This window comes from Arthrobacter sp. 9MFCol3.1 (assembly GCF_000620385.1).
GTDB lineage: Bacteria > Actinomycetota > Actinomycetes > Actinomycetales > Micrococcaceae > Arthrobacter.
In genome coordinates, this window is sequence record NZ_JIBJ01000011.1 from 57,672 (window position 1) to 113,164 (window position 55,493).

Below are 55,493 nucleotides of genomic sequence, written 5' to 3' on the forward strand. Positions count from 1 at the left end.
GCGGAGCAGCTGCTCGAAGGGATCGTGGAGCGGAGCGTCTTCGTACCCGTCACCACCCGCACCCGGGCCCAGTTCTCCCGGGTGCGGCTGCCCGGCTTCGGCCGCGGGTACGCCGTGACGACGAACGGGGCCGTGCTGCTGCACGACGGCGAGCCGGACGGCGACTGGTCGCGGCACATCCAACGGTCCGTGGGGTCAGACTGCGCACCTCTGGCCGATGTGTTGGGCCACCTCAGAGGCGCCGCGGCAGTCCCTGCTATCTTGAGAATCCGGACCGCCGAAGAATACTTTGTGTACTCGATCGTCGACCGGGAGGCGCTGCCCGACGGGTACCTGGACGAGCTCAGCGCCTGGTGCGAGGCCCGCGGCTGGACGACGTCGTTGCAGGGCCGGAAGCTCTACTGCGTGCCGGCCCCAATCACCAAGGAAGCCGCTGTGGACGAGGTCCGGCGGCGGAGCGGATCGGGCCTTCTTGTAGCCGCGGGCGACTCCCGGTTGGATGCGGGCATCCTTAAGCTGGCTGACATCGCCATTCGTCCATCGCACGGCGAACTCGACAGTGACTCATTCACCTTGCCGAACCTGACTGTGACTTCGGCTTCCGGAGTCCTGGCCGGCGAGGAGATCCTGCACTTCGTCAGCGCCGTCCTGGCGGAAAACCTGGCCCCGCTCCCCTGATGCGTCGCCGAGCAGAGGCCGACAACCCCACAGCGTTCTAATCCTCTCCCGTCGGGGGAGCGCCACGAACGGCATCGTGAAGTGAGTTCCTCCTGAAGTGCGGCTTCACGAAATTGCGAGGTTACTTCGGCAGCCCCCCAGGGTTGCGTCAAGATGACGGCAATCTTTACGGCTTCATTCTGATTCTGGAGGTCCATGCTGAACCATCCCAGTACCGAAAGGGGGCGACTTCCTGTGGGTCCGGGTAAAAACCGGGCAGGAGTCCCCCAGCCTCGGGTCGAGCTGATGCCGGTTCGCTATGGGCAGGCAGCGCCTCTTCATCGAAGGAAAGGTCAATGATGGCCGCCTGCATGGCCGGTTTCGGGGCTGCCCGTTGGGCCATCAGCCGCTCCCGTTCGGCCGCCTTTTCTGCCCGGACTCTTTCCGCCTCGGTGCGCTTGTCGTCCTTGGCGCGCTCGGCTTGCTCGCGTTTCTCTTTCGCAGCGCGTTCTTTCTGCCGGGCGGCATCAGATTTTTCTTTTTCAACTTCTTGTTGCCGGAGCTGGACCCGGGTCATTGCCTCCCGGAGACCCGGGACCCTAGAGTCTTCCGCCAGGATTTTCTCAAGGTCCGCCATTGCACGCGCGAATGCTCCCTCGGCCAGGCTGATCTCGGAACGGAGAGCCAATGCCTGAAACCGCAACCCGCTCCCGTACTTTTTGCTCGCCGTCAGCGTCTTGATGCATTCCTTGGCGGCGACGAGTTCACCCAGTGCCAGATGTGACTTGGCCCGAAAGATGGCAAGCATGGCAGTGATTTCTGAATCAACGCCGACGCCGTTTGTGAGTCGAAGAACTTCGTTCCAGTCGTTCAGATCGATATACAGGTCAGCCAGGCTCAACAGCGCGGGATAGCTCGGATCCAAGGCCTCGACGTAATACACAGCCGCTTGAGTCTGGCCCTGGATCTGCAGCCCTTCGGCAAGCGCCAGGGTCGTCGCATCGTGCGACAGAGGCAACTCCACTGAGACGCCGCCGGCGATGCCAAGCGTCAGCCGGTAACCAGAGAGGTACTTCTGAGTGAACGCGTGCGATTCCAATCCCCCGTCAACGGAGAGACCCTCACGGAGGTACTCCACGGCCGTGTCCGTCCGTCCATGGATGAGGTGCCGCAGACCCAGCAGGACGTTTCCAAGCTTTGCGTATTGCGGGTGGGCCAAAACAGCCTCGTCGAGACGCAGCGCCTCCGACTGGGAGACAAAGGCGAAAAGGGCTTTTTCCTCCTTCGACGCGAACATCCCTGGTCGGATCGGCGCCGCTGCCGGGGCCGGCGTTCTGACAGGAGCAGGCCTTGAAGAAGCCGGGGCCCTTCTTGCCGTAGTCTTGCGGCCGCCCACATATGTGCTTACCCCGCTCGAGGAGACCCGGACGCGCACTCCCGGCATCACCTTGAACGACGTACTTTTTCTGAATCCCACTATTCCCCCTTAGACATCGACATACTGCGCCGAAACTCGGAAGCTTCGGCTTCTTCCCTGAATTCGAGTGTTGTAGCCCCGACAATTCTTCGCACCGCTTCACGGACCTCGTGAGGGGTGGCATAGAAGAACTCCCTGCGTAGGTTGATCCGATTGACGCGGCGGTCTTCGAATTCCCGGTGCAATTGCCCCTCTAGGCCGGCTGCGTCGTCACTGAAGAATAGAACATGAACGTCGTAGAGGAACGGGACCCCCGCGCCGCTGAGTTCACGGATTCGCTCCGTTGGCTCAAGGCGGCGAGTCATGCCGATCTTCACGATCTGGTCGCCAAAGGCGCCGAGATTCGAAATGACATAAACGTACCCGGCCCTGGCGTTGGCTTCCCGGTTTTCGATGTCGCGAAGGTTGAGTTCGGCTTGTTCGAGCCGCGCCTGCATCGTAGCGACGGCCGAGGCATCCCCACTGTTGATCGCTATCTGCAGAGCCGCTTCGTATTGATCGCGTTCCTTCTCAAATTTTTCTCTGGCTTTCTGGAGCTCACGCTCTACCTTTTCCTGTTCACGGAGTTCCTCGCGAAGAGCCCTCTGAGTCTCCCGCTCCTCGGCGACCTTCAGGTGGTAGTCCGCGGTGAGCTGGATTTCACCGAGACGGAGCTCGTGGTACTCCTCCGTGATCTGAATGGCCATGCTTCGACCCAGTTTCTGAATGGAGTCTTTTGCCCGCGTTAGCCTTGATATGGTCGGCTCTAGGTTGTGGCTGCGAACCGTACGGATGCAATTGTCGGCTTCGGCATTGTATGCGCGCAGCATTAGCCGGCATTGCTCGCGGACCATCCGGGCGCCATCCTGCAGGCTGCCGTTAACCGCCCAGTTCGCAGCTCCCGTCACGCCACGCTCCTTCGCGGTTTCTTTCACTTTGGCGCGCAATACGTCCAGGCGGTCCTTATATTCGATTGCATCGTCCAATGGGTGCGCAAACTCGTAGATGCCAAGTTCCTGGAGGAGCTTGATCTCCCGGGTCTCGACAATCATGGATTGGAGTTCCCTTAGCACTGCCTCCTTTTCACGTATCCGGTATTCCAGGTCATGGAGATCATTGATGCGGTGCTGGGCAGGTTCTTGGGGCAAGTGATCTGGCGTGACAGCAGGCGGAACTTCCCCGCCCAGCGTCACCCCATGCTCATCGAGGAAGGATTCGAGACCGCCCGTCCATCCCTGCGATACGCTGCGGACCTTCCAATCACCGTTTCTGCGGTAGATCTCGCCCATCACAGCCACATTTTCGTTGGACAGGTCCGAGGCAGGGACTTCGAAAGACACGCCAGAGGGTGATTTGATAATCAGGCGCAGATCTACGAGCTGGCCCAGGACCTGATCCGAAGAATCTAGGCTGGCTGCTATTGCGATTCGCTGGACAATCTCAGGGATCTGGGAGAGCGAAATCGTTGCTGCGTGTTCCTGGACACCAGCCCGCGCAGATTTCCTGCCGACGTACTCAACTGCGCCGTTGTGATATCGCGGCTGATTGTAGAAAACGACTGCTTCATTGGAAATAACTCGTCCATTGGAGTTGACCATGATCAGGAAGAGGTCCACATCAGAATTCGAGCTCGAAGACTGCCACTTTAGATCAACAGACAGTCTTTCGCCGTGAGGTGTCGGCAGAGTCGAGTTTCCACCCTTGGGCAGGATTGAGTGCGGCATTTGTTGACCATATAACAACGGAAGGACAACTTCGCGCGGATGTGCCGTGCCGCATTGGTGGGCCGGCGCATTGGACTGCTCACACCGGTGATTTGTGCAGAACAGCCGCGATTCGGGAACAGTAAAGGCGGCCGGATAGTCCGGCCGCCTTTCCGTCCTGTATTGCCTCGTTCGAGTCAGTCTCGGAGCGGGATGCCATGGGCGTCCCGCTGGAAGTGTGCAGATCCGGCGAGAATCATAATGCCCTCGATGAAGCCCCAAAGCCCGACAAAAAAGAGTCCGAAGCCGACCGTAAAGATGGACACGACGAGCGTCAGGACGAGCTGGATGACCGCGACCTTGGTGAAGCCGAGGTAGAAGCGATGGATACCCAATCCGCCTAGGAAGAGGCCTAGGAGCCCGGCGACGAGCTTTGATTTCGGCTGCGGGTAGCCGTAGGCGGGGTTTGGCATTGGGGGCTGGTGCTGGTACTGCGGCTGCGGCTGCAATTGCGCCGACGGGTAGCCCTGGTTCTGCGGCTGCGGCGGCGCCGGCGCCGGCGGGTAACCCTGGTATTGCGGCTGCTGCGGCACCGGCGGATGATCCTGGTACTGCGGCTGCTGGTACGGTTGCTGCGGTCCGGCCGAGTAGCCCTGCTGCGGGCTGGCATAAGACTGCTCCGGCTGAGACCCGGTCGGGTAATGTTCGCTCTTGTGCGGTGCGGCTGCAGGCTGATCGTAGCCTTCCGGAATGGCCGCGTTCGGGTCGGGGTGAGGCTGTGTCATTGTGGCGCCTTTCGAAGGGTGATGATGCAGCCCACGGCGATCGGGCGGCAGCACCGTCAACGACGGCATCCCCCAAGAATCCATGTGCCATCATCAGTTTGACGGAACAATTCATCAAATGCGCTGTTCGGCGCAGTATGTCCTAACCGAATCGCCCCGGCATTCAATTGGTTGTCGAAGAGATGCCGCCCCGCAGTTGCCGCTCCACGCTGTCCAGCGGCGATGCCTGGCTCGCGGTCGGAAAGCCCGGCGCCAGCCTCAACCTCGGCGGCATCGACATCGACACCTATGGCGGCTCGCTCGCCAAGGCCGCGGCCGCGAAGGGCTACGACGTCCCCTCCCCGCCCCGGGCATGATCACGGAAGCGCACGCCATCGGCCTGCCGGTCATCCCCTGGACCGTCAACACCACGGCGGACATGGAACGGCTGATGGGCCTCAGCGTGGACGGCATTATTACCGACTACCCCACCCGGCTGCGCAATGTCGTGGACGAGTGGGGGATGAAACTCCCCAAGGCCGACTCGGCCAAGGGCTGATGCACCGATTTCCAGGAGCCGCGTTCTAGACTCTCGTAGCCACCCTAGAACCGGATCCTGACTATCCCGCGGGCCCCGTTGCCCGGACCGTGTGCCTGCTCCTCAAATAGTGCCCCCTCTAAGATGAGGCATGGACTTCGAGGACACGCTCTGGACGGTTCTAGGGGCCGGGCTGGTTCTGCTGATGCTCGTCGACGTCTTTCGTACACTCCTTTATCCGCACGGTTCCGGTCCGCTGGGCCGGGCGATCATGCACGGATTCTGGCTTGTATCGAGAAAGCTCCGGGGCCGGGGCTCCTTCATCGCGGCACCCTTGGCGATGGCCGCTGTCATTGGCGCCTGGGCAAGCTTGGCGGCCATCGGCTGGGCTCTCCTATACCTGCCGCATCTGACGGACGGTTTTGTTTACGGAGCCGGGGTTCCGCTGCGGGCCGACTTTGCCGAAGCTCTCTACATCTCCCTGGTCACTCTTTCCACCGTGGGGTTTGGCGACATCGTGGCAACGCAATCACTGCTCCGGCTTGTTGTGGCCCTCGAGGCCGTCACCGGTTTCGGCTTGCTGACAGCAACGGTCACCTGGATCCTGCAGACTTTCCCGGCCCTGAACCGCCGCCGGGCCCTTGCCCACCAGCTGACCCTGTTCAGGGAGGCTGCAGGTCCGGCAGGTGTATCGGCCATGGATCCCAGTCACGCTGCCGGGCTGTTGGAGGCCATTGCCGGCAACGTGGCTACGGTGAGCATAGACCTGCTGGCGTTCCACGAAACCTACTACTTCCGTGAAATTGAGCAGCGCGGCTCCTTACCCGCCACGGTGGCCTACGCCCAGGAGCTGGCAACACAGGCCCAGCGCAGCGAGAGCACTGAACTGCAGTTCGCCGGACGGATGCTCCACGCGGCGCTGGACGGACTTGCGGAGGTCCTCCGAGGCAAATTCGGTCATTCCGGAGCCACTTCTTCCGATGTGTTCGACAGCTACGAGCTGCACCACCGGCACCGGCGTCCGGGAGAACGGAACATGAACTAGCCTGCGGGCAGTCGATACTGCTTACCCTGCCGTTCTGCCCACGCTCGTTGCCCTGTCCAGCGCTGGTGACCACCCTGAAACCGGCTCCCGCCTTGGTGGCGGGAGCCGGTTCCCCCCGGCGTCGTAGCCGGCGGCAGTGATGCTGTGCGTCGTTGATCGGTGCCAGAATCCGGCCTATGTGCGCTGGGAGATGTTGATGATGTTGTCCTCGCTGTCCAGGAACCAGGCCGCCTTCCCCCAGTCAGCGGTGGCAACGCCGTTCTCCGTCTTCAGGCCGGGAAAATCGTAATCTTCAAAGACGACGCCGCGGCTTCGCAGTTCCTCCATCTCGCGTTCGAGATTGTCCGTTTCCCAGCCCATCTGGGTGTTCTTGGCGGTCCCGGCATTGTCTGTCTGATAAACGAGGAAGCGGGTTCCTTGGCCGCAGCTATACATGACGCTGCCTTCCTCCATGGACTCGGAGGGTTCGATTCCCAGCTTGTCCCGGTAGAACTCCTTCGCCCTGTTGATGTCCTTCGCGGGGAGGACAGCGATGATGTTTGAATCCGTGAGCATGATGATTCCCTTCAGCGCGTAGATGACCGCAACGATGGCGTGGCTCCCCCCGGTTTCGGTCCCCGGAATCCTTGTCCAGAGCCCGTGACCGCCCCTTGCGCCGAGCCGGGGCAGCCACCTGGGGCTCTTCAACGCCGCGCCACCCATCACCAGCCCGAAGGGCCCCCGAAGTTTATGTGGTCATTATGGACCGATTTGGTCCTGCGGAAATAGGGGTCGTGGCATCGCTTCCGTGGGCGTCCGCACGATGCCAGAGTTGAACTGTGAATGAGGCAATGGGGAACGAAGCAACGGGGAATGAGCCAACCAGCAATGAAGACACTGGCGGGCTGGTCCTGAACCTGGAGTGCACGCTCGCCGCTCCCCCGGCAGAAGTCTTCAGGATGCTGACGGAATCGGCCGAACTGGTGAAGTGGTGGGGTCCGCACGGTTTCATCATCCCGTCAGCCGAACTCAACCTCACCGAAGGCGGCCGCTACCGGTTCAGCATGGCCCCACCGGACGGGGAACAGTTCCACCTCTCAGGCGAGTTCCTGGAGATCGATCCTCCGTGGCGTCTGGTCTACACCTTCCGCTGGGAGGAACCGGCGCCGGACGACCGGGAGACCGTCGTCGACCTTTCACTCGGGGGTACGGAGGAAGGCACGCGCCTGATGCTCGCGCAGGGACCGTTCCTGACGGAGGAGCGGCTGGCCCTGCACCGCAACGGCTGGACGGAGTCGTTCGAGAAATTGCAGGCGGTCTTGGGTGGCGGCACCTAAGGAAGCCTGACCCGCTGCCGGGTTCCTGCAGGGTCATGATCCGTCCGAAACACGAACGGCATTTCGCGGCTCCAGGCCCGTCACCAAGTCCCGGTTTCCTCGTGTTCACCCCCAGTCCAGCTCCCCGCACACAACAGTCCACCTCACCTCCCTACGGTGGTCGGGTCGCCGGCACGACGCCGGTAACGTCACCCGGGAGGAACCATCACCATGCGCACACCCCTGACTGCCGTGGCCGCTGCCGCGCTCATCGCCTCGCTGGCGAGCCCCGCCGTCGCCGCTTCAAACCCCGAAGCCGGCACTCCGTCGTCGAACGCTGCCGGAACGGCTGCCGCAACAACGGCAATCAAGACCAACGAGAGCAACGGCTCCTTTGACCTGCAGGCGCACCGCGGAGGCCGCGGCGAGTGGACCGAGGAATCCCTCGCCGCGTTCGCCAACTCGCTGAAGCTCGGCGTGACCACGCTGGAACTGGACACCCACCTGACCTCCGACGGCAAGGTCATCGTCTGGCATGACGACACCATCCAGGCGGACAAATGCCGCGACACCGCGCCGGTGACTCCCGGCGACGCCGCTTTCCCTTATGTCGGTGACCGGGTGGCCGACCTGTCACTCGCGCAGATCAAGACCCTGGACTGCGGGTTCACCCAGCTCAAGGGATACCCGGAGCAGGACGTCATCGAGGGCAACCGGATCGCCGAGCTCAAGGACGTCTTCGGGCTGGTCCGCGACGCCGACGCCAAGAAGGTCCGCTTCAACATCGAAACCAAGGTGGAGGACGGGAAGTCCGGCGGCGAGGGCATGGTGGCCCTGACCAAGGCCGTGGTCACCGAGATCTACACCGCTGGCATGGCCGAGCGCAGCACCGTGCAGTCGTTCGACTGGTCCTCGCTGAACCTGACCAAGAAAATCGCCCCGCAGCTGCCGCTCGTCGCCTTGTCCAGCGGCGACGCCTGGCTCGAGGTCGGCAAGCCCGGCGCCAGCCCCAACCTCGGCGGCATCGACATCGACACCTACGGCGGCTCGCTCGCCAAAGCCGCGGCAGCCCAGGGCTACGACGTCATCTCCCCCGCCTTTAGTTCCGTGACCCCGAGCATGATCAAGGAAGCCCACGAGCTCGGCCTGCCCGTCATCCCCTGGACCGTCAACACCACGGCGGACATGACACGGCTGATGGACCTCGGCGTGGACGGCATCATCACCGACTACCCCACCCGCCTGCGCACCGTCATGGACGAGCGCGGCCTGAAGCTCCCCAAGGCGTACTCGGCTGCGAGCTAGCACCTCGACAAACGGGGCGGCCACTCTTTGTGGCCGCCCCGTTTGCCTTTAACCTTTGCCATGGGTGGGACCGGTTACAGGAGCCCCCGGAGTGCGGGGGCACCATTCCGCCCCGCGGCCGCAACGCTGCTTCCACGGGTGGCGGAGACCAACCGTGCAGTCACGCGGAGGTCAGCCACTTCTGCGCCTCCTAGATCCCATGTAATTAGACCCGGACCCGGCGTAAGCTCCTCGCATGGAGCCCTCCGCGGGCCAGCATTCTCCCGGGATCGCGTTCCTCACGCATGGTGCACTGATCAAGGTGGTGGGCGGAGATGGACGCTGAAGTCGACACGCTCGTTGTGGGCGGGGGCCAAGCGGGTCTGGCCATGAGCTACTGCCTCGACCGGGCCGGCGTCGCACATCAGGTACTGGAACGGCGTGCCGCCCTGGGCGGTGCCTGGCAGGACCGGTGGGATGGGTTCTACTTGAACACCCCGAATTTTTCGCTGTCGCTGCCGGGCATGCCCTATTCCGGTCCGGACCCGGACGCCTTTATGCCCCGCGATGCCGTAGTGGACTATTTCCGGCACTACGCGAAGGCCATCGGCGCTCCGGTCCGCACCGGCACGGACGTCACGCGCATCGCCGCCGCGGACGGCGGTGCCTTCGACGTGGAAACAACCCGGGGCAGCTGGCGAGCGCGCAACGTGGTGCTGGCCACCGGTGGGTTCCAGAGAGCGAAAATCCCCGCGTTGTCCGCACGGCTGCCGGGGCACATCGTGCAACTCCACACCGATGAGTACCGCAACCCGGGCCAACTGCCAGACGGCGCTGTGCTGATTGTGGGCACCGGCCAGTCGGGCGGCCAGATCGCCGAGGAACTGCTGGCGGCCGGCCGCGACGTCCATCTGGCGGTGTCCACCTGCCCGGAGGCGCCGCGCCGGTACCGCGGCAAGGACACCTTCTTCTGGATCATGCAGCTCGGACTGCACGGCCCCGAGCACGGGCTGAACGGACTCACCGTGGAGCGGCTGCCCTCACCCGCGGCTCGGTTTGCCTGCAACCCACTGTTGTCCGGCGCCGACGGCGGCCATGACATCCACCTCCGGGATTTGGGCCGCCGCGGAATCCGGCTGCACGGCCACCTGGAAGGAGCCGATGACGGCGACCTTGTCTTCAGCGATGACCTCGCCGAACGCCTCGCCACCATTGAGGCCGGCTTCAGCCAGCGCCTCCAACCGATGCTCGATGCGTACATTGCCGCTGCCGGGATCGAAGCGCCGGAGGCTGAACTCCGGCCGGCCGACGACTGGCTTCCGTCAGAGCCGGCGCGGCTGAACCTGGCAGCGGAGGGCGTTACGTCCGTTCTGTGGGCCACCGGATACCGGCTCGACTTCGGCATCCTCGACATCCCCGTATTGGACGAATGGAACTACCCCCGCCACAGTCGCGGCGTCACCGAATACCCGGGCCTCTACGCCGTGGGCCTGCCGTGGCTCACCGGGCACAGCTCGGCGATCGTGGCCGGTGTGGGGCGCGATGCCGAGTACATTGCGGAGCACATCGCCGGGCGCTGACAGCCCCTCGCATCGAACCGGCGTCGACGTCGAACGGCTGTCCGCGTTTCCCTGTGGGGAACGTGGACAGCCATTTTTTGCTGCGCAGTTTTTGTTGCGCGGTCCGGCCGCGAGCGCGCCGGCCCCGTTGTTTGTCGCCTGGTTCAGGCAACGGCCACGGCGCCGATCTGCTGCATGAGGCTCAGGTTGTCCGTGGTGCCCCAGTGCTCGGCCACTTTTCCGTCCTCGACACGGATGATGTCAGTGCAATCGAACTCGACGCTCTTACCCGTTGCCGGGATGCCGGCCAGGTCCCCGCGATGCGTACCCGTGAGAATCACATGGCACGCCTCCAGGTTTCCGGCGACCACCTTGGGTTCGATCTCTTTGACCTTGATGTCCGGGAACGCCGTCCGCATCGTGTTCACGAAGAACTTGACGCCATCCTTGCCCGGCGGCTGCCCAGGCAGGGCCTCTTCGTGATCCACATAGCTGTCCGCGGCCAGCTCATCAACGAGGGCGAGGTTTCCGCTCTCAATGACTTCCTTGTAAAACCGCTCAATCAATCCAACACCTTCAGACATTTCCGACTCCTTGTAGGCGAGAGACCGGAATTTAGATCCCCCCAGACCATTCCCCAGGAAGTCCACCTCTTCGGGCAGCCCCGACAGGCAGAAAGCCCGCGCGGAGCGCCAAAATTACTGTGGAGATGCCAGTGGGGATCGGGCGAAACGCCTCGTTAAGGCAGAAGATATTCCGGGGTCTCGAGGGTGTCAAGATGCGCCGATTACCGCCGTTCCCGGCCAGGCGGCGACACGACAAACACAACGAACGCAGAGGGCCCTTCCGCCGCCGTCGGGCGTCACATCCCTCCCGGACGCAACGGAACCGACTCATAAATGGTCCAGTGAGTCGGCCAAAAATCGTCCGTGTAACCGCCATGTTAAACCCCGTTTCGCACCCGTAAAATGCTCCTAACCCCCGGAAACGTGCCGCTGTCCACGGACGCCGGCCTTCCTTGCGGCGTGAGTATCGTTGGTCCTGCCCACCGCGACGCCGAGCTCATCACCGTGGCGATCCGCCTCAGCGAGTCGCTCCTCACTCAACGAAAGACATCCCATGCTTAACCGCCTCAAGTCCGCCGAGCGCGCCCGGCTGCATCTGACCCTCATGCTGGTGCTGACGTTCTCCACCGGAGTCATCGACGCCGTCGGCTACCTGGGCCTCGACCGGGTCTTCACCGGCAACATGACCGGCAACGTCGTGATTCTTGGCATGGCGCTAATCGGCGCGGACAATCTGCCCGTCATCGGCCCGTCCATAGCCCTGGCCGGGTTCGTGCTCGGCGCCATCATCGCAGGGCGGGTCCTCAAGCCCGAGGCCGCGGGCTGGAGCAGGCGGACCACGGCCCTGCTCACCGCCGTCGGCGTCACGATGGCGGCTGTCGCCGTCGTACTGTTTGCCCATGCCCCGCACGCCGGCGACCCAGTCACCTTGATCATTACCGGGGCCCTGGCCATCGCGATGGGCTTGCAGGCGGCCACGGCACGTCACCTCAGCGTCAAGGACGTGACCACCGTGGTGGTCACGTCCACGCTCACGGGCCTGGCCGCGGATTCACGCCTGGGCGGAGGCACGGGGGCCCAGTGGGGCAGGAGGCTGGGGGCCGTCGTCCTCATCTTGGCCGGTGCCACGGCCGGCGCCACGCTGCTCCACGTGCATGCCGGTCTTGGTGTCCTGCTGACATCCGCGCTCACCCTGTTGGTAGCAGCAGCGGGCGGGTTCGCCCCGGCCCGGCCCCAGGTTGGGGATCCGGCCGCAACCGAACCAGCTGTTTCAAACCACTGACCGCCTAGCGCCGGTCGCAATAACATGGCGCCAACTGTTATTCCGGAAGGGCTCCGATCTGCTGCATGAGGCTCATGGTGTCCGTGCTACCCCAATGCTCGGCGATCTTACCGTCCTGGACACGGACGATGTCGGTCCCGCCGAATTCGACCGTTTTGCCGGTCGCCGCAAAACCCAGCAGGTCGCCCGTGTGGGTACCGGTCATCACAACATGGGCAGCCTCGAGGTTTCCATCGGAAAGAGTCGGTTCGGCTTCCTTGACCGCGATGTCGGGGAATGCGGTTCGGATGGTGCTCGCGAAGAACCGTGCGCCCTCTTTGCCGGGCGGCTGTCCGGGAAGCGCCAATTCATGGTCGATGAAGTCGTCCGTGACCATTTCATCGACGAGGGCGAGGTTCCCGCCGGCGAGAACTTCCGAGTAAAAGCGATTGATCAACGTGCTGGACATGGTGGGCTCCTTCAGGTGCAAGAGACCGTTGTGGCTGTCCGCCGGCACTGTCCATGGGCCCCGGCAGATGCGCCCGGGCTGAGCGCTGAAATTGATGGGAAACGGAGCGAAACGCCTCGTTAAGGCAGAAGATATTCCGGCACTTCGAGGGTGTCAAGATGCGCTGATTACCCCCGTTTGCGGCGCCCGCCCCGGCCCCGAATATTGTCACACCGGCCACGTAGTCTGCCTTCACGAGCATGAACCGTCCGGCAGGGGATGACATGGCTGACCCAATCTACAAGGCAATCGGCAGGGCACCTTCCCTGCCAGCGGCAGGTGCTTGGGTCCCCGAAGCGCCCGATCCAATTGACCCTGGCGCGCCGGAACGACTGGCAGCCGGCGGCAGTGTCACCGACGACGCCGTCGCGGACTACCTGCTCCGGCTGGGCCAATACGATTTGCTCACCGCCGAGCATGAAGTGGAACTGGCGCAAGAAATCGAGGCGGGCCTTTTCGCCGAACGGCTCTTGGCGGATGGCACATCGCGGCCCGGCCAGGACAAAGCTGACCTTCGGACCATCGTCGCGTTGGGCAAGCGTGCCGCCGACGCGCTGCTCCACGCCAACCTCCGGCTCGTAGTGTCGATCGCCAAGCACTACACCCACCGGGGCCTCGACTTTGAGGACCTCATCCAGGAAGGAAACCTGGGACTCCTCAAAGCAGTCAGCAGGTTCGACTTCACCAAGGGTTTCAGATTCTCCACTCACGCCACCTTGTTCATCCGCGGCGGCATCCTCAAGGCGCTGGCTGAACAGGCACGCCTCATCCGGCTGCCGGGAAACGTCGTTAACCAGCTGCAGCAGATGCGGTCAGCGCAACGGACGGCCGCCATGACAGGGACCGCCTGCAGCAAAGAATATCTCAGCCAACTGACCGGAATTCCGATCGGGAAGGTTGAGTGTCTGCTTTCCGTGGACCAGCCGGTCTGTTCCTTGGACTCGTGGGTGCCCGACGGCAAGGGCGGGACCGAAGCCCTCGCCGAACAGCTGTTGGATTCCTCCGACCTCGACGCAACCGATGCGCTCTTCCATCAACAGATGAAGGCGCAGGTACATGCCGTACTCGGCATGCTAGAGGTCCGGGACGCCCAGATCATCGCGATGCGCTTCGGTATCACGGGCGGCGCGGGGAAAACCCTGGACGCGGTAGCGGAAACCTACGGCATGACCCGCGAACGCGTCCGCCAGATCGAGGTCGTCGCGATGGAGAAGCTCAAACACCCGTCCCGGTCTGACAACCTGCGGCAGTATCAGTTGGACTGTGAGAGCCAGGCTCGAGTTTCCCCGAAACGCTCCTCGTTCTGAACGCCTGGACTCGATGGGTTCCGGGAATGTTGCAACTTAGGCGGACGAAGAAGGGCGGCCGGATAATCCGGCCGCCCTTCTTGTGAGCATTATCTGGTCTGGAGCACGTTCCAGAGGATCAGGGCCCTGTCGTGGATGATCTGAGTCAAAGTACTGCCCCCTAGTATTCGAAGAATTGGTGGATGACGCAGGCGCGGTCAGTCGCGCAGCGGGATTCCCCTGGCGTCGTTCCGGAAATAGGACGCGCCGGCGAAGATCATGATGCCCTCAACAAAGCCCCACAGCGCAACGAGGCCAAACGTGAAGATGCCGACGAAGATGGTCAGGAGGATTTGAACAATAGCGATCGTGGTGTAGCCCAGATAGAAGCGGTGGATGCCCAGTCCGCCCAGGAAGATGCCCAAGAGCCCGGCGACAAGCCTGGACTTTGGCTGCGGGTAGCCGTAAGCCTGGTTCGGCATCGGAGGCTGCTGGGACGTCTGGGGGTACTGCATCTGATACTGCTGCTGGGCAGCGGGCGGGTACCCCTGATTCTGCTGGCCCGGGTACGGCTGCTGCTGCGGCTGGGGATTCTGATACTGCGCGGGATACTGCCCCTGGTACTGCGGAGGGGCAGCCGGCGGGTATTGAACCGGAGTAGCCGGCGCATACGGCTGCGTCGCCTGGACGGCACTATCGGCGGGATACGCCGCTTTGGCTTCGCCGCTGTTCGGCTCGGAGTGCTGCTGGGTCATGCTGGTGCCTTTCGATGAGGTGAAGATGCTGCCCGCGCCCGGGCGGCAGCTCACCGTCAAGAAACGGCATCCCCCAAGAATCCACGAACCGGATTCATTCTGACGGAACTACTGAGAAATTCCGCTTCTTTGCGCTGTGAGTCATGGCATTGATCGAAAATGCTCCTCGATCGAGAAGAACCGCCCGACTGCCGACGTCGTTGGCGCCCGCAGCGCCGGACCTCAGCCCCGCCGCTCCCGCCACCGCAGCGACACCGCAAACACCACCGCGCCCAGCCCCAGCATCACGAAGACCATCAGCCCCCAGTTCGCCTGGGTGACGCCGCTGCCGTAGAAGATGCCGATCAGCACCGTCGCCGTGATCGCGCCAAGGTAGCGGCAGGTCTGGAAGATCCCGGCGGCCACCCCGCGCTCCTCCGGCCGGGTGGAGACGTACATGCCCTGGCTCGAGGCAATGGCGACCACGCAGTACGGCACACCCAGCAGGGCGGTCAGCGCGAGCACCAGCGGGACGGCCAGGGACACCGTCAGCAGCCACATGGCCGCCGACGCGACGAGGAGCAGCACGACGCCGGCGATCAGCACCCGCCGCACGCCGAACCGGTCGATCGCGCGGACTGCGAACGGCGTCCCGACCACGGAGATCGCGGCGAGGGGCAGCATCAGCAGGCCCACGACGCCGGGATTGTAGCCACCGGCGGTTTGCAACAGCTGCGGCAGGCCGAAGAACGCGAAGTAGTAGACACCGTTGAACAGTGCGAAGCCCAGGTAGACCAGCAGCAGCGGCCGGTTGCGGCCCAGCAGCCGCAGGTCCAGGAACGGCGGGCTGAACCGCAGCTCCCGCCACGCGAACAGCGCCGCGAGGACCAGCCCGCCGCCCAGCAGCCACCACCGGTAGTCGGGCAGCACATTCAGCATCGCCATCATCACCAGCACCAGGGCACCGATGAAGGCCCCAATCCCGGGCAGGTCCGAGTCGCGCACCAGCTCGGACACGCTGCCGCGTTCCCGGGCACCGTCGGCCGGGGCAAAGCGCCGGACCACGAGGATCGCTAGGAGCGAGAGCGGGACGTTGATCAGGAACAGCGCCTGCCACCCCACCAAGCTCACCAGCAGGCCGCCCACCACGGGCCCGACGGCGGCCGCCGAGGTGTTCGCCATCTGGATCCGGCCCAGCGGCCGGGTGGACTTCACGTTCGCCTCCCGTGCCAGCGCGGCGACCATGACGACGGCGCTCGGGTACGCCGTCGCGGTGCCGAGGGCCATGAAGGCGCGCGCCACGCATAGCAGCGCGAAGTTCGGCGCGAAGGGCGCGAGCGCACAGGTCACTGCCACCAGCGCCATGCCCAGCAGGAACAGCCGCCGCGGGCCAAAGCGGTCCGCGAGCCTGCCCATCAGCGGCTGGCCGGCCGCGGAGGTGAGGTAGAACGCCGTGATCACCCAGGTGACCGTGGCGACGTCGAGCCCGAAGTCCTCGCGCAGCACCACCAGGGCGACGGCGATCATCGAGGAATTCAACGGGTTCAGCGACGTGCCGAGGCTGAGTCCGGCGACGGCCAGGCCTGCACGGGGAGAGTTGCTCACGGCAACAGTCTGTCCTACGACGCCAGCCGAAATCGAACCCGACGTCACGTGCCGCGGCGGCGGACCGGTTGGTGCGTCACGCCGGGCACACTTTGACCCCTACGCCATCCGGAATCCTCTGAAAAACCGCGGATGCGTACGCGGCCCGGGCTTGAAAGCGTGCCTGCGTGACGCCCCGGGCCAGGATCCGGCCGGGCTCCGGCGTCAGGGTTTCCGGGCGATGACGTCGAAAATGTGCCAGTGCTTGGGACCGCGGAAGGATTGGCCGTCGGCGTCGTAGACCTCGAATGTGAGGATATCCAGTCCCTCGAACAAGGCCCTGGCCTCGGCTTCGGTGTGGAAGTTCCATTCTGGAATGGCGGCCCAGGAGTCCCGCTCCCCGAACAGATTCACGGCAATGACGCCGGAGGGGCCCAGCGCCCCCAGCAACATCCGCCAAAGGCGGGCGAAGTTTTCGGGGTGGACGAAGGGCAGCGAATAGCTGGCCAGGATGAGCCCCGCCTCCGGGAGCGGCGGAAGGTCCTCGAATGGGCGCGGCTCGACGTCCAGGTGCTCAGCGAGCGCCGCGGGCACTGTTGCGAGCAGCTGGTCCCGGGTGTCCGGCTGTGAATCGACGGCGAGGACCCGCCAGCCGCCATCGAGCAGTGCCAGTGTTTCCTTGCCCGCGCCGCAGCCCAGATCGATGGCGCGGCGGCCGTTTCCCGGGCCGGCGAAGGCCATGGCGTCGAGGCACAGCGTGCGCACCCCTCGGGTTGCCTGGGCGGCGTTGTAGTCCGCCCAGATCTTGCTGTCCGCGGGGCTGTCCACACAATCACTCGCCGGCGGACGAAGACCCGGACGACGGCGTGGAGGGTTCAGGCGGCACCGGCGGCGCGGACACGTGCCGGCCCCACGCCAGCTCGCGGAGCCGGACCAAGTCCAGCGCCGGCTGGGCCGGCGGGACGCCCGGACGCTTCCGCGGAACCAGGACCCGCAGCGCGCGGGGTTCGATCGTGCACCGTACCGGGGTGGTCATGATCAGGGCCTCGCCGTCCACGCCGACAGGGATCTCGGGCACGTCGGCGCCGACAACCACTTCCGCCGCGGTGCGCTGGATCAGGCCGTGCTTCGTCGCCCGGCGCAGCAGGCCCACAGCTTCCCGCGTGCTGGCGGCAGAGATCGTCACCGCACCGAGCACGCCGCGGTCCAGCCTGGTCCGGCGGCCCAAACCCACGACGTCGTTGCTGCCGTAGGGCCCGTTGCTCACCAGCACCGCCTGCGGGCCGTCCACCGTGATGCCGTCCATCTGGGCGCGCAGGCGCGCTCCCTTGTCGCCCCTGATCAGGTCCGGGAGCATCTCCAGCACGGTCCCGGTCTTGTCGTCGCGGTACTCCGGGCTTTGCACCACCTCGGCGTAGACGCCGAAGGATGCGTTGTTCACAAAGGTACGGCCGTTGATCTTGCCGAGGTCAACATGGAGCTCCGTCCCGTCGCGGAGGGCATCCAGGCAGCCCGTGGGGTCCTCCCGGTCCAGTCCGAGATCCAAGGCGAAGTGGTTGCGGGTACCGGCACTGATCACCAGGAACGGAAGGTTGTGCTCTGCCGCGATGCCGGCCACCAGCGCCTGGGTACCGTCGCCACCGGCGACGCCGAGCAGGTCGGCCCCGCGTTCCACGGCCTGCCGGGCGAGCGCGTCGACGTCCACCTGGCCCGGCCCCTCAAGAAGTGCCACCTCGGCGCCGAGTTCCTCTGCTTTCCGCTGGAGGTCGAACTTCACCACTTTGCCCCCGCCGGAACGCGGGTTCATCACCAGGAAGGCATGCCGCCAGGTGGGTGCGGGGTGCTCGGCCATGGCCTTGCCCTCGCCCCTTTCGCGGAGGGCGGCGCGGGCACACACCAACGCAACAAACCCCAGCGCCAGGGTGAGGATGACCTCCCACAACAGGCCGGCCTGAATGAACAGGACCAGGACCACCAGCGGGGCGAGCACCGCCAGGCCCAGCGCACACCAGCGCATCACACCGCGGCTGATGAGGAACCAGTAGATCCCGGCCACGGTCACCACGAGGCCGCCGGCACCGGTCAAGAGCAGCGCAATGGTGCCCGCCAACCCCGCAGCCACCAGCGGGACGAGCGCCGCGCAGACGACCGCGGCGTAGGCCGCCCTCGCCCACCAACGCCGGGTTTGCGGGACCTCGTCGAAAGGGATGACAGTCATGTCCTGCTCCTTGCGGTAATCCGGCCCCTACAGTCGTTTCGACCGGTCTCCCCGCCTGCGGCTGGGCCGTCAGGTCTTGATTTTCGCCACGGTCATGAGGATCGCCGAGTCTTCCTCGGCCTCAAGGCTGTGCAGCCCCTCGGGCACGATCAGCAGGTCGCCGGTCTTGCCTTGCCAGGATTCGTTGCCGGCCCGCAGGCGCACACAGCCGCGGAGCACAAACACGGTCGCTTCGCCGGGGTTCTGGTGCTCGCTCAGCTGCGTCCCGGCCCTGAACGCCATCACGGTCTGGCGCAGAACCTTCTCGTGGCCGCCAAACGCAGTGTCCGCTGCCCGTCCGCTGGGTGCCGCCACCGCGGCGGCCAACTGCTGCCGGGCAAGGGCATCGAGCGATATCTTCTGCATGGGGCCACCCTACTCAGAAACCGGGCCGCTGCCGAGGGCCATTCGCCCCGGACCGGCCACGATACAGGCCGCCGGAAAGCTTCAGCCCTAGTACGCCACGTCGAATCCGCCGAACTCCCCCGTCGCGGCCGAGACCGATTCTTCGACCCTTTCCACCCGGCCGGGCGCCTCCGGCGAGCGCAGCCAGCGCCGCAGCTCCAGCACCACGGACTGCGGCCCCTCGGCCACAATGCCCACGGAGCCGTCGGTGTTGTTCCGGACCGTGCCGCTGAGCCCCAGTTCCTCGGCCTTCCGGACGGTCCAGTACCGGAAGCCGACCGCCTGGACCACACCGGACACCCGCGCATTCAGCCGCACGGGCTCGCCGGAATCCGCCGGAAACTGCACAGGATGTTTGCCAGCCATGCTCCCAATGTAGCGCCCATCCGGGCGCCCGGTTTCGTCATGCCCCGGTTTCGTCACGCCCGGTTTCGTCTTACAGGGTTTGGCACCGGCGGCCCAGTCTCATCCTCCAGACACCAAGGGACCTTTGCCTCTTTCCCGGGGCGGCCGTCCGCGAAAGGCTGGCTTCCGGCACTGGAGCGATTTGTCGAAGACCCGGCAACAGCACAAAGAAGTGCTCTTACCCTCCATCGGCGGTCACCACTGCCAGACAAGGACAAGACAATGGCTGGACAGTTCGAAATCTTCACCGACGCGGAATCCAATGTACGGTTCCGGCTTCTCGCCGCCGACGGGACCGTGCTGGCCATTTCCACAGCATTCGACGACAAACGCCAGGCGGCAAACGGCATCATGGCCGTGCGCGAATGCGCCGGCACCGGGCTGATCCGTGAGGCCAGCAGCAACCCGTGGACTGGGCAGCGCGGCGGCAGGAACGCCTCGCCGACACCGGCGGTCCGTGAACACCGTCATCGCCACCGACACCTGCCCGCTGTCTAACCCAGCGACGTCTAACCCAGTTACTTCGCCGGTTCCGTCACGGCGCCAGTCCCCGGGCCAGTCCCCGTGCCAGTCCCCGTGGCCGCGCCGTTGCCCGCCGGACGCAGCGACGTGATCATCTTCCGGACTTCCTGGTACTCCGCCGTGCTGGCGTAGAGCTTCGCCTTCTCCAGGTACGGCAGCCCGGGGTCCCCCGGCGTCGTGTTTTTCGCGGGGTCGTACGCCTGGCCGAACAGCGCGCCGCTAGGCGGCCAAAGGAAGAGCTGGAACATCGGACACGACGTGGGCCCGGTTACCTCCGGCATCATCGTGATGCCATACGACGCATATGTGGGCGGCGAAGCCTCCTTCGCACTGAAGTCACCCCGGGCCTCGAAGACGTAGCGCGGCGGGCCCTGGTCCGCCGCACCGGGTTCGGCGAGCGCCTGCAACGGCTGGGAGTCGATGAGCAGGTAGGGCTGTTGATCGCCGCATTCGGCGCCGGTGACGATGTTCGTGCGCAGCGCGGCCATCTGCTTCCCGGCGGCGTTCACAACATCCACGAACTCACCGCCCAGCGGCGCCTCCCCCGCAGGGTCCCGGATCGCCCACGTGGCCGGGTAGTCGAAACTCAGCGTCCCGTCCGACGTCGTGAACGTCTTCCAGCCGGACGACGACGGCGGGGCCGCCGTCGTCGTCGGGGTTGCCGCCGCGGTGCTCCCCGAAGCCGTTCCCGATGCTGTGTCCGTGGCTGACCTCGACGGCGTGGTCCCCTGTGTTCCCTGCGAAGGGTCTCCCGGCTGGGTGTTTCCCGACTGGGTGCCTCCGGCAGGCGGGCCTGCGGACGTTGCCTCACCCGCGGCGCCGGAGGTCGCAGGGGGCGCCGTGGGTGACCCGCAGCCGGACAGCAGCAGGGCCGCGAGCACCAGCGCCGATACAACCGGAGCCGGAACCGTAACAAGTGTGAGCCGTCGCCTCGCCATGAGCCCGGGCCGGCCCTACTGCCCCGCCGGGCGCAGGGAGGTGATCATCTTCCTGATGTCCTGGTATTCGGAGGTCTCCAGGTAGGCCTCCGGGGTGTCGACAAGGGGCTCGTTGCCGGGGGTGGTGTCGAAGGGGTTATAGACGCCCCCGAACGACGCTCCGCTGGGCGGCCAAGTGAAGAACTGGAAGATCGGGCAGGCATCGGGCCCGGACGGCTTCGGCGCGGAACTGATGCCGTAGGCCATGACGTTGGCCTTCGTGGGGTCCTTCTCGGCCGGATAGAGCCGCAACTCAAAGATGAAGTGCGGCGTGACGCCCTGCTGGGCCAACGCCGGAACTTCCACCAGATCGAGTACCGAGTAGGGGATCCGTTGCGTGCATTCCGCGCCCGGGGCCACGTTGGTCTTCAATGTGGCCAGCGATTTGCCGCCCGCGTTGAGGACCTCCACGAACACGCTGCCGGATGCGGCCTCGGCGCCGCGGTCCTTGACGGTCCACTCGGCGGGGTGATCGAACTCGAGCTTCCCGTCCGGGGTCTTGAAGATCTGCCAGTCCGCCGCCGTCGGCTCCTGCGTGCCCGGCGCCGACGGCGGCTCGGTCGGCAGGGCATCGACGGCGCCGCTGCTGGACGGCGCGGACGTCAGCGGGGGCACGGTGGGCATCGACGGCGACGTCGGTCCCGGGCCCGCGGGCGCACCGCAGGCGCCGAGCAGCACCGCAACCAAGAAGCCGGCCGATGCTGCCGTGCCAAACGCCGCCAGTCGACGCATGTCACCCTCCCCCTGGGATTCAAGTGGTTCGACCATTGTGGAGCGTTCGTCAGCAAAATCAAGAGGCAAAAGTCCCGGAGTGGCGGCCGGACTTTGTCCAGACCCGCGGCCGGACCGCGTTGGGCCGCGGCCGGAGCGCGCGGACCGCACCGGAGACCTGCCGGAACCTGCCGGGCCCGCCGGTTCCGGCACCGGCATGAGGAGACCCACGTTGACATCCGGGCGATTTCAGTTGCCCGTGGAAGCTTGCTAGAGCTTAAGTAATGCAAGAGTTCCTCACCCAAGCAATGCCGTTCCTGGCCATGGCCCTTGCCGTGGTTGCCGGCCTCGTCCTGTCCTGGCTGGTGCGCAAGATTGTGCTCCGGCTCAACCGCAGCAAGCCCGAACTGCGCGAGACCTCCCGCGTGGCCCGGTTGCCGTTGCGCTTGTCACTGTGCCTGATCGCCGTCCGGATCGCGCTGGCCACCAGCGGCGGGGATCTCGAATGGCGCCACGGCCTGGACCATTTGCTGCTGATTGCGCTCATCGGTTCACTGGCCTGGCTGGCCGTCGCCATGCTGCTCATCATCGAGGCAATGGTGCTCACCCGGTACCGGGTGGATGTGGCGGACAACCGCCGCGCCCGGCGGCTGCGCACCCAGGTGATCCTGGCCCGGCGGATCGGCGTCGCACTGATCGTGGTGGTGGCCCTGGGCAGCATGATGCTGACGTTCCCCGCGATCCAGGCGCTCGGCGCCGGGCTTCTTGCATCCGCGGGCGTAATCTCCATTGTCGCCGGCCTCGCCGCGCAGACCTCGCTGGTCAACGTCTTCGCCGGCATCCAGCTCGCGTTCACGGACGCGATCCGGGTGGACGACGTGGTGGTGGTCCAGAAGGAATGGGGCCGGATCGAGGAGATCACCCTGACCTACGTGGTGGTCCACATCTGGGATGACCGCCGGCTGATCCTGCCCTCGACGTACTTCACCACCACCCCGTTCGAGAACTGGACCCGGCGGCAGTCCGAGGTCATGGGCACGGTGGAGTTCGACCTCGACTGGCGCGCTCCCGTCGAGGCGATGCGCGGCGAGCTGAAGAAGGTTTTGGCCGAGACGCCGTTGTGGGACAAGCGCGTGGGGATCCTGCAGATCACGGATGCCACCGCCGGCTTTGTCCGCGTGCGCATCCTGGTCAGCGCGGCGGACAGCGCCTCCCTGTTCGACCTCCGCTGCCTGATCCGCGAGGAACTGGTGCTGTTCCTGCAGCAGGACCACCCGACGGCGCTCCCCCACGTCCGCCTCGAATCGATGCCGTCGGCGCTGGCGGGTTCCACCTCCGGGAACGCGTCCGACGCCGTCACGGGGTCCACGCGCCCCGGCAAGGCTGCTGCTACGGCCGAGCACCCCCGGCACCCGGACCCGCACGACTCCCAGCTGTTCACCGGGTCCATCGAGGCGATCCAGCGTTCCAAGGCCTTCTCCGGCCCGGGCGAGGACGTCTTCGAGGACCGGGACAACGCCATCGCCTCGCAGAACTAGACGGGGCCGGGCGGCTGCGGCCGGACAGGTCTTCCCAGCCCCCGCCAACTGGTCAATAATCAGACGTTGGCGGGTCAGCAACGCGCTGCCCCATTGTCTGCCGGACCAGCTGAGGAGTCCCCATGACGGTCGAAGAAGCCCCCACGGAAACACCCAAGGCGACTGCCGGCGGCTGGTTCCAGCGCGCCGTCGTCTATCAGATCTATCCGCGCAGCTTTGCCGACTCCAACGGCGATGGCATCGGCGACCTCCGCGGCATCATCGGCAGGCTGGACTACCTCCAGCGGCTGGGGGTCGACGTCGTCTGGCTCTCCCCGATCTACACCTCCCCGCAGGACGACAACGGCTATGACATCAGCGACTACCGGAACGTGGACCCGCTCTTCGGCACCCTCGAGGAGCTCCGGGAACTGACCGACGGGCTGCACGCGCGCGGCATGAAGCTGGTGATGGACCTGGTGGTCAACCACACCTCGGACGAGCACCCCTGGTTCGTGGAATCCCGGTCCTCGAAGGAGAACCCGAAGCGCGACTGGTACTGGTGGCGGCCGCCGCGGGAAGTCGACGCCGGGGCCTCCCCACGGCGGACGGCGGCGGAGCCGACCAACTGGGGATCGGCGTTCTCCGGGCCCGCGTGGGAGTTCGACCAGGCCACCGGGGAGTACTACCTCCACATCTTTTCGAAGAAGCAGCCGGACCTGAACTGGGAGAATCCCGAGGTCCGGGCGGCGGTCTACGAGATGATGAACTGGTGGCTGGACCGGGGCGTGGACGGGTTCCGGATGGACGTCATCAACTTCATCTCCAAGGACACCTCGCTCCCGGACGGGCCGGTGGCCGACGGCAAGCTCTTCGGCGACGGCTCCCCGTTCTACATCGACGGCCCCCGCATGCACGAGTTCCTGCAGGAGATGCACCGGGAAGTCTTCGCGAACCGCACCGGCGAACTGCTCACCGTCGGGGAAATGCCCGGCGTGACCGTGGCGGACGCCATCCTGTACACCGACCCCGCCCGGGCCGAGGTGGACATGGTGTTCCAGTTCGAGCACGTGGCACTGGACCAGGAGGAGGGCGACAAGTGGCGGCCCAAGAAGCTCCTGCTCACCGAGCTGAAGCAGACCCTGGGCCGCTGGCAGGACGGCCTGGCCGAGACCGGCTGGAACAGCCTGTACTGGGGCAACCACGACCAGGCCCGCGCCGTGTCCCGCTTCGGCGACGACAGCCCCCGATACCGCGAGCTCTCGGCCAAAATGCTGGCCGGCATCCTGCACCTGCACCGGGGCACCCCCTACGTCTACCAGGGCGAAGAACTGGGCATGACCAACATGACGTTCGGCGCGATCAGCGATTACCGCGACATCGAGGTCCTCAACCACCACCGCGAAGCCACCACGCACCTGGGCCACACCGACGCCGAGGTCCTCGCCGCCCTCGCGCCGCTGAACCGGGACAACGCCCGGACCCCGGTCCAGTGGGACGCCTCCCGGCATGCCGGCTTCACCACCGGGGCGCCGTGGATCGCGGTGAACCCGAATGCCAACCACATCAACGCCGCCGCCCAGGTGGATGATCCGGATTCGGTCTACAGCTTTTACCGCCAGGTGATAGGGCTGCGGCATGCGGAGCCGGTGGTCTCGCACGGGAATTTCACCATGCTGCTGCCGGATGACCCGCACGTCTACGCGTTCACCCGGGCGCTGGCCGGGTCCGGTTCGGCCGTTTCCCCCGGCAGCCGCTCAGACAGTCAGCCAGCCGGCGCCGGGATTCCGGAGCTGCTGGTGCTGGGGAACTTCTCCGGCGAGGAGCGCGACGCGGACCTCGGGGACGATGCCTGGGCTGACGCGGAGCTGGTGGAGCTGGTCTTGGGCAACTATCCGTCCGACGCCTCCGACGGCGGCTCTGCCGCGGGTTCCGCCGCTGGTGCGGCGCGCGACGGCCTTGCCGCGGGCGGAGTGCGCCTGCGGCCCTGGGAACTGCGGGTGTTGTGCCGGCGCCGCGGCGCCTGATCGAGGATCCTGAACGCCAGCCCAAGAAAGGAAGCCACGCATGACTATTCCCCCACCCCCCGGACCCGATCCGTTTCCGCCGGAGCCGGGCCCCACGACGCCGCCGCCCGAGCCCGGAGACCCGTTCCCGCCGGAACCCGGTCCGGTCACGCCGCCGCCGGTTCCGGGGCCCGAGCCGGTTCCCGGCCCTGCACCCACGCCGTCACCGGAACCGGGGCCGTTCCCGACGCCGCCCGGTCCCCTCCCGATTCCTGATCCCGGCCCGGTGCCGCCGCGGCCGGACCCGACCCGGTTCTAGCGGGCGTCACCGCACGGCAAGACCGTGCAGGAACCGGCGAACTTCGGCGTTGAAGGCAGCCGGCGCTTCGACGGCCGCCATGTGCCCGACGTCGGGAATCATCACCAGGGTCGAGCCCGGGATCCGCCGGTTCATCTCGCGGGCCACGCTCGGCGTCGAACGGACGTCCTCCGTGCCGTACAGCAGCAGGGTGGGCACCGCGATGGTGGGCAGGACGTCCCGGTAGTCGGCGTGGGCGTTCGCGTTCAGCAGGGCCCGCATGCCGCCCGGATGGAAGTCGGCCATGATGGCGCTGGTTTCCTGCACCGCCGCCGGATCGGCATGTTCCGTGAACAGGGTGGGCAGCCACGCGGGGATGAATTGCTCTGCCGGCTGCTCGAGTTCGGCGAGGACCTGGGCGTAGCGTCGCTCGACTTCCTCGGGCGGCAGGGACCCGGCCCAACCGGCGTACGCCGAGACCAGCAGCAGCGACGCGGGCACTGACGGGTGTGTCCGGAAGAGCTCCAGTGCAATGCCGGAGCCCATGGACAGCCCGAGGACGTGCGGCCTGCCGGGCACCGCCTCCCGCAGAAATCCTGCCAGGGCGTCGCCCAGGTCCTGTCCGGTGAAGTCCGGCGGCGGATCGTCCGAGCCGCCGCAGCCCGGTGCGTCCCAGGCGAAGACCGTGAAGTCGGCCGACAGGTCCTCGAGCTGCCGCCGCCAGATGCGGCTGTCCTCGTAGGCGCCGTGCAGCAGGACCAGCGGCGGACCCTGGCCCGCACGCCGGTACCGGATGCGCATGCCCGCAACCTCGACGGTCTCCATGAGGCAATGCTAGGTCGGGCCGCCGGCGTTGGGCAGGTTCAGGATGGGCAAATTCAGGATGCGCAAAGCCGCCCGCGACGCGCAAATGACCTGCGACACCCGAATTCGGGTGTCGCAGGTCATTTGCGTGTCGGCAGGTCGGTTGCGCGTCGGTGCTACGGCAGGACGATGTCCCGGGTGCGGTGATCGTACTGGATGACCAGGAGGCCGCCGCCGTGGTGGACTTCGTGGTTGGGTCCGTCGAAGACGCCAAACGCGCCGTAGTTTTCGTCCCAGGAGCGGTTCAGCGCGATCTTGAAGGAGTAGAAGCCGGCAGGAATGTCCGCGGCGATCTTCCAGAGCTGATCCACCTGGTCCAGTTCCATCTGGACCTCGTCGTACTGCGGCGCCCAGTTGGCGGGCGCGCCCAGCAGAATGCTGAAGTCGCCGGCAACCGCGACGGCGTCCGGCTGCTCGATGGTGTCGACGCTGACAGCAGAGGCCGCAGCCGCAGGGGCTTCTGCCGGGGCTGCTGCTGCAGGCTGCGCGGCCTTCGCTGCGGGCTTGCGCTTGCGCACCGCCTTGGCCACGGGGGCCACGGCCTCCTCGATGAGCTTGGCGGCCTTGCCGGCAACCTTGGAAGTTTTTGACGGCGCTTCCTCGGCCGTGGCGGCCGGCGTTGCTGCTGTCTTTGCTGCCTTCTCCGGCTTCGCGGGCTTTTCTGCGGGAGCAGTCGGCAACGGGGTGCCCGCCGGAACGGGAGTGCCAGCGTCGATCGCTGAAGCGAAAACGGCAGGTTCGGCGAAAGCCACCGTGGCGCGCTGGCCGTCGTCGGTGATGGACCACCCGGAGCGGCCCTTGACCAGCCAGCCGGCCTTGACCAGCTTGGCCGTGGCGGTGGTCAGCGTCTTGTGGCCGCGGGGAATGCCGCCGCTGAGCAGTTCGCGTTCGTGGTCGTTGAGGGGCACCCGTGCGATTGCCTCGCCCAGGACGGCTCCGGCGTTCAACTTCTCGCCCGTCCATACCTCCTCTGCCAGGACATCCAGCACGGCCTTGAGCCGAAGGTTGGTGTTTTCCGCGGTGTTCGCGCCCATGGGTCTCCTTTAGAAGCAATTGATCCACCTGCATTTTGCCAAGGAAATGTTAGTTTTTGCGAGCGGATCCGGTTAACTCTGTGTGTCGTGACCCACTATGACAGGGCTGGGCGGGGGGCGCGAGGGACCAACTCGGCCCTACCCGCGAGTAGAAAACCAACGCGGGGTCACTTACCGCCCATGGAAGGGCCTTGGACCGGCCGTAAGTGACCCCGCGTTGTTCAGGGGTTACTCCTCGGCGCTCCATTTGGCGCCGGTCTGGGCCATGTAGGCGGCTACCGCTGCTTCGGTGGTGGGATAGAAGTGCTCCGGCTCGATTTCGCGGGTCAGTCCGTAGCGTTCGATCTTCTCCCGGGTCCTGTGCTTGAGCTCGGCGAACACCAGCGAGATGCCCTGCTCGTTCAGCTCGACGTCCAGATCGAGCAAGACGTCCGCGGCGGTGGTGTCCACGTCCGTGATCGGTTCGGCCGCGATGACGATCCACCGAGGTTTGGGGTCGGCATGGGCAAGGTGCCGGATGTTGTCGCGGAAGGGACGGACGTTGGCGAAGAACAGCGGGGCGTCCCACCGGTAGATCACCAGGCCGGGCAGGTGTTTGGCGTCCGGGTGGACGTTGATGTCATGAAAGCCGTCATAGCCGGGCACCCGCCCGATCACGGTCTCGTAGGGCCACCACGCCCGGCGGAAGATGTTCAGGATGGACAGCCCCACCGCAATGCCGATGCCGGGCAGGACGCCCAGGAACGCGACGCCGAGGAAGGCGGCCATGCACAGGTAGAACTCGGTGCGCCGCTGGCGCAAGAGACGAATCGTTCCGGGAATGTCGGCAAGGGAGATCGACGCCGTCATCACCACGGCGGCCAGGGCCGGCTGTGGCAGGTTCCGGAACAGCCCGGGCAAGAACACCAGCATGAGGAGGATCAGCACGGCGCCCGTCACGCCCGTGAGCTGCGACTTCGAGCCGGAACGTTCTGCGACGGCGGTCCGGGATCCGCTGGTGCTGACCGGGAAGCCCTGGAAGAGGCCCGCGGCCAGGTTCGCGGCTCCGATGCCAATCATCTCCTGGTTGCCGCGGATTTCCTGCCCGGTGCGTGCGGCGAACGCCGTCGACGTCGAGATCGTGTCCGTCAACGAAACCAGCGCAATCCCCAGGGCGCCTGCGAACATCAGCCCGAGGTCCGCGACGTCCACCCGGGGGATGGTGAACGGCGGGAAGCCCCGCGGGAGTTCCCCGACCAGCGAGACGCCCTTGGCGGCCAGGTCGAAGATCGCCGTCGCCGCGATCGCGGCGACCACCATGACGAGTACAGCCGGGACCTTGGGCAGCCACCGCTGCAGGACCAGGATCAGCACAATCCCGCCGATGCCGACCGCCGCCGCGGCGACCACGGTCTCGCCGTTGGCCACGCCCTCGACGAATCCGACCAGGTCACCAATGAAGTTTTCGCTTTCGATCTTGAACCCGAAGAGTTTCGGGAGCTGGCCGACCAGGATGGTGATCGCAAGGCCGTTCATGTAGCCGATCATCGTCGGCTTGGAGATGAGGTCGGCGATGAAGCCTAGCTTGGCCACGGACGCCAAAACCATGATGGCGCCGACCATGAGGGCCAGCATCGACGCGAGCGCGATCGCCTTCTGCGGGTCGCCGTCGGACGCGACAAGGGGCAGGACCGTCGCGGCGATCATGGGCCCGAGTGCGGAGTCGGGCCCCAGGACCAGGACGCGGGACGGGCCGAAGACCGCGTAGGCGAGCAAGCAGAGGATGCTGGTGTACAGCCCGGTGATCGGGGGCAGCCCAGCCAGCTCGGCATAGGCCATGCCTTGCGGGACGAGCAACGTCGTGAGGACGACCCCGGCGATGATGTCCTTGCCGAACCAGTCCTTCTGGTACGTCGCGACGGCATCGAATCCAGGCGCCGCCCGGCGCAGCCAGCCCTTGCGCCGCTCGCGAGTCTTCGTCATAGCTGCACTCTGCCGCCCGCCCCCGCCCCGCGCATCCCCCGGCAAGGGTGAACCGCGCCGGCCGGGCGCAATGGGCACAGGCAGATCCAGCGCGCTCCCGTTGTGTCCCCGGCCCGATGGGCCTAGAGTTGCGGTCTGCCCACCGCGCGCCGTCCCGCCACTGACCATGCGCCGGATCGGGTGCCGGACTGGGCATCCCACCGTTCCCACTGAGGAGATATCTATGGAAACCCGCACGCTCGGAACACTGACCGTCTCGGCCCTGGGATTGGGCTGCATGGGCATGAGCGAGTTCTACGGCCACGGCGAGGACAACGAGTCCATCGCCACCATCCAGGCGTTTCTCGACGCCGGCGGAAGCCTGCTCGACACCGCTGACATGTACGGCCCCTTCACCAATGAAGAGCTGGTGGGCCGGGCCATCGCCGGCCGACGCGACGACGTCGTCCTGGCCACCAAATTCGGCAACGAACGGCGGCCCGACGGATCCTGGGTGGGCATCAACGGCTCGCCCGACTACGTGCGCGCCGCTTGCGATGCCAGCCTGCAGCGGCTGGGCGTGGACCACATCGACCTGTACTACCAGCACAGGGTGGACAAGACCGTCCCGATCGAGGAAACCGTCGGGGCCATGGCTGAGCTGGTCCAGGCCGGCAAGGTCCGGCACCTGGGCCTGTCCGAGGCCAGCGCCGACACCATCCGCCGGGCCCACGCCGTGCACCCCATCAGCGCCCTGCAGACCGAATACTCACTGTGGGAGCGCGAGCCGGAGACCAAGGTCTTCCCGGTCCTCGCCGAGCTCGGCATCGGCTTTGTGCCCTACAGCCCGCTGGGCCGCGGTTTCCTGACCGGCCAGTTCCGCAGCCCCGAGGACTTTGCGGCAGACGATTTCCGCCGGCACTCCCCGCGTTTCCAGGGCGAGAACTTTGACCGCAACCTGCAGCTCGTGGACCGGGTCAAAGAGCTCGCGGACGCGAAGGGCTGCACCCCGGGGCAACTGGCACTGGCCTGGCTGCTGGCCCAGGGCGAGCACATCGTTCCCATCCCGGGCACCAAGAAGGTCGACCGGCTGCGGGAAAACCTGGGCGCTGCCGACGTCGAACTCTCCGCCGAGGACCTGAACCGCCTGGACGAACTGGCTCCGGCCGGGGCGGCAGCCGGAGCGCGGTACCCGCACATGGACTCGATCGACGTCTAAGCCGACCGAAGCGGAACCAAGCAACGCGGGGTCACTTACGGCCCATCCCGGGGCACCGGATGGGCCGTAAGTGACCCCGCGTTGCTTTGGTGGCTAGTGTCCGGACGCGGCGAGCTCGGCCAGCAGCTCGGCCTTGCGTTCCTCGCTCGCGAAGGAGGACCGGATCGAGTTCGCGGCCATCCGGACGCAGTCGAACTCGGACAGGCCGATCACCGATTTCAGCTGCGCGAAGTTGTCGTCCACGTAGCCGCCGAAATACGCCGGGTCGTCCGAGTTCACGCAGACGTTCAGCCCCGCCGCGAGCATCGCCGGCAGCGGGTGCTCCGCCAGGGTGTCCACCGCGCGGAGCCTGACGTTGGACAGCGGGCACACGGTCAGCGGCATGAGCTCGTCCACGAGCCGTTCCACGAGCTCCGGGTCCTCCATGCAGCGGATGCCGTGATCGATCCGCTCAACTTCCAGGAGGTCCAGCGCGTCGATGATGTACGACGGCGGGCCCTCCTCGCCGGCGTGCGCGATCCGGTGCAGCCCGGCGTCCTTGGCCCGGGCGAAGAGCCGCTCGAACTTGGCCGGCGGGTTGCCCACCTCGGCGGAATCGAGCCCGATGCCGGCGATCGGGGCGTCCATGGCAAGCAGCTGCTCCAGAACTTCCAGGGCGGATTCTTCGGTGAGGTCGCGCAGGAAGGCCGCGATCAGGAGGGTGGAGATGCCGAACTCTTCCCGGGAACCGGCCAGCACCGACGCCACGCCGTTGACGCACGTCGCCAGCGGTATCCCGCGGGACAGGTGGGCCTGCGGGTCCAGCATGATCTCGGCATGCCGGACCCCGGCGAGCGCCGCCCGGTTCAGGTAGGCGCGGGTCATGTCGGCGAAGTCCTGCTCCGTCTGCAGCACGGCCATGTTGGCGTAGTACAGGTCCAAAAAGGATTGCAGGTCAGTGAATTCGTAGCGCGAGCGCAACTCGTCCAGGTCCGCATAGGGCAGTTCGATCCCGTTGCGTTCCGCCAGCGCGAAGATCAGCTCCGGTTCCAGGGTTCCCTCGATATGCAGGTGCAGCTCGGCGACCGGGAGCGGAAGGGGTTCGCCGGCCTCCGGCTCGTCCGGTTCGTTCTCCGTAAGTTGAGCCCCGGCGTCGTGTGTTTCCATCCGGTAAGGATATGCCCGGCGCTCCCCGGAGCGGATAGAGTCGAACCAATGCAAAGTAAACAGCATGCTTCCCATGTGCCGCGCCCGGCCGGCCGGGACCTCATTCCTGATCTCGCTCCCGGCAATCCGACGGACGGTTTTGTCCGGGTGCGCGGCGCCCGGGAGAACAACCTGCGCAACGTGGACGTGGACGTGCCCCGCGACGCGATTGTCGCCTTCACCGGCGTCTCCGGCTCCGGCAAGTCCTCCCTCGCCTTCGGCACCATCTATGCCGAGGCGCAGCGTCGCTACTTCGAATCCGTGGCCCCCTACGCCCGCCGGCTCATCCAGCAGGGGCACAACCCCAAGGTGGAAATGATCACCGGGCTGCCGCCCGCCGTCGCGCTCCAGCAGCGCCGCGGGACGCCGAGTTCGCGGTCCACGGTGGGCACCCTCACCACACTGTCCAACTCGCTGCGCATGCTCTTCTCCCGCGCCGGCAGCTATCCGGACGGCGCCAGCCCGCTGGACTCGGACGCGTTTTCGCCGAACACGGCCGCCGGCGCCTGCCCGGAGTGCCACGGCCTGGGGATCGCGCACACCGTCACCGAGTCCTCGCTGGTCCCGGACACCTCGCTGAGCATCCGCGACGGCGCCATCGCCGCCTGGCCCGGGGCCTGGCAGGGCAAGAACCTGCGCGACATCCTGACCCACCTGGGCCACGACGTCGACACCCCCTGGCGAAAGCTGCCCAAGAAAGACCGCGACTGGATCCTGTTCACCGAGGAACAGCCCGTGGTGGAAGTGACGCCCCAGCGCGACCGCGTGGCCAAGCCGTACAAGGGCCGGTTCTGGAGCGCCAAGAGCTACGTGCTGCGTACGCTCACCGATTCCAAGAGCACCACCATGCGCGAGAAGGTGCTGCGCTTCATGGAAACCGGCCCGTGCCCGGTCTGCGGCGGCAGCGGCCTGACTCCGGCCGCGCTCGCCGTCACCTTCGCCGGGCACACCATCGCCGAACTCAACGCCGTCCCCATGACCGAACTGGCGGACATCATCCGCCCCACCACCGAACTCACGGAGGCCGGGACCGCGTCCCGCAAGCAGTCCTCCGGCGAGGGCAACGAGGTGGCCGTCGCCATCACCCGCGACCTCCTGCAGCGCGTCACCGTGCTGCTGGATCTCGGCCTGGGCTACCTGGCGCTGGGCCGGTCCACGCCCACGCTCTCCCCCGGCGAAATGCAACGGCTCCGGATCGCCACCCAGCTCCGCTCCGGGCTGTTCGGCGTGATCTACGTGCTGGACGAGCCCTCCGCCGGGCTGCACCCCGCCGACGCCGAGCCCCTCCTCGCAGTCCTGGACCAGCTCAAGTCCTCCGGCAACTCGGTGTTCGTGGTGGAGCACAACATGGACATCGTCCGCCGCGCCGACTGGCTGGTGGATGTCGGTCCGCGCGCCGGTGAAGGTGGCGGCGAGGTGCTCTACAGCGGCCCCGTGGCCGGCCTCGCCGAGGTGGAGGCGTCCGTGACCCGGCCGTTCCTGTTCCCGGACGGTTCGGCTGGCACGGCCGGTACGGCTGACGGTTCCGGCACTGCGGACGACGGCGATCGCAGCCACAGCGCGGACGACGGCGGCGGTTCCGCCGCCAGCGGCACCCGGCGGGAAGCTGCCGGCTGGCTGGAACTGCGCGACATCAGCCGCCACAACCTGCGCGAACTCGACGCCGACTTCCCGCTCGGCGTGCTGACCGCGGTCACGGGCGTCTCCGGTTCCGGCAAATCCACGCTGGTCAGCCAGGTCCTGGCCGAGGTGGTCGGCGCCAGGCTGCACCCGGAGCCAGACGTTGCCAAGGCCCCCGCGGACCTGGAGGCCGACGCCGGTGAGTCCACCGAGCCGCTCAGTGTCGGACCGGTCTCGGGCCTCGACCAGCTGGACCGGCTCGTCAAGGTGGACCAGAAACCGATCGGCCGCACTCCGCGCTCCAACCTCGCCACCTACACCGGCCTCTTCGACGCAGTGCGCAAGGAATTCGCGGCCACGGACGAGGCCAGGGCGCGGGGCTTCGGCGCCGGCCGCTTCTCCTTCAACGTTGCCGGCGGCCGCTGCGAGACCTGCCAGGGTGAGGGCTTCGTCGCCGTCGAACTGCTGTTCCTGCCCGGCAGCTACGGCCCTTGCCCCGAGTGCGATGGCTCGCGCTACAACCCGGAAACCCTTGAGGTGACATACCAGGGCAAGAACGTGGCGGAGGTGCTGGGCCTGACGGTCAACGCCGCCGCCGAGTTCCTCGACGGGGTGCCGGCCGCGGCGCGCAGCCTGCAAACGCTGCGCGAGGTGGGCCTGGGCTATCTCCGCCTCGGCCAGCCGGCCACTGAGCTCTCCGGCGGTGAGGCCCAGCGCATCAAACTGGCCACAGAGCTGCAGCGTGCCCAGCGCGGCCATTCCCTCTACCTGCTGGACGAGCCCACCACCGGCCTGCACCCGGCCGATGTCCAGCTCCTCATGGCCCAACTGCACCGGCTCGTGGACGCCGGGAACACCGTCATTGTGGTGGAACACGACATGGATGTGGTGGCCGCGGCGGACTGGGTGATCGATCTCGGCCCGGCCGGCGGGGACGCGGGCGGCGAGATCGTGGCGATCGGGACTCCCGCCGCCGTCGCGCGCTCCACGGCGAGCCGGACCGCTCCGTACTTGGCCGCAATGCTCGGAAGCTGATTCACGCGAGTATGGTCGCAGGCGTCGGCCTCAGCGCGGACCGGATGATAACGGCAGAAGCAGCCAAAGTAACGTCTTGATAACGGCCCGGGGCTGACTTAGCCTAGTGTCCATGCCCGGCAACCGGGTATTGCATGCCCGGTGCTACCACCACCAGATACTGCCCGACCGGTAGACACCGCTATGACCTCTATTGTCAGGGGCGGGCAGTGGCGTAATAACGTCCGGGGACGGACCGAGCGCTGGTGGGCCTCAGGAGCATCTAAACCATGAAGAAATCAACCTATGGCACTGCCGCGCGCCGCGGCATCACTTTTGCGGCCGTCTCAATTGCAGGCGTCGCTCTGTCCGCCTCGGCCGCTAACGCGGCCGTACCAACCACAGCCCCTGCCTCCACGTGGGATTCACTGGCCCAATGCGAAAGTGGCGGGAATTGGGCCACCAACACAGGAAACGGATACGCGGGCGGGCTGCAATTCAGCGCCAGCACCTGGGCGGCCCATGGCGGCACGGGGTCCCCTGCCAATGCCAGCCGTGCGCAGCAGATCGCCGTGGCCGAGAGAGTGCAGGCCAGCCAAGGCTGGGGCGCGTGGCCAGCATGCGCCGCCAAGCTCGGCCTGCGCGGTGGCGCCGCGGTTCCGCAGAGCGCGGCCACATCACGACAGCCCGCCGCGATTCCCGTCGCAGCCAAGGCTCCCGCCAGATACGCCCCCAAGGCAGCCGTGCCTGCACCCCGGCACGTTGCACCGGTATCCGTAAGTGGCCAGACCTACACCATCCGGAGCGGCGAAACCCTGAGCACGATCGCCGCGAAGCTCAACATCTCGGGGGGCTGGCTCGCGCTGGCCGAAGCCAACGCGGCGACCATCAGCAACCCGCATCTGGTGTTCCCGGGCCAGGTGCTGCAACTGCCCGCATAGGGCGGTTACGGCACGTGGCGTATAGCAAGCCACACAGCACGACGCCGGAGCGATCCCGCAAGGGGACGCTCCGGCGTCGTGGTGCTTCAGTGAGCCGTGGGTTGAGCCGAGGGTTGAGCCGTGCGGGCTCAGGCGGCCTGTGGGATTTCGCGGATAATCCGCACCTTCCAGGCAGCGTCGTCGCTCGTGTCCAGCAGGGCAACTGTGCCCATGGCCAGGTGCAGCGCTACCCGTTTGGCGGCGAGGAGCTCAAGGTAAAGGCTTTCGTTCATCCGGGCCGGGGCGTCAATGACGTACTTCACGGCGTCGCGGACTTTGCGGTAGTTGGCGCTGCGCTCGCGGTGCAGGTGCAATTCCAGCATCCTGCGCTGCTTGATCCTTGGCTCGTGGCGGTTCAGCCAGGACACCGCGGCGTGAACGGCTACCACCAGGGTCAGTGAGATGACGTAGATCTCCCAGCCACTCGAGAGCAGGAACAGGGGCAGGTTGGCGATCGCCACGGCGGCGATGAAGAGGCGGAGGGCCACCAGGCGCCGCATGGTGAGGGCCACGGAAGCCATGGCGGCTCGGAACCCGCGCTGCTCGTCGCGGGCGGCAACCGGATCCAGTGTGAATTCCTCCAGCACCACTATTCCGTGGGCGTCGGGGCTGAGCATTTGTCCATACTTGGGCACGAACGGCGCCGGTGCCACACTTGCTGTTCGTGGCTCTGCGGTAAAGGGCAGTGCTGTGATGGGCTCCGTAAGCGATGATTCTGCAGAATTAGGCATGGGCGTGTCTTCCGTGGCGGCGGGAGTGGTTCATGTTATTTTAGCGGCTCCCCGGCGCGCTTGTCTGCCCTGTTCCGGCATGTGAGCACGCTCACCGGCCGCCCCAGCAATTGGCGCATTTGGTCCGTGGCCTCAAACTGGAGAGATGCAGACTTTCCTCCCCTTCCCCGATTTCCAGCAGAGCGCCGCGGTTTTGGACCGTGTGCGGCTCGGCAAGCAGCGCGTCGAAGCGCTGCAGATCCTGCGTGCGCTGGTGATCCCGGAGTACGGCTGGCAGTCTCACCCGGCGATCCGGATGTGGATGGGGTACGTTCCTGCGCTGACCATGTACGGCCTGGCCATGGTGGATGAATGGACGGCCCGCGGCGGCGAGGACACCACGCGCGAGAAGATCATGGAGTTCGCCCCGCAGGCGGCCCACCCCGACTACGCCGCCAAGATCCCGATGCCTCCATGGCTGGGCAATGAGGATTTCCACCTCAGCCACCGGTCCCGGCTGATCGCCAAGGATCCGAGGTTCTATACAGAGGTCTTTCCGGGAACGGACCCGGACCTGGAGTACATCTGGCCCGAACCGAAGCACGAGTTGGTGCCCGAGGATCCTGCCGGGGACCGCATGTGGGTCCTGCGCCTGCCCCTGGGCGACACCGAGCCCGCACAACTGAAGACCGTCAGCCTGCCACCGGTTGGCCGCAGCAAGGCCCCCGCGGACGACGACTACCAGTTCGTCTACGCCGACTCGGGCTCCCGCCGTCCCGGCAAGGTGCGCAAGCTGCCCCCGAAGCAGCTCGTCAAGAAGCCCACGCGCAAGCGCCAGCAGCAGGAAGAGGCGTTCACCACCCTGCCCGGCAACTCCGTGGTTGCCATCCCGGTCAACGACGGCGCCGCCTTCGCCGTCGGCAAGGTCCTGGGCCGCCCGATCACGGTTGATGGCCAGTTCGCGCGCAACTTCCAGGTCGACGAGATCGTGGACCGCTCCGCCTTCGATTACCCTGCACTGATGCAGGACCCGCGGGCCTTCTTCCCGATCCCGGCGAGGTAGCCAAAGGGCCGGCGGAGTGTGCCGGCATGCGGTTGGCCGGCACCCGGTTCGCCGACACACGGTTCAGCAGGTGACCGATTGTTGCAGTTCCGGCCCGGTCCAAAGGCCTACCCGGGCGGAGAACGTGAACGTGTAGGTTCCCTTGCCGTTGCCCTTGCTGAGAACCTTGACCTCATTCGTGGTGTCCTCGGGGGCAATCTCGGTCACTGCTTGGGGCCCGGTGGGAGACGTCAACGTCGCCGTATACGCCGTTGCCCGGGCCACAGCGGCGAAGCCCGTGAAACTGATGGCTGCACCCTTCTTCCCCTGGATGGTGGTGCATTCCAGCGTGCCGTTGATGGAAGCCGGTGCCGGGACCGTGTAGGTTCCCACGTTCAGGGCGGCTGTGGTTCGGGCCGTAAACGCCGCGGAGGCCAGCCCGGGAGCACCCAGCAACAGGGCCACCGCCAGAGGGGCGGCCAGCAGCCCGGACCGATGAGCCAACCACCCGGGCGAGACCCGCGGGGCTGCCGCAGAGGGCTTGGCGAGGTTCACTGGTGGCACTTTCTCTCCGGGCAGTTGGTCGTTGCTTCAACTCTGACAGCCGAGCTTCAACACCGGGCCGGGTTAAACTTCAACTTTTGCTCAAGAAAACCTGTTAGCCTGAACTCCACTGTTACGCCTGTGGCTTGTGTCACACCCCGTGGCGCATGGGGTGGTTGCTACTCACGGGTCTCTTGGTCTTAGAAGCTGGGGTTACGTTGGATTCACAGGGTCAGCTCCGCGCTGTGGTTGTAGATGGCGACGACGACGTTCGACTCCTCATCTGCCGGACACTTCAGTTGCAGGGCTTCGCTGTTTTTGCGGCCGGTTCCGGAGCCGAAGGCCTCGTGAAGATCCAGGAACACCGCCCGGACCTTGTCACGCTGGAGCTCGACCTTCCAGATTTGGACGGCGTGGAGGTGTGCCGCCGGCTGCGCAAATTCTCCGACGCCTACGTCGTCATGATCACGGCCCGGTCGGACGAGATCGACGAGGTGATGGGACTGGAGATCGGAGCGGATGATTTCATTCGCAAGCCGTTCAGCCCGCGCTCAGTCCAGGCCCGGGTGACGGCAGTGATGCGGCGCCACCGGCCAACCGCGCAACGCCCCACGCCGCGGCGCCGCGCAACGGATTTCATGCCTGCCGCTTTCACACCGGCCGCGCCCGGCGACTCGGCGCACGGCGACACAGCGTCCGGTACGCCCGGGGCGCCCGGCGTTCCCGGGGCGCCTCCCCGCCGTCGTGCGAGCGACGGCGGCGCCGTGCCCCCGGTGTCCTTGCCGGCCAGCGCCGCAGCGTCCGCAGCGTCCGCGGCGACCGCAGCCACAGGTTCCGGCTTCCGGCACGCAGATGCCAACGGCGTCCTCAAGCACGGCCCGCTGGTTGTCGAGGCAGAAGGCCGCGTGGCGTCCCTTCATGGTGTCGAACTGGAATTGACGCGCACCGAATTTGATCTCCTGGAGGCCTTGGCCGGGGCACCGCGTCGGGTGTGGACCCGGAAGGCCCTGTTGACCCAGGTCTGGGGCAACGAATGGCCCCGGGAGGAGCACCTCGTGGAGGTGCACGTCGGCAACTTGCGCAAGAAGCTTGGCGACAAAGGCCGCGAACCGCGGTTCATCCGCACGGTGCGCGGCGTTGGCTACCGCATGGCGCCGGTGGAAGCAGCGGGCAATCCCGCCGACCTGCGCGGAATCCAGGATCACGCCTCCGCCGGTTAGCGCGGCTTCCGCCAGATCGCCGTCAGTACGACGACGACGAACAGGGCAGAGGCGCCGTAGAGGAGTACCGACTGGGCAAGCGGCTCACGCAACGCCCTGATGCCGTGGCCCAGGTACGGCACTATTCCGGCCTGCGTATAGACGTAGTCCTCAGACAACACCGCAGTCCACGGGTCGGGCCCGGGGTTGGCGTCACCCCTGGTGGTCACCGACGTCGCGCCGGCGTCGTCGCGTTTGATGCTGGCCACCCGGTGGGTTTCAATCCGGTGATCGTCAATGGGGATGCTGTAGGTGATGACGTCGCCGACCTTCAGTTCGGAGACCGGCGTCCTCACGCTGACGACGACGTCCCCCGGGTTGATCCCCGGCGACATGCTCCCCGTGAGCATGGTGGACGTCTGGTAGTTCAGGAAACGCGGCCCGACGGCGAGGAAGAGGAATACCAAGGCAGCGGCGACGAGGAGGGCTGTGAGCACCGCACTCCCGGCGGCACCAACCGCCTTGGACAACAGGCGCCCGCGGGCCGGCGGCACCGGTTGGGCTCGACGTCGTCCGCGGCTGGAAACGGAATGGTCCTGGACCGGACCGCCCTGCACGGGGCCGTCTGCTGACGGGAGGTCGGCGGAGTCCCTTGAATCTGCGGTGATTGCTGCGCTCACGGGACGGTACCTCCTGTCGGCGTTGCTGGTAAGGGTAAAACCGGGGGCTCAGTACGGCCGAGACCAGGCCACACTGAGCCCCCGAGCATGGCCTACTTGGCGCCCGCCTGGCGGAAGGTGGCATCGAAACTGAACTTGATGGAGCTGTTCTTGCCCTGGAAGGTGTTGTCCGCCGAGGCCGGAACAGACATGGTGACGCGAAGGAAGTCGGTGCTGCCTGCAGTCAGGGACTTCAGCGTATTCGGCAGCGCATAGACCCCGACCACCCGGCGAAGGGACAGGACAGTGGTGGGAGCGCCAGCCGAGCACGTGTAGGTGAAGGACGGGGACGCCCCGGCTTCAGTCCACGCCACCGGACAGCTCTCAATCAGCAGCTGCAGGCCGTTCGTGGCGTCGGTGTCCAGGATGGACGACGTCGTGGCGGTGGTGGTGAGGGTAAGCCCCGTCAGGTTCTGGTCGCCGTTGTTGACCAGGGTGATAGCGCGCTGCATGGAGTCGCCCGGAATGGTTCCTGTGGCAGCCACGTTGAGCCGGTCGTTGGTGCCGCCGGCCAGGTTCACGGTGGCGGAATTGACCGCCGCGGAAGCCGACGTGCTGGCGGTGAAGCCACCGTAGGTACCCATCCCGGCCACGCCGGCGGCTGCGGCGAGGAGTGCTGCGGAAGCAAGAACCTTGCTGGAGGTGGAATTGAGGTTGAGACCCATCAGAGTTCCGTTTCGTGGGGCCGGCCGTGGCTGGCCGGGCGACGTATGTGGCATCCGCCAGCCCCTGGCTGACCCTTACAACGATGCCCGGACACCTTCAAGGCAAGGCTGCAGCGGGGGACAAGATCACTTCAAGATTTCCTCAAGCCTGTCCGTGGCGCTTCCCGAAGGCTGGCAGACTGGCTTCATGACTGTTCTGCTGGCCGGTTGCGGCGATCTAGGCACCGAGGCCGGGCTGCGTTTCGCGGCGGCCGGCCACCGCGTGGTGGGGTGGCGTCGCTCGCCGGAGAAACTCCCGGCCGCCATCGAGGGAGTAGCCGCTGACCTGGGCTCCGCCGAGCTGCCGCCCATCCCGGCGGACACCACCGCCGTCGTCGTCGCGATTGCCGCGGATTCCCCGACCGAGGAGGCTTACCGTGCCGCCTACGTGGACGGGCTGTCGAACGTCCTGGACGCGGTCCTCGCCTCCGGGGCAAGCGTCCGCCGGGTCCTGTTTGTGTCCTCGACCGCCGTCTACGGCGACGCCGGCGGCGGCTGGATTGATGAACGCACGACGCCGGAACCCGGCGGGTTCTCGGGCCGCATCATCCGCGAAGCAGAGGAACTCCTCCACAGCCGACTGCGCGGCACCGGCATCACCCCCGTGGTGCTGCGGCTCGGCGGAATCTACGGCCCCGGCCGGACGCGGCTGATCGACCAGGTGCGCAGTGGAACCGCGGTCATTCCTGCCGCGTCGCGTTTCACCAACCGGATCCACCGCGACGACGCCGCCGCCGCGATCGTCCACCTGTGCACCATGGGCACGGTTCCGGCGCCGGTCTATCTGGGCGTGGACAATGAACCGGCCGAACTCGGCGACGTGCTGGATTTCCTGGCCACGGAGCTGGGTCTCCCCCGGCCTCCGTCGGAGTCCGCTGGTGCGGTTGCGGGCGGCGAAGCGGCGGGCGCATCGGCGTCGGGCGGCAAAGCGGCGGGCGGCGAACCCTCCCGCGGCGGAAATAAGCGGGCCAGTAACGGGCTGCTCCGCAGCACCGGTTTCGACTTTCAGTACCCCAGTTTCCGAGAAGGCTACCGCGCTGTTCTCGCCGGGGTTGGCGCCCGGCACCCATAAAGTCCTGTTGTGAACGTCGCCGTCTATTTCTCCGAGGGGAACCATGGAAATTCAGCACATCATTGAGACGGCCGGCAGCCTTATGGACTTCGCCGGGGTGGCCGTCATGGTGCTCGGCGCCCTCGTGTCCGTTCCGATGGCGCTGCGCGGATTCCGGCCCAGGCGCCTGCCGGCGGGTTCCGCGCCGCTGTCCTTCTACCGTTCGTACCGGCAACTGCTGGGACGCTCCATCCTCCTCGGGCTGGAGTTGCTGGTTGCGGCCGACATCATCCGGTCTGTCGCGATCACACCAACCTTCGAGAGCGTCGGCGTGCTGGCCATTATCGTGCTGATTCGGACGTTCCTGAGTTTCTCACTCGAATTGGAAATCTCCGGACGCTGGCCCTGGCAGAGTCAGCGCGAAGGTTCCGCTGCCGCGCCGGCGGCCGGCTGAACCCTTTCGAGTGTCGGCGGCTCCAGTTAGGCTCGGGGCATGACAGACAACGCACGTTCTCTTGCCCCCAAAGCCACCGAACTGCTCCGTCTCCATCACGCACCGGAAATTCTTCAAGTCATCAACGTCTGGGATGCCATCACCGCGAAAGTGGTTGCCGACGTTCCGGGGACGAAGGCGTTGGCCACGGCCAGCCATTCCATCGCTGCGTCCCGCGGCTACGAAGACGGCGAGAACATCCCGCTGGAGGAAATGATCGCCGCCGTCGGGGTGATTGCCGCCGCCACGTCGCTGCCCGTCAGCGCTGACCTTGAAGCGGGATACGGAAATCCCGGCGAAACGGTACGCAAGGCCATTGGCGCCGGCGCCGTCGGGGCAAACATCGAAGACCAAATGCGCCCGCTCGCCGATGCCGTGGAACAGATGATCGCTGCCATCCGCGCCGCCGAGGCCGAGGGCATCGACTTCGTCCTCAACGCCCGCACCGACGCCTTCTTGAAGGGCAAGGACCGGGACCCTGCTGCGGTACTTGCCGACGCCATTGAGCGCGGCCGGGCCTTCCTCGACGTCGGCGCGACCACGGTGTTCGTGCCGGGCCTGCTGGACGAGCCGACTGTCACCGCGTTGGTGGAAGGAATTGGGTGGAACAAGGTCTCGGTCATCAATGTGCCCGGATCCCTGGCCCCGGCCAAATTGCAGGACCTTGGCGTGGCGCGCGTTTCCTACGGCCCGTGGACCCAGCGCGTGGCGCTGACGGCGCTGGCCGATGCGACGGCGGCGCTGCTGGCCGGCGGAGCCCTTCCGGAAGGCACCCGGGCACTGAACTGACCTGCGTCCGCGAACCTTCAGCCGATGCCAACTGACTCTCACCGTGCGGCCGATCCTCACGATGAAGACCGACTCGTACCCTGCCGACCGAAGGAAGCTGATCCGATTGGGCGTTGATCCTTGGCCGGCTGCACCCGAGCTTCCGGCACCAATCATCATGGACCAGCGGTGGCTGGATGCCGTCTTCCTGCACTGGCGCATTCCTGAGGCAGCGGCGGCGCGGTTCATGCCACCGGGCGTCGCGCCCGATGTGTTCGATGGCTCCGCCTGGGTGGGGCTAATCGGCTTCCGCATGCAGGGTGCCGGAGTTGGCCGCGGCCCCGGCATCCCCTATTTCGGAAGCTTCAACGAGATCAACGTGCGCCTCTACTCCCGCGAGCCGGACGGCACCCATGGTGTAGTTTTCCGCAGCCTGGATGCTTCACGCTTGGCGGTGGTGCTGGCTGCGCGGGCGGCCGGGATTCCCTATGTGTGGTCGCGGTCGAGCTACGTGGGCGCCGATGGGTTTGCGGGGTCGGCGTCGGTTGGGTATTCCGTCCGGCGTTTCCGGGGAGGCGCCCGGAGCGACTTCTCCGTCGTCCCGGACCCCGACGCCGCAGCCACCGACGCGCTGTCGATCCACCTCACGGCCCGGTTCGGTCTGCATTCACGGTTCAGGGGCAAGACCATCTATGTTCCCAACACGCACAGTCCATGGCCGCTGTACCGCGCGCAGTTGGACGGTCTTGAGGACCAACTCGTGCGCGCCGCGGGAATCGAAGTGACCGGTCAACCCGAATCCGTACTTTTCTCGCCCGGAGTTCACACGCAGTTTGGCCGGCCACGGGTCCTGCACAGCACGACGTGAACCTGCCTGATCGCCCGTCAAGCCGCGGGCAGGTGGCGCCGAGATCTCACAGTGATGACGCACGGTGCCCTCCTAAACACGGTGCCCTCCTAATATTGTCGGCGGTCGCAAATAGACTCGTTTCATGGAAGCCGTCAGGGATTTCATCAGGGATTTCAGCCCTTGCGGGGACGAGGCGCAGGGCACGGACCGGGGTGCGGCCCCGGTCCGGCAATCCGGTATGGACGCCGCCGTGGCCGCGCTGCGGGCGGTGAGTTCGACGGCAGTGGAGGATGCGGGCTCGTGGGGCTTCCGGGCCGCGGCGGACTTCGCCGGCAGCGTGGAGGAACTCTCCCGCACGGTGGAGTATCTGCAGCTCGTCGCGGCCGCCGCCGTGGACCGGACCAGGAAACAGTCCGCCGCCGCGGCCTCCGGGGGCGCGGCCTCCGGGGTTGCGGCGGGGGCGGTCACCGCGTGGACCACCGGCTGGCGCGAGAGCGACGGCGGATGGCAGACCGGCACGGCCGGAACCTCCTTGGCCGCGGGGCCTGACGGCGTGCCCTTGACTTCGGCCCCCTCCGGCACCTCCTTGCCTTCGGCTCCCTCCGGGACGTCGGTAGGGGCCGTGACCTGCGGCGTGTCTGGTGCTGCGCCCGCCGGAACCCCTGGAACGGCGGCGACTGCCGGCGTGTCCGGTACGGCGGTGCCGGAATCGGTGCTGGATGACGGGTACCGGAACACGGCGGAGTTCCTGCGGGCGCGGCTGCGGATCGGCGCCGCGGAGGCCAAGCGCCGGCTCTGCCTCGCCGACACCCTGCTGCCCCGGCAGGGACTCACCGGCCGGCCCATGCCGGCCGTGCACCCGGAGCTCGGAGCCGCCGTCGCGGCCGGCGAGGTCGCGTCCCGGGCCGCGACGGTCATCACGCTCGCCCTGGACCGGGTCCGGCACAGCTGCCTCCCCGAGGCCGCGGCGGCGATGGAGCACGCCCTGACCCGCACCGCGGCCGAGAACGACACCGACTTCCTCGCCCGCGTCAGCCGCAGCTGGGCCGAGGCGCTGGACCAGGACGGCGCCGAACCCTCCGAAGAACTGCTCCGCCAGCTCCAGGGCGCCTTCCTCCGCAAACCCCGGCACGGCCTGCAGCACCTGGAAATCTTCGCCACCGCGGACCAGTTCGAACACCTGATCACCGTGATGAACACCGCCACTAACCCCCGCACCGGCCCCGACGCCGGGAACAGCCCTGCCGGCGCGGCATCCGGTGGCGGCGCGAGTGCTGCCGGCGTTGGCACTCCCGGGGCCGTCCGGGCCGGCACCGGCCCGGCGGATGCGCCCTGCGCGGCTGATGAGCCCGCCGCGGCGGAAGAGGACCCCTCGCTGCCGGCCCTGGACCTCCGCTCCCGGCCGCAACGGCTGCTCGACGGGCTGGTCGGCGCCTGCAAGGCGGCACTGGCGAACGGAGGGCTGCCCGCCGCGGGCGGGCTCCGGCCCCAGGTCATGGCCACCATCGACTACCGCGACCTGCTCACCCGGCTCCAGGACTCCCGCGGCGCCACAGCAGGCGCCCCGCGCCGCGGACCCCGCTCCCCGCACAGCGCAGGGGCGCCGCAGCGGACCGGCTCACTGCTGTTCACCGGCCCCGTCACCGCCGGCACCATCCGCAAAATCGCCTGCGACGCCGACATCATCCCGGTCCTCCTCGGCGGGAAGGGCCAGGTCCTGGACATCGGCCGCGCCTCCCGGGTCTTCCCGCCGCACATCCGCAAGGCCATCACCGCCCGGGACCGCGGCTGCGCCTTCCCCGGCTGCACCATCCCCGCACCCTGGTGCGAGGCCCACCACATCACCTACTGGTCCCGCGGCGGAACCACCGGAACCGGGAACGGAACCCTGCTCTGCTCCCATCACCACCACGTGATCCACAAGGAACACTGGAACATCAAGGTGCGGACCGGCATCCCCTGGTTCATCCCGCCACCCCACCTCGACCCCGCCCGGACACCCCGCCGGAACACATACTTCCGCCCCGACCAGTAGCGCCCAGTTATGTGGGTGCTGGCTTTCGGCAATGACGGCCATGTGCGAGCCATTCGGCGGCGACTAGTTGGAGTGCTTGAGGATGCTGGAACCAGGCCCTGCCGCCCCGGTCCCCTGGGGCTTCAGAGCACGGCTTTAGAGGAACTCCGCCCGGCCTTCCATCGCCGAAGACGCCAAGGCGTGCTCACGCCGCGGGATCCTGCCGGCCATTTTTGCCAGCCTGCCGGCGATGACGGCATGTTTGAAGGCCTCGCCCATGAGCACGGGATTCTGCGCCCGGGTCACGGCCGTCGCCAGCAGCACGGCGTCGCAGCCGAGTTCCATCGCCAGGGCCGCGTCCGAGGCCGTGCCGATCCCGGCATCCAGCACCACTGGCACGGACGCGCGCGAGACGATCAACTCGATGTTGTGCGGGTTCAGGATGCCCAGTCCGGTACCGATCGGGGCGCCCAGCGGCATCACGGCCGCCGCGCCGAGGTTTTCGAGCCGGAGGGCAAGCACGGGGTCGTCGTTCGTGTAGGCAAAGACCTTGAAGCCCCGGGCCACAAGCTGTTCGGTTGCGTCCACGAGTTCGACGGCGTCCGGCAGCAACGTGTGCTCGTCGGCAATGACTTCGAGCTTGACCCAGTCCGTTTCCAAGGCCTCCCGGGCCAGCTCGGCGGTGAGGATCGCGTCCTTGGCGGTGAAGCAGCCTGCCGTGTTGGGCAGCACCCGGATCTGGCGGTCCTCGAGCAGCTGGAACAGCGATCCCGTCTCCGCCGGCGAATAGCGGCGCATCGCCACCGTAGTCAGCTCCGTCCCGGACGCCACAAGTGCAGCCCCGAGCCCGTCCAGGCTCGGCGCACCGCCGGTTCCCATAATGAGGCGGGAGCCGAGCCTCACGCCGTCGACCACGAACGGATCGGCCACCGGACCGGTCATGGGCACCGCCTGTGTTCCTGCGAACTTTGTCTCGTTCATGCTGGTCATCCTCCCTGGACTGCCGTGACAAGTTCGACGTCGTCGCCGTCGGCGAGCGCCGTGGCGTGCCACTGGCTGCGCGGTACCACTTCGGCATTGCGGGCCACGGCGACACCGAGCTTCCGCCCGTCGGCAGCGCGGCCGTCGGGGCCGATGCTCCGGCCCGTGAGCTGGCTGACGAGTGTGGAGACGGAGGCGCCGTCGGAGACGCTCTGCTCCGTTCCGTTGAGTCGGATGTTCATGCTGCTTCCTTCTTGGGGCTGTCCCCGGACGTATCCGGGATTCGGGAAAAACGATCGGGGCGGAACCCGGCCCAGCGCGGGTCCGGCGTGAAGTCCATGAGTTGCCGGCACACGGCCGCAGCGGCGGGGGTCAGCAGGACGCCGTGCCGGAAGAATCCTGTGGCGATGATGAGCCCCGGGACGTCCCCGCCGTCCGGTCGTGCCACCCGCCCCAACAGCGGGGCGTTGTCCGGTGTGCCGGGCCGGGCCCGCGCCGTGGCTTCCAGCAGCTCCAGCTCGGCGACCGCGGGCACCAGCTGCTGTGCATCCCGCAGCAGCTGGTAGATGCCGCCAGCCGAAACCGCGTGGGGGTCCGACGGTCCGTCCTCGCGCTGCGTGGCCCCGATCACCACGGTGCCGTCCTGGCGGGGGACGATGTACACCGGGACGCCGCGCACCATGCCCCGCACGGTGGCCGTGAGCAGCGGCTGCAGATGCGGGGGCACGCGAAGCCGGAGGATGTCGCCGTAGACGGGGCGCAGCGGCAGCGCCAGTCCTGCGGGCAGCTCCTCAAGGGCGGCGGCGCCGAGCCCGTTGGCGACCACGGTTTCCGCAGCCCGCACGGAACCGCCGCCGGCCAGCCGCGCACCCGCCACCTGTCCGTCCTGCCACAGCAGGCCTGCCGCGCGCTGGCGGACGATGCTGCCGCCTTCCGCACCGAGCACGCCGGCGAGCCGGGCGATCAGCAGGCGGGGGTCCACCTGGTGGTCGGCCGGGATGTCGAAGGCGCACGAGATGCCGGGACTCAGCAGGGGCTCCCGGGTGCGTGCCTCGCGCACCGTCAGTGGTTCCACGCTGAGGCCGCTGGCCTGCTGGACTTCCCGCAAGTCCGCGAGCGCGCGCCGGTCCGCCGCGTCGGCCCCCACCGCCAGGGTCGGCGTCGTTAGGTAGCCGGTACCTGCCCGGGATTCGCTGCCGGCGGCACCGGCGTCGATCGCCGCAGCGAATCCTGGCCACAACCGGGAGGCCTCAAGCATCAGTTCCAGGAGCTGTTCCTCCTGGTAGTGCAGCTCACTCACGGGGGCCAGCATGCCGGCCGCGGCCCAGCTGGCTCCGCTGCCGGGAGCATCATCGATCAGGACCACGGAACGGCCCGCGCGGATGGCCTCGAACGCTATGCCATGGCCGATCACCCCGCCGCCGATCACGGCCACATCGGCACTGAAATCCCCCGCCTCGACCGCGTCGGCGGTGAAGTCGTCGGCACTGGCATCCCCCGGGGCGATTCCCTCTGCGGTACCGGGCCCTGTGTCACAAACCCGGGCGGCGGCGTCATTTGCGGCTTCGGCTGCGCGGCCTGCTCGTGTGCCCATGAAAAATTCCTTCCCTACGCCGGTACTAGCCGGATCAGGTCAAGCGGTCGGCTCTGACGCCCTCTCAGCCGGGCAGCGGCGACTTCGAGGACTTCGTCGACGCCGCCTTCGCCGGCGGTGTGGACATCATCCAGTTGCGCGACAAGTCGCTCGAGGCCTCCGAGGAACTGGAACTGCTGGAGGTCCTGCACACCGCAGCGCTACGGCACGGGCGGCTGTGGGCCGTCAACGACCGGGCGGACATCGCCTCCCTGTCCGGCGCTCCGGTGTTCCACGTCGGCCAGAAGGACATTTCGCTCGACGCCGCCCGCGGCTTCCTGGGCAAGGATGCCGTGATCGGCCTGTCCACCCACAGCCCGAAGCAGGTGGACGCCGCCATTGCTGCCGCGCCCGGCCGCAAAGGGCTCGATTATTTCTGCGTTGGCCCCGTGTGGGCGACGCCCACCAAGCCCGGGCGCGCCGCCGTCGGCCTCGACCTGGTGCGCTACGCCGCCCAGGCGGTCGGCGGGGCGGACGCGGAGGGAACCGGCAAAGTCAACGAAAGCCTGCTGCCGTGGTTCGCGATCGGCGGGATCGACCTCAGCAACGTTGAGCAGGTAGTCGACGCCGGTGCCCGGCGGATCGTCGTGGTCCGGGCGATCACCGACGCCACTGATCCCGCCCACGCCGCCGCAGCCCTGCTCGCGGCGCTGGACGCCGCAGCATCCTAAGCAGGTCCCCAGCCTGTAATGCCGGCCGGCATGGAAACTAACCGGTCAGACCCAGCTCCGTCATCCGGCGTGCGTGGTTCGCTGCGAGCTCGGCCGCCAGGCCGTTGACCAGCGCCCGGGCGCCGGCGTCGTCCAGCCCCGATAGCCCGCCGAGGAACGCATGCTCAGCGCTGACGCGCTGGGCATGGTTCAGGACCTCCCCCAGCAGGCGCCTGGCCCACAACGCCAGGCGCGACGCCAGCCGGGGGTCATCGGCCAGGGCCGCTTTGAGGCGCTCCTGCAGCACGGCTGTGGACTCCCCGGTGGAGCGGACCTGCCCGATCAGCTTCCGGGTCGCGGTGTCGACGTACCGGCCGACGACGCCGTAAAAGTCCGCGGCGACCGTGTCGATCACGTAGGCCTTCATGAGGGCTTCGTACCAGTCCGACGGGCGCGTGCGTTCGTGGAAGTGGTCCACCGAAGGCTGGAACGGGAGCATGGCGGCTTCCGAATCCAGGCCCATGTGCTCGAGCCGTGCCCGGACGAGTTCGAAATGCTGGAACTCGACCACCGCCATCCTGCCCAGCACCGCACGGTCATGCAGTGTGGGCGAATACCGGGCACTCGAGGACAGCCGTTCGAAGGCGGAAAGCTCGCCGTACGCCAAGACTCCCAGCAGGTCGGCAATGAAGCTGTTGTAGAGGGCCGGATCGTCCGCATTTGCGCTCATCATCCAAGACTAATAGCGGAAATCGGGCTACCCTGATTTTCGTGTCCCATCATCGCCTGACCCCCAGTGTCCACGAGCAGCAGAACCAGCTTGCCGGGGCCCTCAAGGCGTTGCGCACCACGCTGGAACTGCCCGGCCCGTTCCCCGAAGATGTGCTGCGCGACGCGGAGGCGGCGGTGGCCGAGCACAAGCTCCCGGACCTTGACCTCACGCATGTCGAGTTCGTGACCATCGATCCGGCGTCGTCCACCGACCTGGACCAGGCCCTGTTTATCGAACGGAGCGACGGCGGCTACAAGGTCTTCTATGCCATCGCCGACGTCCCCTCTTTTGTCGCCCCGGGCGGGGCGCTCGACGCCGAGACCCGGCGCCGCGGCCAGACCTTCTACACCCCGGACGGCCGGATTCCGCTGCATCCGGAGATCATCAGCGAGGCCGCCGGCAGCCTGCTCGCCGGGCAGCTGTGCGCTGCTTTCGTCTGGGAGTTCGAGCTCGACGCCGCGGCAGAGGTCGCCTCGGTCCTCGTGCGCCGGGCACAGGTCCGCAGCCGCGCGAAGCTCAACTACAAAGGCGTGCAGGCCGAGCTCGACGCCGGCACCGCGGCGCCCGTGCTGCAGCTGCTGAAAGAAGTAGGCATCAAACGGGTGGAACTGGAACGCCTGCGCGGCGGCGCGAGCCTGAACATGCCGGAACAGGAGATCCAGCAGCTACCCGACGGCGGCTACCGGATCGTGGCGGCCCCGCCGCTGCCGGTGGAGGACTGGAACGCCCAGATTTCACTCATGACCGGGATGGCCGCCGCAACGCTCATGCTCCAGGGCAAGGTCGGAATCCTGCGCACCATGCCCGCCCCGGACGAGGCGTCACTGCGCCACTTCCACCGGCAGACCCACGCCCTCGGCAAGCCCTGGGACGGGGAAATGCGCTACGGCGAATACCTGCGGACCCTTGACCCGACGGACCCCCGGCAGCTGGCCATTGTGCATTCGGCCGGGATGCTCTTCCGCGGCGCCGGGTACACGCCCTTCGACGGCACGGTGCCCGACGCCGCCGTCCAGTCCGCCATCGGCGCCGCCTACGCCCATTCCACGGCACCGTTGCGGCGGCTGGTCGACCGCTTCGTGCTGGTGATCTGCGAGGCCCTGAGCAACGGCACCGAAGTTCCTGCCTGGGCCCGGGAAGCACTGCCGTCCCTCCCGGCCATCATGGGCACTTCGGACCAGCTGGCCGCGAAACTGGAGCGGCTGTCGCTGGACACCGTGGAGGCGGCGCTGCTCGTCAACCACATCGGCCAGGAATTCGACGCCGTCGTCATCTCCGGTCCCAAGCCGGCAAAGAGCATCAACGGCACCAGCAACGGGAATGGCGGGAAGACCAACGGCAACGGAAACGGCCCGTCCGGGATCGTCCAGATCGCCGAGCCCGCCGTGACCGCACGTTGCCCCGGCGAACTGGAACCGGGCACCAAAGTCCGGGTCCGGGTGGTGTCCTCGGACATCGCCACGCGGGAAATCCAGTTGGAGCTCGTGGGCTGACGGCCCCCTCCAGGTCAGTTGCAGGTCCGTTGACGGCCCGCAGCCGGCACGCTGGCGGCGGCCTCCAGAGGCGCGATCGCCCGCCCAGTCGAGGATCCGCGCCTTGTACAGCTAGACTGAAGAGGTAGAAATGGATGCCCGGTCGTTGATTTCCATGATTTTCGAATTCAACAAGCCCGCCCCTACGCGATCTTGAGATACACCCGCTGGTCCCCAGTGCCAGCATTTAGATAGCCCGCGATCGGCTTCCACTGGAATTGCTTGCGCGCCTGAGCGTGCTCCGGAACGGCCACCATGGCCGGCCCCGTTGAGCAAGCAGCGCAGCCCAAAATGAATAAGGAAACTCCCCTGTGAGTGAATTGCACACGCACCAGCTTCTGACCGATGAGTCCGGCACGGAGACCATCGAGCCCGAAGAGACCATCATCTCGGACGAAAAGCCGCACGAGATTGCCGAGAAGACCTTCGCCGACTTCAGTGTCCGCGCGGACATCGTGGAGTCCCTGGCCGACGCCGGCATCACCCACCCCTTCCCGATCCAGGCCATGACGCTGCCGGTCGCACTGGCAGGGCACGACATCATCGGCCAGGCCAAGACCGGTACGGGCAAAACCCTCGGCTTCGGCATCCCGGCGCTGCAGCGCGTCGTCGGCCGTGACGATGCCGGCTTCGACAAGCTGGCCGTTCCCGGCGCCCCGCAGGCCCTGGTGATCGTGCCGACCCGCGAACTCGCCGTCCAGGTAGCCAAGGACCTCGAAAACGCCGCCAAGAAGCGCAACGCCCGCATTGCCACCATTTACGGTGGCCGCGCTTACGAGCCGCAGGTCGAGGCGCTGCAGAACGGCGTCGAAGTTGTCGTCGGCACCCCCGGCCGCCTGATCGACCTCTACAAGCAGAAGCACCTGAGCCTGAAGAACGTCAAGATCGTCATCCTCGACGAAGCCGACGAGATGCTGGACCTCGGGTTCCTGCCGGACGTGGAAACCCTGATCGCCGGCACGCCCGCGGTCCGCCAGACGCTCCTGTTCTCCGCCACCATGCCCGGTCCGGTCATCGCCATGGCCCGCCGCTACATGACCCAGCCGACCCACATCCGCGCCGCGGATCCGGACGACGAAGGCCTGACCAAGCGCGACATCCGCCAGCTGATCTACCGTGCCCACAGCATGGACAAGGTGGAGGTCGTGGCCCGCATCCTGCAGGCCCGCGGCCGCGGCCGCACCATCATCTTCACCAAGACCAAGCGCACCGCCGCGAAGGTGGCCGAGGAGTTGGTGGACCGCGGCTTCGCCGCGGCCGCCATCCACGGCGACCTCGGCCAGGGCGCCCGCGAACAGGCTCTGCGCGCCTTCCGCAACAACAAGGTGGACGTCCTCGTGGCTACCGACGTCGCCGCCCGCGGCATCGACGTCGACGACGTCACCCACGTGATCAACTACCAGTGCGTCGAAGACGAGAAGATCTACCTGCACCGCGTGGGCCGCACCGGCCGTGCCGGCAACAAGGGCACCGCCGTGACCTTTGTTGACTGGGACGACATGCCGCGCTGGGGGCTCATCAACAAGGCCCTCGGCCTGAGCTACCCCGAGCCCGTGGAGACCTACTCGTCCTCGCCCCACCTGTTCGAGGAACTCGACATCCCCGCTGGCACCAAGGGCCGGTTGCCCCGCGACAAGCGTGTGCTGGCCGGCGTCGACGCGGAGGTCCTCGAGGACCTCGGCGAGACGGGCAAGAAGAACACCCGCAGCAGCGGAAGAGACGGCGCAAAGAACAGCGGCCGGGAAGCCAGCCGCACCGGCGGCCGTGACGGCGCACGTGAAGGCAGCCGCACCGGCGGCCGTGACTCGCGCCGCAGCGGCGCCGAAGCCGGCGGACGCTCCGGCGACCGCCGTCGCCGTCCTGCTGCCGAGGCCGAGGCCGCCACGGCGTCGACCGCCAACGGACAGGGGCCGGAAGCTGCTTCCGCCGCGCCGGCGAAGGCCCCCACCGAGGTGGACCGGGCGACCCGTGCCCGGCGCCGGACCCGCACCCGCCGGCGCAACGGCGAGGTAGTGGCCGGCGGCGACGCACAGCCGAGCGGCGCCGAGGCCTAATCCCCTCCATGACTGACACCGTCTGGGCGCCGGACGGCAGCAACCTGGTGGTTCACGCGGACAACGCGGAATACCTCCCCACGCTGCCGGACGGCGCCTTCACACTGATTTACGTGGACCCGCCCTTCAATACCGGCCGGGTCCAGCGGCGCCAGGAAACCAGGATGGTGCTCAACGCCGGCGGCGAGGGTGACCGTGTCGGCTTCAAGGGCCGGTCCTACGACACGATCAAGGGCGCGCTGCACAAGTACGATGACGCGTTCAGCGACTACTGGTCCTTCCTCGAGCCCCGGCTCGTGGAGGCCTGGCGGCTCCTGGCCGACGACGGCACCTTGTACCTGCACCTGGACTACCGCGAGGTGCACTACGCGAAGGTCATGCTGGACGCGATCTTTGGCCGTGAATGCTTCCTGAACGAGATCATCTGGGCGTACGACTACGGTGCACGGGCCAAGTACCGCTGGCCCACCAAACACGACAACATCCTGGTCTACGTCAAGAACCCGGCCAAGTACCATTTCGACTCCGCCGAGGTGGACCGTGAGCCCTACATGGCGCCCGGACTTGTCACACCCGCCAAGCGCGAGCTCGGCAAGCTGCCCACCGACGTGTGGTGGCACACGATCGTTTCGCCGACCGGCAAGGAGAAGACCGGCTACCCGACGCAGAAGCCGGAGGGGCTTATCCGCCGCGTGGTTGCCGCCTCGAGCCGGCCGGGCGACTGGTGCCTGGACTTCTTCGCAGGTTCCGGCACGCTCGGATCCGTGGCCGCGAAACTCGACCGCAGGTTCGTGTGCGTGGACCAGAACCAGCCGGCCATCGACGTCATGGCCAAGCGGCTCGCCGCGAAGGCGCAGTTCACGTCTTTCCCGACCGTCTGATCCGCCACCCTCAGCGCACCACCGATGAGCCCGTGCCCAGTTCCTCGATCCGGGCAAAGACTTCTGCGGATGTCAGGTTCTCCCCCAGCAGGTTCGGCTTTCCTGCGCCGTGGTAATCGGAGGACCCCGTAACCAGCAGGCCATAACGTTCGGCGATGCGGCGCAGGAACGTCCGGCCCTCCTCGGGATTGTCCCGGTGGTAGATTTCCAGGCCTGCCAGGCCGGCGTCGACCATCTCCCGGTAGGTCCCCTCCCCCACGATCCGGCCGCGGGCGGACGCGACCGGGTGGGCAAACACCGGAACGCCGCCTGCTGCACGGACCAGTTCGACGGCGAGCGCCGGCTCCGGCGCATAGTGCTGGACCCAGTAGCGCGAACGTGCCGTGAGGATGGAACCAAAGGCCTCGGCCCGGTCTTCCACCACACCGGCCGCGACGAGCGCGTCGGCGATGTGCGGGCGGCCCAGGGTGGCGCCCGGCGCGACGTGGTGAATCACGTCGTCCCATGTCAGCGGGTAGTCCTCGGACAAAAGGGTGACCATCTTCTGCGCCCTCGTGTGCCGGGCATCCTTGGACTTGGTGATTTCCTCCAGCAGCCCGGGATGTGCGGGATCGTGGAGGTAGCTGAGCAGGTGGACGCTGATGCCTTCCGCGGTGCGGCACGAGATCTCCATGCCCGGGACCAGGGCGACCCTGGCTTTCCGGGCAGCGACGGCGGCCTCCGCCCACCCGGCGGTGGAATCGTGATCGGTCAGGGCGATGACGTCGAGGCCCGCAGCGGCGGCGGACTCCATGACGTCAGCCGGTGCCTGGGTGCCGTCGGAAACGTTGGAGTGCGCATGCAGGTCGATCCTCACCTCACCAGCCTAGTAGATGGCAGGATCCAAAGCCCCGGCTCCGTTATGCCGGGGCCTGCAGCCCGCCCTGTGGCGCGAGCGCGCCGTTGGCCTAAGCCGCGGCGCTGGTGAGACTATGGGACGGTGAACGATGCAGATAACACCCTAGTCTCCGCTTCCCAGCCCCTCGAAGAGCGCGTCAACAACCGCTCGCAGCGGCCCAGTTCCGACGCCTTCAAGGCCTTCATGGCCAGCAACTGGGCGCCGGCCACGCAACAGCTCCCCGAGCGGGACGCCGTCGCGGGCCACGCCGCAGCCCGGCGCCGCACCATTTCAGGCCAGTTCAAAGGTGAACGCCTGGTCATCCCCGCCGGCCCGCTGAAGGTCCGCTCGAACGACTGCGACTACCGCTTCCGGCCGCACTCTGCCTTCGCGCACCTCACCGGCCTCGGCCTGGACCACGAACCCGATGCGGTCCTGATCCTGGAACCGGTGGCGGAGGGCACCGGCGACGACGGCGGAAACCACCACGCCACGCTGTACTTCCGCCCGTTGGCCGGCCGCGACACCGAGCAGTTCTACGCCGACTCCCGCTCCGGGGAGTTCTGGATCGGTGCACGCCCGACCCTGGCCGAGTTCAAGGCCAAGCTCGGACTGGACACGGCGGACATCGCCGAACTCGAACTCGCCATCACCAAGAACGTCGGCGCGCCCGAGATCGGCGGCATCTCCATCAGGCTGGTCCGCAAGGTTGACGAGAACATTGACGCCCTCGTCGACACCGCCCGCTACAACACTGCCAAGGACCCCGACAACCTCGACCTGAGCGTGCTCGACGCCCTTGACGAGAAACTCACCGAGGCCCTC

Annotated in this window: 55 protein-coding genes (2 of these 55 cut by a window edge); 27 read left to right on the forward strand and 28 right to left on the reverse strand. The window is 67.0% G+C overall.

The genetic code is table 11. From position 1 onward, the window contains the following. Nucleotides 1–678 carry the 3' portion of a hypothetical protein gene (locus C560_RS0112760; RefSeq protein WP_026538505.1) on the forward strand. 168 nt of this gene lie to the left of the window's left edge, so 678 of the gene's 846 nt are visible here — the last part of the coding sequence; its start codon lies off the left edge, out of view; it ends in the stop codon at nt 676–678. A gap of 166 nt (nt 679–844) precedes the next feature. Here the strand turns inward: C560_RS0112760 and C560_RS0112765 are convergent, their stop codons facing one another. From C560_RS0112765 to C560_RS23830, 3 genes are all read right to left on the reverse strand, one after another. Further along, nucleotides 845–1,954, reverse strand: a complete 1,110-nt coding sequence (locus tag C560_RS0112765) for a DUF2510 domain-containing protein (protein WP_026538506.1) — start codon at nt 1,952–1,954, stop codon at nt 845–847. 179 nt (nt 1,955–2,133) lie between these two features. After that, nucleotides 2,134–3,837, reverse strand: a complete 1,704-nt coding sequence (locus C560_RS21765) for a DUF4041 domain-containing protein (protein ID WP_081801707.1) — start codon at nt 3,835–3,837, stop codon at nt 2,134–2,136. A 176-nt stretch (nt 3,838–4,013) separates the two neighbouring features. Continuing rightward, nucleotides 4,014–4,601 (reverse strand): TM2 domain-containing protein, encoded by a 588-nt coding sequence (locus C560_RS23830; RefSeq protein ID WP_051533145.1) that lies wholly within the window; start codon nt 4,599–4,601, stop codon nt 4,014–4,016. Nucleotides 4,602–4,783: 182 nt separating this feature from the next. Between C560_RS23830 and C560_RS23835 the strand changes: the two genes are divergently transcribed. The 3 genes from C560_RS23835 to C560_RS0112790 all read left to right on the forward strand — a co-directional run bounded on the left by C560_RS23835 (nt 4,784) and on the right by C560_RS0112790 (nt 6,163). After that, nucleotides 4,784–4,957 (forward strand): hypothetical protein, encoded by a 174-nt coding sequence (locus C560_RS23835; RefSeq protein WP_231494338.1) that lies wholly within the window; start codon nt 4,784–4,786, stop codon nt 4,955–4,957. Further along, nucleotides 4,954–5,139 carry a glycerophosphodiester phosphodiesterase gene (locus tag C560_RS23840; RefSeq protein ID WP_026538507.1) on the forward strand — a complete coding sequence of 62 codons (186 nt, stop codon included), beginning with the start codon at nt 4,954–4,956 and terminating at the stop codon, nt 5,137–5,139. The genes C560_RS23835 and C560_RS23840 overlap by 4 nt, the downstream gene beginning before the upstream one ends. Nucleotides 5,140–5,269: 130 nt before the next feature. Continuing rightward, nucleotides 5,270–6,163 carry a potassium channel family protein gene (locus C560_RS0112790; RefSeq protein WP_026538508.1) on the forward strand — a complete coding sequence of 298 codons (894 nt, stop codon included), beginning with the start codon at nt 5,270–5,272 and terminating at the stop codon, nt 6,161–6,163. A 174-nt stretch (nt 6,164–6,337) separates the two neighbouring features. Here C560_RS0112790 and C560_RS0112795 read toward each other — a convergent pair whose 3' ends face one another. Beyond that, nucleotides 6,338–6,718, reverse strand: coding sequence for a VOC family protein (locus C560_RS0112795; RefSeq protein ID WP_026538509.1), 381 nt, complete (start codon nt 6,716–6,718; stop codon nt 6,338–6,340). Nucleotides 6,719–6,993: 275 nt separating this feature from the next. Between C560_RS0112795 and C560_RS0112800 the strand changes: the two genes are divergently transcribed. From C560_RS0112800 to C560_RS0112810, 3 genes are all read left to right on the forward strand, one after another. After that, on the forward strand, nt 6,994–7,479 hold the full coding sequence (locus C560_RS0112800) for an SRPBCC family protein (RefSeq protein WP_051533146.1): 486 nt from the start codon (nt 6,994–6,996) through the stop codon (nt 7,477–7,479). Nucleotides 7,480–7,689: 210 nt separating this feature from the next. Further along, the gene (locus tag C560_RS0112805) at nt 7,690–8,763 is read left to right on the forward strand and encodes a glycerophosphodiester phosphodiesterase family protein (protein WP_051533147.1); all 1,074 of its coding nucleotides are present in this window, start codon (nt 7,690–7,692) and stop codon (nt 8,761–8,763) included. A 314-nt stretch (nt 8,764–9,077) separates the two neighbouring features. Then, nucleotides 9,078–10,322 (forward strand): flavin-containing monooxygenase, encoded by a 1,245-nt coding sequence (locus tag C560_RS0112810; RefSeq protein WP_026538512.1) that lies wholly within the window; start codon nt 9,078–9,080, stop codon nt 10,320–10,322. A gap of 143 nt (nt 10,323–10,465) precedes the next feature. Here the strand turns inward: C560_RS0112810 and C560_RS0112815 are convergent, their stop codons facing one another. Then, nucleotides 10,466–10,885 carry an ester cyclase gene (locus C560_RS0112815; protein WP_026538513.1) on the reverse strand — a complete coding sequence of 140 codons (420 nt, stop codon included), beginning with the start codon at nt 10,883–10,885 and terminating at the stop codon, nt 10,466–10,468. A gap of 535 nt (nt 10,886–11,420) precedes the next feature. Here C560_RS0112815 and C560_RS0112820 point away from each other — a divergent pair. Next, complete coding sequence (locus tag C560_RS0112820; RefSeq protein ID WP_026538514.1) at nt 11,421–12,149, forward strand: YoaK family protein; 729 nt, start codon at nt 11,421–11,423, stop codon at nt 12,147–12,149. Between the two features lie 37 nt (nt 12,150–12,186). On the opposite strand, the gene C560_RS0112825 is transcribed toward C560_RS0112820, so the two are convergent. Beyond that, the gene (locus tag C560_RS0112825) at nt 12,187–12,597 is read right to left on the reverse strand and encodes an ester cyclase (protein ID WP_026538515.1); all 411 of its coding nucleotides are present in this window, start codon (nt 12,595–12,597) and stop codon (nt 12,187–12,189) included. A 263-nt stretch (nt 12,598–12,860) separates the two neighbouring features. Between C560_RS0112825 and C560_RS21780 the strand changes: the two genes are divergently transcribed. Continuing rightward, on the forward strand, nt 12,861–13,943 hold the full coding sequence (locus tag C560_RS21780) for a sigma-70 family RNA polymerase sigma factor (RefSeq protein WP_051533148.1): 1,083 nt from the start codon (nt 12,861–12,863) through the stop codon (nt 13,941–13,943). Between the two features lie 197 nt (nt 13,944–14,140). Here C560_RS21780 and C560_RS22665 read toward each other — a convergent pair whose 3' ends face one another. The 6 genes from C560_RS22665 to C560_RS0112865 form a co-directional block, all read right to left on the reverse strand. Continuing rightward, nucleotides 14,141–14,677, reverse strand: coding sequence for an NINE protein (locus C560_RS22665; protein ID WP_051533149.1), 537 nt, complete (start codon nt 14,675–14,677; stop codon nt 14,141–14,143). Between the two features lie 222 nt (nt 14,678–14,899). After that, entirely contained in the window at nt 14,900–16,261 is a 1,362-nt protein-coding gene (locus C560_RS0112845) for an MFS transporter (RefSeq protein ID WP_026538516.1), read from the reverse strand. Nucleotides 16,262–16,465: 204 nt separating this feature from the next. Then, nucleotides 16,466–17,068 carry a class I SAM-dependent methyltransferase gene (locus C560_RS0112850; protein WP_051533150.1) on the reverse strand — a complete coding sequence of 201 codons (603 nt, stop codon included), beginning with the start codon at nt 17,066–17,068 and terminating at the stop codon, nt 16,466–16,468. A gap of 4 nt (nt 17,069–17,072) precedes the next feature. After that, on the reverse strand, nt 17,073–18,458 hold the full coding sequence (locus C560_RS0112855) for a diacylglycerol/lipid kinase family protein (protein ID WP_026538518.1): 1,386 nt from the start codon (nt 18,456–18,458) through the stop codon (nt 17,073–17,075). Between the two features lie 69 nt (nt 18,459–18,527). Further along, a complete protein-coding gene (locus C560_RS0112860; protein ID WP_026538519.1) occupies nt 18,528–18,863 on the reverse strand; it encodes a cupin domain-containing protein in 336 nt (111 codons plus the stop codon). An 87-nt stretch (nt 18,864–18,950) separates the two neighbouring features. Then, nucleotides 18,951–19,268, reverse strand: coding sequence for an acylphosphatase (locus C560_RS0112865; protein ID WP_051533151.1), 318 nt, complete (start codon nt 19,266–19,268; stop codon nt 18,951–18,953). A gap of 261 nt (nt 19,269–19,529) precedes the next feature. Between C560_RS0112865 and C560_RS21795 the strand changes: the two genes are divergently transcribed. After that, nucleotides 19,530–19,805: a YegP family protein gene (locus tag C560_RS21795; RefSeq protein ID WP_043423072.1), complete on the forward strand. Its 276-nt coding sequence runs from the start codon at nt 19,530–19,532 to the stop codon at nt 19,803–19,805. Between the two features lie 20 nt (nt 19,806–19,825). On the opposite strand, the gene C560_RS0112875 is transcribed toward C560_RS21795, so the two are convergent. Further along, nucleotides 19,826–20,767, reverse strand: coding sequence for a hypothetical protein (locus tag C560_RS0112875; protein WP_231494339.1), 942 nt, complete (start codon nt 20,765–20,767; stop codon nt 19,826–19,828). Between the two features lie 15 nt (nt 20,768–20,782). Next, on the reverse strand, nt 20,783–21,574 hold the full coding sequence (locus tag C560_RS0112880) for a hypothetical protein (protein WP_051533152.1): 792 nt from the start codon (nt 21,572–21,574) through the stop codon (nt 20,783–20,785). A gap of 227 nt (nt 21,575–21,801) precedes the next feature. Between C560_RS0112880 and C560_RS0112885 the strand changes: the two genes are divergently transcribed. Together C560_RS0112885 and C560_RS0112890 are read left to right on the forward strand one after the other, a co-directional pair. Further along, complete coding sequence (locus C560_RS0112885) at nt 21,802–23,055, forward strand: mechanosensitive ion channel family protein (protein ID WP_026538523.1); 1,254 nt, start codon at nt 21,802–21,804, stop codon at nt 23,053–23,055. Nucleotides 23,056–23,177: 122 nt separating this feature from the next. Then, nucleotides 23,178–25,061, forward strand: coding sequence for an alpha-glucosidase (locus C560_RS0112890; protein ID WP_026538524.1), 1,884 nt, complete (start codon nt 23,178–23,180; stop codon nt 25,059–25,061). Nucleotides 25,062–25,365: 304 nt separating this feature from the next. Here the strand turns inward: C560_RS0112890 and C560_RS0112895 are convergent, their stop codons facing one another. The 3 genes from C560_RS0112895 to C560_RS0112905 form a co-directional block, all read right to left on the reverse strand. Then, nucleotides 25,366–26,163, reverse strand: coding sequence for an alpha/beta fold hydrolase (locus C560_RS0112895; protein ID WP_026538525.1), 798 nt, complete (start codon nt 26,161–26,163; stop codon nt 25,366–25,368). Between the two features lie 155 nt (nt 26,164–26,318). Next, nucleotides 26,319–27,236, reverse strand: coding sequence for a pullulanase X25 domain-containing protein (locus tag C560_RS0112900; RefSeq protein WP_026538526.1), 918 nt, complete (start codon nt 27,234–27,236; stop codon nt 26,319–26,321). 228 nt (nt 27,237–27,464) lie between these two features. Beyond that, on the reverse strand, nt 27,465–29,198 hold the full coding sequence (locus tag C560_RS0112905) for a SulP family inorganic anion transporter (RefSeq protein WP_026538527.1): 1,734 nt from the start codon (nt 29,196–29,198) through the stop codon (nt 27,465–27,467). 223 nt (nt 29,199–29,421) lie between these two features. Here C560_RS0112905 and C560_RS0112910 point away from each other — a divergent pair, with 223 nt between their 5' ends. Then, nucleotides 29,422–30,396, forward strand: a complete 975-nt coding sequence (locus tag C560_RS0112910; protein ID WP_026538528.1) for an aldo/keto reductase — start codon at nt 29,422–29,424, stop codon at nt 30,394–30,396. A 93-nt stretch (nt 30,397–30,489) separates the two neighbouring features. Here C560_RS0112910 and C560_RS0112915 read toward each other — a convergent pair whose 3' ends face one another. Beyond that, complete coding sequence (locus C560_RS0112915) at nt 30,490–31,542, reverse strand: adenosine deaminase (protein ID WP_026538529.1); 1,053 nt, start codon at nt 31,540–31,542, stop codon at nt 30,490–30,492. 48 nt (nt 31,543–31,590) lie between these two features. On the opposite strand from C560_RS0112915, the gene C560_RS0112920 reads away from it, so the two are divergent. Together C560_RS0112920 and C560_RS0112925 are read left to right on the forward strand one after the other, a co-directional pair. Then, nucleotides 31,591–34,236, forward strand: coding sequence for an excinuclease ABC subunit UvrA (locus C560_RS0112920; protein WP_026538530.1), 2,646 nt, complete (start codon nt 31,591–31,593; stop codon nt 34,234–34,236). Nucleotides 34,237–34,505: 269 nt separating this feature from the next. Then, nucleotides 34,506–35,156, forward strand: a complete 651-nt coding sequence (locus tag C560_RS0112925; protein ID WP_026538531.1) for a LysM peptidoglycan-binding domain-containing protein — start codon at nt 34,506–34,508, stop codon at nt 35,154–35,156. A gap of 128 nt (nt 35,157–35,284) precedes the next feature. Here C560_RS0112925 and C560_RS0112930 read toward each other — a convergent pair whose 3' ends face one another. Continuing rightward, nucleotides 35,285–35,812 (reverse strand): hypothetical protein, encoded by a 528-nt coding sequence (locus tag C560_RS0112930; protein WP_043423076.1) that lies wholly within the window; start codon nt 35,810–35,812, stop codon nt 35,285–35,287. A gap of 259 nt (nt 35,813–36,071) precedes the next feature. On the opposite strand from C560_RS0112930, the gene C560_RS0112935 reads away from it, so the two are divergent. After that, nucleotides 36,072–36,968 carry an MSMEG_6728 family protein gene (locus tag C560_RS0112935; RefSeq protein WP_026538533.1) on the forward strand — a complete coding sequence of 299 codons (897 nt, stop codon included), beginning with the start codon at nt 36,072–36,074 and terminating at the stop codon, nt 36,966–36,968. Between the two features lie 63 nt (nt 36,969–37,031). On the opposite strand, the gene C560_RS0112940 is transcribed toward C560_RS0112935, so the two are convergent. Further along, nucleotides 37,032–37,502 (reverse strand): hypothetical protein, encoded by a 471-nt coding sequence (locus C560_RS0112940; protein ID WP_026538534.1) that lies wholly within the window; start codon nt 37,500–37,502, stop codon nt 37,032–37,034. Between the two features lie 212 nt (nt 37,503–37,714). Then, entirely contained in the window at nt 37,715–37,855 is a 141-nt protein-coding gene (locus C560_RS23845; protein ID WP_231494345.1) for a hypothetical protein, read from the reverse strand. On the opposite strand from C560_RS23845, the gene C560_RS21800 reads away from it, so the two are divergent. Further along, nucleotides 37,790–38,710 carry a response regulator transcription factor gene (locus tag C560_RS21800; RefSeq protein WP_231494343.1) on the forward strand — a complete coding sequence of 307 codons (921 nt, stop codon included), beginning with the start codon at nt 37,790–37,792 and terminating at the stop codon, nt 38,708–38,710. The genes C560_RS23845 and C560_RS21800 overlap by 66 nt on opposite strands. Here the strand turns inward: C560_RS21800 and C560_RS0112950 are convergent. Together C560_RS0112950 and C560_RS0112955 are read right to left on the reverse strand one after the other, a co-directional pair. Then, on the reverse strand, nt 38,707–39,369 hold the full coding sequence (locus C560_RS0112950) for a signal peptidase I (RefSeq protein ID WP_231494340.1): 663 nt from the start codon (nt 39,367–39,369) through the stop codon (nt 38,707–38,709). The genes C560_RS21800 and C560_RS0112950 overlap by 4 nt on opposite strands. Nucleotides 39,370–39,461: 92 nt before the next feature. After that, nucleotides 39,462–40,073, reverse strand: coding sequence for a TasA family protein (locus C560_RS0112955; RefSeq protein WP_026538536.1), 612 nt, complete (start codon nt 40,071–40,073; stop codon nt 39,462–39,464). Nucleotides 40,074–40,260: 187 nt separating this feature from the next. Here C560_RS0112955 and C560_RS0112960 point away from each other — a divergent pair, with 187 nt between their 5' ends. From C560_RS0112960 to C560_RS21805, 5 genes are all read left to right on the forward strand, one after another. Then, nucleotides 40,261–41,184 carry an SDR family oxidoreductase gene (locus tag C560_RS0112960; protein WP_026538537.1) on the forward strand — a complete coding sequence of 308 codons (924 nt, stop codon included), beginning with the start codon at nt 40,261–40,263 and terminating at the stop codon, nt 41,182–41,184. Between the two features lie 43 nt (nt 41,185–41,227). After that, complete coding sequence (locus tag C560_RS0112965) at nt 41,228–41,617, forward strand: DUF1622 domain-containing protein (RefSeq protein ID WP_026538538.1); 390 nt, start codon at nt 41,228–41,230, stop codon at nt 41,615–41,617. Between the two features lie 39 nt (nt 41,618–41,656). Further along, a complete protein-coding gene (locus C560_RS0112970) occupies nt 41,657–42,445 on the forward strand; it encodes an isocitrate lyase/PEP mutase family protein (protein ID WP_026538539.1) in 789 nt (262 codons plus the stop codon). A 157-nt stretch (nt 42,446–42,602) separates the two neighbouring features. Then, a complete protein-coding gene (locus C560_RS0112975; RefSeq protein ID WP_051533162.1) occupies nt 42,603–43,292 on the forward strand; it encodes a YqjF family protein in 690 nt (229 codons plus the stop codon). 124 nt (nt 43,293–43,416) lie between these two features. After that, a complete protein-coding gene (locus C560_RS21805) occupies nt 43,417–45,309 on the forward strand; it encodes an HNH endonuclease (protein WP_051533154.1) in 1,893 nt (630 codons plus the stop codon). Nucleotides 45,310–45,444: 135 nt separating this feature from the next. On the opposite strand, the gene C560_RS0112985 is transcribed toward C560_RS21805, so the two are convergent. Genes C560_RS0112985 through thiO form a run of 3 tightly spaced genes read right to left on the reverse strand, consistent with a single transcriptional unit; the run spans nt 45,445 to nt 47,863 of the window. Continuing rightward, nucleotides 45,445–46,269 carry a thiazole synthase gene (locus C560_RS0112985; protein WP_442853161.1) on the reverse strand — a complete coding sequence of 275 codons (825 nt, stop codon included), beginning with the start codon at nt 46,267–46,269 and terminating at the stop codon, nt 45,445–45,447. A gap of 5 nt (nt 46,270–46,274) precedes the next feature. Next, complete coding sequence (gene thiS / locus C560_RS0112990) at nt 46,275–46,511, reverse strand: sulfur carrier protein ThiS (protein ID WP_026538542.1); 237 nt, start codon at nt 46,509–46,511, stop codon at nt 46,275–46,277. Next, on the reverse strand, nt 46,508–47,863 hold the full coding sequence (thiO, locus tag C560_RS21810) for a glycine oxidase ThiO (RefSeq protein ID WP_231494341.1): 1,356 nt from the start codon (nt 47,861–47,863) through the stop codon (nt 46,508–46,510). The genes thiS and thiO overlap by 4 nt, the downstream gene beginning before the upstream one ends. Nucleotides 47,864–47,916: 53 nt before the next feature. Between thiO and thiE the strand changes: the two genes are divergently transcribed. Continuing rightward, nucleotides 47,917–48,573: a thiamine phosphate synthase gene (gene thiE, locus C560_RS21815; RefSeq protein WP_051533155.1), complete on the forward strand. Its 657-nt coding sequence runs from the start codon at nt 47,917–47,919 to the stop codon at nt 48,571–48,573. Nucleotides 48,574–48,610: 37 nt separating this feature from the next. Here thiE and C560_RS0113005 read toward each other — a convergent pair whose 3' ends face one another. Further along, entirely contained in the window at nt 48,611–49,285 is a 675-nt protein-coding gene (locus C560_RS0113005) for a ferritin-like fold-containing protein (RefSeq protein ID WP_026538543.1), read from the reverse strand. A gap of 38 nt (nt 49,286–49,323) precedes the next feature. On the opposite strand from C560_RS0113005, the gene C560_RS0113010 reads away from it, so the two are divergent. The 3 genes from C560_RS0113010 to C560_RS0113020 all read left to right on the forward strand — a co-directional run bounded on the left by C560_RS0113010 (nt 49,324) and on the right by C560_RS0113020 (nt 53,791). Then, nucleotides 49,324–50,817, forward strand: coding sequence for an RNB domain-containing ribonuclease (locus C560_RS0113010; RefSeq protein ID WP_026538544.1), 1,494 nt, complete (start codon nt 49,324–49,326; stop codon nt 50,815–50,817). Nucleotides 50,818–51,167: 350 nt separating this feature from the next. Next, entirely contained in the window at nt 51,168–52,910 is a 1,743-nt protein-coding gene (locus C560_RS0113015; RefSeq protein ID WP_026538545.1) for a DEAD/DEAH box helicase, read from the forward strand. Between the two features lie 8 nt (nt 52,911–52,918). Then, on the forward strand, nt 52,919–53,791 hold the full coding sequence (locus C560_RS0113020; protein WP_018773830.1) for a DNA-methyltransferase: 873 nt from the start codon (nt 52,919–52,921) through the stop codon (nt 53,789–53,791). Between the two features lie 10 nt (nt 53,792–53,801). On the opposite strand, the gene C560_RS0113025 is transcribed toward C560_RS0113020, so the two are convergent. Continuing rightward, nucleotides 53,802–54,647, reverse strand: coding sequence for a PHP domain-containing protein (locus C560_RS0113025; protein WP_026538546.1), 846 nt, complete (start codon nt 54,645–54,647; stop codon nt 53,802–53,804). A gap of 123 nt (nt 54,648–54,770) precedes the next feature. Here C560_RS0113025 and C560_RS0113030 point away from each other — a divergent pair, with 123 nt between their 5' ends. Next, nucleotides 54,771–55,493, forward strand: the beginning of a protein-coding gene (locus C560_RS0113030) for an aminopeptidase P family protein (protein ID WP_026538547.1). The gene runs 861 nt beyond the window's last position; the window shows 723 of its 1,584 coding nt (coding positions 1–723); the start codon lies at nt 54,771–54,773; the stop codon falls past the right edge of the window.

Excerpts from the sequence above, each read along its gene's own strand:
- C560_RS0112855 (WP_026538518.1), bottom strand. The coding sequence starts at position 18,458 with ATGACTGTCATCCCTTTCGACGAGGTCCCGCAAACCCGGCGTTGGTGG.
- C560_RS0112880 (WP_051533152.1), bottom strand. The coding sequence starts at position 21,574 with ATGGTCGAACCACTTGAATCCCAGGGGGAGGGTGACATGCGTCGACTG.
- C560_RS21805 (WP_051533154.1), top strand. The coding sequence starts at position 43,417 with ATGGAAGCCGTCAGGGATTTCATCAGGGATTTCAGCCCTTGCGGGGAC.
- C560_RS0112955 (WP_026538536.1), bottom strand. The coding sequence starts at position 40,073 with ATGGGTCTCAACCTCAATTCCACCTCCAGCAAGGTTCTTGCTTCCGCA.
- thiS (WP_026538542.1), bottom strand. The coding sequence starts at position 46,511 with ATGAACATCCGACTCAACGGAACGGAGCAGAGCGTCTCCGACGGCGCC.
- C560_RS0112805 (WP_051533147.1), top strand. The coding sequence starts at position 7,690 with ATGCGCACACCCCTGACTGCCGTGGCCGCTGCCGCGCTCATCGCCTCG.
- C560_RS23835 (WP_231494338.1), top strand. The coding sequence starts at position 4,784 with ATGCCGCCCCGCAGTTGCCGCTCCACGCTGTCCAGCGGCGATGCCTGG.
- C560_RS0112820 (WP_026538514.1), top strand. The coding sequence starts at position 11,421 with ATGCTTAACCGCCTCAAGTCCGCCGAGCGCGCCCGGCTGCATCTGACC.
- C560_RS0112875 (WP_231494339.1), bottom strand. The coding sequence starts at position 20,767 with ATGGCGAGGCGACGGCTCACACTTGTTACGGTTCCGGCTCCGGTTGTA.
- C560_RS22665 (WP_051533149.1), bottom strand. The coding sequence starts at position 14,677 with ATGACCCAGCAGCACTCCGAGCCGAACAGCGGCGAAGCCAAAGCGGCG.
- C560_RS0112765 (WP_026538506.1), bottom strand. The coding sequence starts at position 1,954 with ATGTTCGCGTCGAAGGAGGAAAAAGCCCTTTTCGCCTTTGTCTCCCAG.
- C560_RS21795 (WP_043423072.1), top strand. The coding sequence starts at position 19,530 with ATGGCTGGACAGTTCGAAATCTTCACCGACGCGGAATCCAATGTACGG.
- C560_RS0112860 (WP_026538519.1), bottom strand. The coding sequence starts at position 18,863 with ATGCAGAAGATATCGCTCGATGCCCTTGCCCGGCAGCAGTTGGCCGCC.
- C560_RS0112930 (WP_043423076.1), bottom strand. The coding sequence starts at position 35,812 with ATGCTCAGCCCCGACGCCCACGGAATAGTGGTGCTGGAGGAATTCACA.
- C560_RS0112985 (WP_442853161.1), bottom strand. The coding sequence starts at position 46,269 with ATGAACGAGACAAAGTTCGCAGGAACACAGGCGGTGCCCATGACCGGT.
- C560_RS21780 (WP_051533148.1), top strand. The coding sequence starts at position 12,861 with ATGGCTGACCCAATCTACAAGGCAATCGGCAGGGCACCTTCCCTGCCA.
- C560_RS0112920 (WP_026538530.1), top strand. The coding sequence starts at position 31,591 with ATGCAAAGTAAACAGCATGCTTCCCATGTGCCGCGCCCGGCCGGCCGG.
- C560_RS0112890 (WP_026538524.1), top strand. The coding sequence starts at position 23,178 with ATGACGGTCGAAGAAGCCCCCACGGAAACACCCAAGGCGACTGCCGGC.
- C560_RS0112815 (WP_026538513.1), bottom strand. The coding sequence starts at position 10,885 with ATGTCTGAAGGTGTTGGATTGATTGAGCGGTTTTACAAGGAAGTCATT.
- C560_RS0112965 (WP_026538538.1), top strand. The coding sequence starts at position 41,228 with ATGGAAATTCAGCACATCATTGAGACGGCCGGCAGCCTTATGGACTTC.
- C560_RS0112900 (WP_026538526.1), bottom strand. The coding sequence starts at position 27,236 with ATGGGCGCGAACACCGCGGAAAACACCAACCTTCGGCTCAAGGCCGTG.
- C560_RS0112895 (WP_026538525.1), bottom strand. The coding sequence starts at position 26,163 with ATGGAGACCGTCGAGGTTGCGGGCATGCGCATCCGGTACCGGCGTGCG.
- C560_RS0112925 (WP_026538531.1), top strand. The coding sequence starts at position 34,506 with ATGAAGAAATCAACCTATGGCACTGCCGCGCGCCGCGGCATCACTTTT.
- C560_RS0112790 (WP_026538508.1), top strand. The coding sequence starts at position 5,270 with ATGGACTTCGAGGACACGCTCTGGACGGTTCTAGGGGCCGGGCTGGTT.
- C560_RS0112970 (WP_026538539.1), top strand. The coding sequence starts at position 41,657 with ATGACAGACAACGCACGTTCTCTTGCCCCCAAAGCCACCGAACTGCTC.
- C560_RS0112800 (WP_051533146.1), top strand. The coding sequence starts at position 6,994 with ATGGGGAACGAAGCAACGGGGAATGAGCCAACCAGCAATGAAGACACT.
- C560_RS0112825 (WP_026538515.1), bottom strand. The coding sequence starts at position 12,597 with ATGTCCAGCACGTTGATCAATCGCTTTTACTCGGAAGTTCTCGCCGGC.
- C560_RS0112915 (WP_026538529.1), bottom strand. The coding sequence starts at position 31,542 with ATGGAAACACACGACGCCGGGGCTCAACTTACGGAGAACGAACCGGAC.
- C560_RS0112975 (WP_051533162.1), top strand. The coding sequence starts at position 42,603 with ATGGACCAGCGGTGGCTGGATGCCGTCTTCCTGCACTGGCGCATTCCT.
- C560_RS0112795 (WP_026538509.1), bottom strand. The coding sequence starts at position 6,718 with ATGCTCACGGATTCAAACATCATCGCTGTCCTCCCCGCGAAGGACATC.
- C560_RS23830 (WP_051533145.1), bottom strand. The coding sequence starts at position 4,601 with ATGACACAGCCTCACCCCGACCCGAACGCGGCCATTCCGGAAGGCTAC.
- C560_RS23840 (WP_026538507.1), top strand. The coding sequence starts at position 4,954 with ATGATCACGGAAGCGCACGCCATCGGCCTGCCGGTCATCCCCTGGACC.
- C560_RS0112960 (WP_026538537.1), top strand. The coding sequence starts at position 40,261 with ATGACTGTTCTGCTGGCCGGTTGCGGCGATCTAGGCACCGAGGCCGGG.
- C560_RS0112910 (WP_026538528.1), top strand. The coding sequence starts at position 29,422 with ATGGAAACCCGCACGCTCGGAACACTGACCGTCTCGGCCCTGGGATTG.
- C560_RS0112885 (WP_026538523.1), top strand. The coding sequence starts at position 21,802 with ATGCAAGAGTTCCTCACCCAAGCAATGCCGTTCCTGGCCATGGCCCTT.
- C560_RS0112905 (WP_026538527.1), bottom strand. The coding sequence starts at position 29,198 with ATGACGAAGACTCGCGAGCGGCGCAAGGGCTGGCTGCGCCGGGCGGCG.
- C560_RS0113005 (WP_026538543.1), bottom strand. The coding sequence starts at position 49,285 with ATGATGAGCGCAAATGCGGACGATCCGGCCCTCTACAACAGCTTCATT.
- C560_RS0112935 (WP_026538533.1), top strand. The coding sequence starts at position 36,072 with ATGCAGACTTTCCTCCCCTTCCCCGATTTCCAGCAGAGCGCCGCGGTT.
- C560_RS0112865 (WP_051533151.1), bottom strand. The coding sequence starts at position 19,268 with ATGGCTGGCAAACATCCTGTGCAGTTTCCGGCGGATTCCGGCGAGCCC.
- C560_RS0112810 (WP_026538512.1), top strand. The coding sequence starts at position 9,078 with ATGGACGCTGAAGTCGACACGCTCGTTGTGGGCGGGGGCCAAGCGGGT.
- thiO (WP_231494341.1), bottom strand. The coding sequence starts at position 47,863 with ATGGGCACACGAGCAGGCCGCGCAGCCGAAGCCGCAAATGACGCCGCC.
- C560_RS0113020 (WP_018773830.1), top strand. The coding sequence starts at position 52,919 with ATGACTGACACCGTCTGGGCGCCGGACGGCAGCAACCTGGTGGTTCAC.
- C560_RS21765 (WP_081801707.1), bottom strand. The coding sequence starts at position 3,837 with ATGCCGCACTCAATCCTGCCCAAGGGTGGAAACTCGACTCTGCCGACA.